The sequence below is a fragment of the Streptomyces sp. NPDC048270 genome, assembly GCF_040652335.1.
In the GTDB taxonomy this organism is placed as follows: Bacteria; Actinomycetota; Actinomycetes; order Streptomycetales; family Streptomycetaceae; genus Streptomyces.
Window position 1 is genome coordinate 1 of sequence record NZ_JBEZLV010000024.1, and the last position, 56,499, is coordinate 56,499.

Genomic DNA, 56,499 nt, shown 5'->3' on the forward strand with positions numbered 1-56,499 from the left:
GGAGTGAACCGGTGTGTCTTGGGATGAAACAGGAGCAGATAGGGCGCAACAGCGACCTCACGGCCGCTCCCGTCACTCTGGGGCCACGCTCATCTTCGAGCTCACCAGTCACTCGCCACAAATCACCCCCAAAGTCGCTAAAAATGGGTAAAACGCCCTCTCAGTACGTGTTTGCGACCCCCTGATTTGGCTGCTCGGACGGCCTAGTCTGGTGGGGTGTCTGCTGGCGCTGGCGGGTTGGTGAGCGTCGGTGCCGGGGGTGTGATGAGGCTCTGGCGCCGGGGGCCGGTCCGGGTGCGGCGTTCTGTTCGTCTGCTTGTCGTTCCGGGTCATGGCGTCGTCAGGAGAGGCTGCGGAAGCGGCTCGCGGCAGTACGGGACGGGGCCGGCATGGTGGAGTGCACCGTCTGTGGGTCCCGGTGGATCGCCAGGTTGGACCGGCGGTCGAATGCCTTGTACTGGTCGGGGCGGTGCAAGGTGAGGGCCTGGCGGGCCCGGAACGAATCGTTCGGCGAACGGTCACGGTAACCGCAGGGCGAACGCCCATCCGGTCACGCTATGTCCAATTCCGTTCAGATACAAAGGGTTTACTGCGATCAGAGGTTTTCCGGTCTGTCGCTGTGAGGGCGGCGGACCGCGTCCCGTCACGGGCTTGAGAGCCGTGCCCGGTCCGCTCGAGCAACAGTCCCGGGCATCGTTCGTCATCGGGGACCGAGCTCTAGAAATCGAGCCGATGCGTGAGATCGGCGGACGGACTGCGAGCGAGAGGACTCCGGTCGTCCGGGACTCGCTGAACAGGCTGGCTGAGGACATCGGGTTGTCCTTCGGCGCAGTCAAGAACGCCCGGTCCACCGCCGCGCGGTGGCCCAAGGAACATCGCAGGCCGGACGTCTCGTTCAAGGTCCACCGCATCCTCGCCCAGATCGAGGACGAGAATGAGCGGTTCACCGCAATCGGTACGCTGCCCGAGGCAAGACCCGCTGGACGGCCGACGACGCCTGCCGCCGGGTGGGCAACCAGGTGGACACACCTGTCTCGCCTGAGGAGAAGGCCAACGCGATTTACGCCCTGACTCGTGACGAGCAGGTGGCCGCGGCGGTGAGCACGGAGTTCCTGCGCCGGCTAACCGTGGCCGCTCAGGTCAGTGCCGAGGACAAGGTCAGGGTCGTGGAGGAACTGACCCGCGACGAAGGCGTCGCCGCAGCGGTGACCACCGGTCTCCTACAGCGCCCTGCGGTGACGGCTCAGGCCAGTCGGGAAGACAAAGTCCGGGTCGTGGAGGAACTGACCCGCGACGAGTCGGTTGCCACCGAGGTCACCACCGGTCTCCTGCGCCGGCCGGATGTCGCATTCAAGGCGATGTCCGATGACCGGGCCCGCCACGAGGTCAATCACGCCCAGGTCGAACGGGGCCGCCAGGCCCGCGAGCACTTCGAACGCACCAGTCCGATCGCCCCGGCGGTCCGTCACATCGAGCGGACCATGGAGTTCATAGACCTGGTCACGGCCTGCCACTCCTTCGTCGCCGCGGCAGGCAGGGCGGTCCCGGGACTTCGAGACCGTCACCTCGGCGAGGACGAGAAGACCATCGTTCACGAGAACGTCGCCCGCATGAGGGCAACCCTCGACTGGATTGAGACCGCGGTCGACACCGGCAAGTTCGACGTCGACGGCGAACTCGCCCGCCTTCTGAGCGGCCAGTAGCCATGCCCCGCGCGTCACGGCGCCGGGGGCAGGTCGCAGAGCGGCACGCCGACACACTCCGCTTCATCCTCTCCGAGGCCCGCCCCGCGGGCCTCCTCTTCCACCAGCTGACAGCGGCCAGCGAACTCTCACCCAGCCAAGTACCGGCAGGAATGGCCACGCTCCGCGACATCATCGCCGCGAACAGCTGGCCGCAGCTGATCTGGACCAGGGAGAACGGCTACCAGCTCGGAGCCGAACGAGCAGCCCTGGAAGCCTACGAACGATCCGTGATCAACGAGAAACTCACCGCGTTCCGCCGGTTCATCACCGGCACCGTCGCGCCCCACGCCGCCGCCCACCCGGGCGACAAGGGGGTCAAGCACATCGTCGCCCAGCTAAACCGTTGCATCGGCCGGGCCGTCAGATACCTCGGCCTCACGCCGGGGCAGAGCATGCTCCAGGCACTTACCCACGCGGCCGGCCGCTCAGCCGAGATCACCGAGGCCAACTTCACCGACAAGGCCATCGTCGAGGCCTACGAGGACGCACGCATCAGAGCCCACCTGCTACCCCCAGGGGACTGCCGCCCTCGACTCCCTCGTCACTCACGAGCTCATCCGCTCTCGTCAGCTGTCCCGAGCCGAACAGGCCGCTGGCGAGGGCAGCGCCATCGTCGTCGCCCACCTGGAAAGAGGTGTCCGACACGCCCACCCCATCACCGACAGGGACGCGGAACAGTAGAGCTCCTCAGCTTGCACTGCGAGCACAGACCGTCCCTCCGGCGCACAGCGAAGTCGGCCGACCGAGCGGCTCTTCGAATGGGCGGAAGCTTGCCAGTAATACACCGAATAACGCTAGACCGGCCCTGACCTGGAAAAACAACGCAAGATGCAACGATGGCTGCAACGATGGAATGTCGACGGCGGGCGAGCCGCGTTCCCGCCTGCACCGGACGAGCGGAGCGAATGGAACGACTTCTGCAACGACAGACGCAACGGCAGACGCAACGATGCTGCCGAACCGGCTTGCCTGGCATATAGCAGTAAACGCAACGATGAATGCAACTTTGACTGCAACGATAACTGCAACGGTGGAACCCCGGTCGGGCATCATCAAACAACGTATACCACAACGAGGACTGCAACGATGAATACAACGATAGCTACAACGCTGCAACCAACGATCTAACGAACGACTTTTCGTACGCCGCCCGCTTACAGGTGACACTGAGACGCACGTGCGCTCGCGCTCCTTCGAATACCGATTATCTTGCGCGCCGCTTTACTGACACTGGCACAAGCACGCTGCTGCGCTCCCTAGATTTCGATCACCCTGCCAGACGGTCTCACCAGGTTCGGACCGCACATACGGGCACTCCGACTGATGCTCTTGCACCAGCACTGCCGAACCGGCGAGCTAGCAGGCCCTGCAACTCAATGTCTATGACACTTGCGCTGGATGTTTGGCTGTAGGTCACCTTCCGACGCACTACATGTCATTCGCACGCCATGCAGACCATCCGTCGTTTCCACGTTTGCCGCGCGCACGCCACCAAGCGTCCTGTCACACGCCGGACGGCTGGTTCCCGCCGTCACACAGGCACCCCCTAGAGGGCGATCTCAATCGCACACCCAGTCCGCCTGGCGCAGGAACGCTCAGGCGCTCTCAGTCCGGAGCGAGCCATCTGGCGATGGCGCCACGTTTCTCGAGCGCCACCTCGCATGCCGGCCTTCGGCCATACCGAACTGCCATCGGACAGACTTGGTCTCGGTGTTGCCGGGCGACTCTCGGACGATCAATCCCGCCTCAGCAGTTACGTCTCTGCCGCGCAACCAACAGGCGCCCCCGCCTACCAGCGTGTTTGCGGCGCACGGCACCTTACAACCACCGTTAGATCACAACCTGAACACGGCACGCCGCAGATGGTTCCCCCGGGAAAGCACACCGCGAGTCCGAGAGTCCGGGGACCCTCCACCTGTTATCGTCGTGCGCGACACTCCCGTGTCACTAGACTCAGGACCCGCAGAACTCGTCCTTCCCATCGCGCAGAGTCGGGCATACCGCCAGGTAAACCCTCGCGCCAGGAGGGCACTCTCGGTCCGTTCCTCTGGTGACACTGGCTCAGTACGAGGTATGGAACAGAAGGGCGGACTTGCGGTGAAGGTTTTTGCCGTCGCGACTCAGAAGGGGGGAGTCGGCAAGACAAGCACCACCGTCAATCTCGGCTCGGCTCTCGCGCTCTTCGGAGCCCGAGTACTGATCGTCGACCTCGACCCCCAGGCGCAAGCAGGTACGGCACTCGGTGTGAACCTCGCTGGTGCGAACCAGCTGGCGCGCTCGCTCGGTTGGGCCATCCAGGCTCGTCTTCAGGGCATGCATATGGACATTCCGTCCATCTGGTTCGACCGCACTGAACTCTTCGAGATCTTCGACGGTGCAGGAACTCTGCATCTGCTCGCCTGCGAAGAGTCCACCATGACGGCAGCTCAGGACCTGATCCACAAGAAGGGGTATCAGTCCACGCCAGTGCTCCGGCGGATGCTGCTCGAGCTGAAGGAGCACTTCGACTACGTACTCATTGACACACCGCCGGCGGTGTCCTCCCTCTCTGCAACGGCGCTTGCAGCCGCGGACTACGTGGTGACCGTCTGCGTGCCTGAATACCCGGCGCTCAAGGGCGCTGCGGCAACTCGAGGCACGGTTGCCTACGTCAAGGAGCGGACTAACGACGAGTGCGACCCGAAGTACCTGGGAGCCGTCCTTAATCGCTCGAATCCTCCCTCAAAGTGGAAGGCCCAGGAGATCAACATCCGGAACGGGATGTTGCACAACGGGCTAGCCCCCTTCGTTACCGATGTTCGGACGGACAATCGCATCAGCGACTCCTTCGCGCATGGCGTGCCGGCGGCCGTTCGTTCAGCCAGTCACGCGCCCGGCAAGATGTACGGGGAGCTTGCCCAGCAGATCCTCGCCCGTACTGACCAGCCTCAAGAGAAGTGGGAACTTCCCTCCATGATCGATCTGGAGGCCGAGGTTGCCTAGCGGAGCTGCCCCCAAGAAGAAGCGACGCCCAGCCCACTTCGCCTCGGGTGGGCAGTCACTAGTAGCGGGCCTCCTTGCTGGCGCAGAGGACGTCGCAGGCCGCTCGTTCCTAGGCGGCGGCTCGCCACCACCAACCGCCGCAGCTGTTTCTCCCAGCGAGGGCGCACGTGTGTCCCCGCAGCCCGAGCCGGAACCCGAGCCGCAGCCCGAGCCGCAGCCCGAGCCGGAACCCGAGCCGCAGCCCGAGCCGCAGCCCGAGCCGGAACCCGAGCCGCAGCCCGAGCCGGAACCCGAGCCGGAACCCGAGCCGCAGCCCGAGCCGGAACCCGAGCCGGAACCCGAGCCGCAGCCCGAGCCGCAGCCCGAGCCGCAGCCCGAGCCGCAGCCCGAGCCGCAGCCCGAGCCGCAGCCCGAGCCGGAACCCGAGCCGCAGCCCGAGCCGCAGCCCGAGCCGGAACCCGAGCCGGCCGCACGCTCACAGGCCAAGCAGAAGCCGAAGGCAAAGTCCCCAGACGACTCCGCCGACAAGTGGGCACACGAGGCGCTACGGACTAGTTACGCCGACGCGCGCCTGAACGGGGCGACCTGGGACGGGTGGGGTTTCAGAATCGCCCCAGCCATCAAGGCCCGATTGTCCGAGCGGATGAAGGCCGACAAGCGATCGCTCGACCGCCCGGACCTAGCCATCGGCCACTACCTGGACGCAGCACTTCTCCGGGTCGCGACCGCTGACGTGGATCAACTCGTTGCGATGGCAGAGTCGTTCGGCCTTGAGCAGCTTTGGAGTGCGAAGAAGGACCGCACCTCCAAGCCCTCCACGTATCGCGTTGGTCCTGTGGTCTACGAGTTCATCACTGGTTTGAACATGACTCTTCAGGAGGCCGACAAGGGCAGGCGCGGCACGTTGGTGGTGTCGTGCGCACTGCAGAGGCTCCTGGACGCCATGGATCAGGAGGGGGCCCTGACGAGTCCGAGGCTTCCCACGCCTCGAAAGTCCGGCCGTTAGTCAAGAACGCGAAGGGGCCGCCAGCAGGCAAGTGCCGGCGGCCCCTTCGCGTTCTCCTCGTGCTCCGCGTTGCATTCGCAACAGTCTCCGACTCAACCGCTGCAACGATCCCTGATACTACGTCTGCAACGCTGTTGCGATCGATCACACGAACGTCAGAGCACTCATAGACCCCCACCCTCTGCCCCACACGCCTAGTGACGCTAGAGCGCAAGGGGGTGGCACTAGAACCTCAAGCTGCTGACAGAGGTTCAAAATATGGACTTTCCGGGCCAGATGAGATCTCGTCGACGCGCCACGGGTCTAGTGAAACCAGAAACTGGGCCTCTCGTTGCGCTATCGTGGGTCTCACGATCACCAGGGTGTCAGGAGTCTCGATACATGGAAGCGCCCAACCCGCCGCTCAAAATCAGTGCCGTCGCAAACGTGGCAGGACTCAGCGAGTCTTGGGCCTGGAAGGCCCGAGAGCAGGGTGTCCTGTACGAGCCGTACTCACCCGAGGACGTCGTCGCGCTTCGCGTCTACGCCTTCGTCTCGCAGATCGTCTGGCCTGGTGTTCGCCGGCCTCGCAGTGCGCGGCAGTCACTCGAACTGTGGCAAGAAGCGGCAGTTGCAGCCGCACGTGAGGCGTACACCTCCAACACCACGACGCCGGACACCGCCATGTGGGTCCTCGAGGACCGCGTCCGGCTCGTCACACAACCGTGGGAACGCGCGGCAGTCGATCTGCAGGTCCTTGCTGGCAAGACTGCAGTCCGCATCCCTGTAGGGCTTTGGATCATGGAGCTCCCCGACGCTCTCGACCGACGTCGCCGCGGAGCCAAATCCGCGGCATAGCTCCGGCTCCTTCAGCGAGGGACCACTTCAAAGCCCTGCCAAGCAGGCCCAGTGCAGATGAGGTCTGGCCCGGGATTCGACCTCCCGGGCCAGATCTGTAGTCGAGGAGGAACTGAGCAGCAACAGGTCCCACAACCGAACACCGCGTGAGCAGGCCTGGTCGCTTCCCACGGCGCGCCTGCTCTTGATGAAGGTTTCTCTCGTACTCCTTGACAGGAGCAGATCATAGCTACCCGTACGAGGGCTGGCTCAGTCATGCCTGAAGCCAGTCCAGGAGCAGCACGAAAGTCGGCTCGATTCAGCACGGACGTCGCTGCCAATCCGCGACGCCCTCGTCTCCCTGGAGCCTCGCCCCCCTCTACACCCGACGAACCTGAACTGCTCTCGAATGGGTCCTCCAGCGAGCCGCTCCAGCTTGGTCGGGTGATGCGCACTTGCCTAGATTCCGCCCTGCGGTTCCTCCTGGCTGATGGCAGGGTGAGCGGTCTGCAGGATTCTGCCCGGTTGGCTGCCGTGGTCCTGCTGGCGAAGGCGCCGGCTGCGTCGACGGGTGTCCGGATCCGGACGGGTGAGTTGGCTCGCTGGCTGGGCTGTTCGGCGTCCCATGTCGCGCACAGCGTTCTTCCGGAGATGAAGGCCGCTCGTGTGGTGACCTCTCGTGTCCTGAAGGACGACGAGGGCCAGGTGACGGGACTTGAGCTGCACCTTGAGCCGTTGCGAGAGGCTCGGGCCGAGGGCGCCGGGCATCCTCTGATGCTGGCCAAGGGAGACTTGGCGACGCTGCTGCGCTTGGCTGAGGCTGTCGTCGGTCCTGGGTGGGCTCCGGTGGACGGCCCCGTGACGCCTCCGGGCCTGCTGGCCGGTCGGCAGGGGAGGGGTGCAGCGACGGATCGTCTTGCGCTGCTGCTCCTGGTGCTGCAGACCCGTGCTGATGGCCGGGTGCGGATGGTCGGTGGCCGGGTGACCGCCGGCCGTGGCCGTGCCGATGCAACCGTCGCCCGTGCTCTGAAGTGTTCGGCCTCGGGAGGTGCGAAGGTCGTTGACCGTCTCGTGGCGAGCGGTGTCGTCCACCTCGCCCGGTCACTGTCGACGGGCGCTGGCTTCGGCCGTGCCCGGTTGTCGGTGCCTGCGGTTGCTGCTGCCCATGCACGTAACGCGGCAGCCCTGAACGCCGAACCTCTCCCTGATCAGACGCCGTCGACATCTGGGGGCGACTGCCCCCGCTGTGCGGACGGAGCGTTTGGCGGACATGCTGAAGCGTTCCCGATGTCGGGGGATGGGTGGGCGCAACTCTCCTTCGACGAGGCGGGCGAGGAGTATTCCTCCTGGCGCCCGGTTGCTGCATCCGGGGTTCAGGAGGCTGCTTGGAAAGCTGACGGCCAAGCAGAAGGCCCGAGTTCCGGCGCCAGTGGGGCTGATGAGGCTGATGGGGAACAGCGCTACGCTGATGCAGAGCTCCACGCCCCCCACGCTGTTGTTGCTGATGTATGTGTTGCTTCTGCGGATCTCTCTGGCTTTTCCGGCTCTGCCGTCGGTGGTTGCCGAAGTCTGCCGGAGCGCGTGGGCGCAGGCGAGGAACAGCGTTCGGTCACGGACGGTGAAAGAGTTCCGTCTCCGGTCGCCGGGGGCCCGCTGCGCGGGGAAAAGCCCAATAAGGTCTCGTCGGCGGGCAAGGTGGTGTTCGTCCGTCCCGGCCGGATTCCTGATGATCTCGTGAAGGTCCTGGAGCCGGTGACCGGTTTGTGGGGCTCGATCGGGCGATCAAGCAGCAGCCGGTGGGCCGCGTCCGCGGTTCGGGCTGAGGTCGAACGGCTTCGTGGAGTGGTGGGTGCTGAGCACGCCCTGCTGGCGTTGGCAGGTCGGCTGGGTCGCCGGCTGCTTGCTGAGGAGGGTCGGCCGATTATCGATCCGGTGGGCTGGTTGATGCGTCGTGGCCTGCCGCAGCGGGCGGAGTGCTGGTCGCTGTTGTGCGACGACGGCCTGCGGATGGACTCCGGGGCCGCATGTGCCAGCTGTGACAGCCTGGCCGGCGACCGTCGAGCCCTGAAAGCAGCGCTGGTCACAGCGGTCGCTTGCGACCTGCCACATCTTCCGGCCGGCGAACGCCGGTTGGAGACCGAGCGTCGCCTTCACGCCCAGGTCCAGTCCGATACCGCGGCCGCTCTGGTGCGGCGCGAGCAGGCTCTCGTCGAGAGGGCTCAGCGCGATGTGGCTGTTGAGCGCCGACGCCGGGAGCTCGCCGAGGAGGACCGGAGGCGGGCAGCTGAGCCGTGCCGTCGGTGCGGCACGCCTGAGGCTGCCGGGTTGTGCCTGACCTGCTCGTATCGCCAGCAGACCGAGGTCCTGGTGCAGGACGCGATCGCAGTGGTGGTCGCCCTGCGCGGCGAGCTGAAGACCGCGAAACAGGTCGCAGAGTTCTGGAATCGGGTCGAGAGCGACACCCGCGGGGTGATCGCCGACCGGTGCGCGCCGGTGGAGACACAGGATGCGGTGGTGGTCGCCTACACGGCGCGCTGGGCTGCCCAGGAGCTCCTCGACGCCCGTCGCGATGCGGCGCTTGCGCGGCTGGAACGGTGCGAGGTGGCCGAGAACGAGGCGGTACACGCGTACCGGGTGGCGCTTCGGCGTGGGCAGGGGCAGTCCTCGCGGGCTGGGGTGCTGGAGGCTGCGGACGAGGCAGCGGAGCGGGCCCGGGGGGCAGCCGCGCAGAGTCTTCTGGAGGAGTTCCTCGGCCGACTTGCAGGGCTTCGGGAGCCCGAAGTGCTGGTGGGCGCGGCATGAGCTCGGTAGCCGTCAGTGCACCGGTCAGGGCCGGCCTCACCCGACACCCCAGTTTGCGGCTCCGCGAATGGGTTGAGTCTCGTCCAGGCCTCACTTCAAGAGCGCGGCGGATCCTTTTGGAAGGCGATGTCGAGGGCCGATACCGGGGCCGTAGTGCCGGTGAGGCGGGCTACCGCATGACGATGGCCCTGGCCGTGGCCTTCTCCCAGCCCGGACGGCAACACTGCCAGGCTGACTTCTACGAGGCCCTGGTGCTGCGTCCCACCGTGGGAGGGGCCTGGGTTAGAGGGCTCAGGGCCCGCAAGGGAGACCGGTACACGGAGACCAAGCTCGGCGAGATGCTCGACAAGGCCCGGCGCTTCGCCAGCACCTCTCCGCCCATCTTGAACCGGGCGGACGCCGCGCTTGCTCTCCACGCAATCCGGCCGGCTGTCGAAGCACACCCTTGGCGGGGGAGAGCCGGAGGGATGGACGAGAAGAACCTCGTCGCGCGCCTTCGCCTGGCCGAGAAGGCCGGGGGCTCAGTGCACCAGGCATCGGTGCGGCAGCTGGCCGAGCTGATGGGCTGTGCCCGCTCGACGGCGGAAGCCTCAAACCGCCGACTCATTCAGCAGCAATGGCTCCACATGCTGGATGCAGCGGAAGGCAGGGGGAGTGGTTCGTCGTGGCGACTGAGCATCCCTGAGCAAGGGGGAGACTCGAGTGCGTCACCGGGACAGTTGCCACCTGCAGGGGAGAGGGGGGCAGGAAGTGTCCCGGAAATGCACAACTCGCCTGTGAGGGACTCCCGGGCGCTGGGCCGCATCATGGCCCACGACGCCTTCCACGCCTACTCTCACGGAACGTCCGGCGCCCGCGTACTGGCCTGCCTCGACCCGCTGGAAGGGGCCAGCGTCCCTGCACTCGCCGAGGCCACGGGACTCCGCCGAACCACGGTCCGTCGGCGTCTGCGTGAACTCCTTGTCGATCATCTAGTCGAGGAGGCCGATGACCTGTTCTACCTGCCCCGCCACCTTGCCGGCGACGCTGGCCTCGAACTGGACGAACAGCAGCTGGGACAGGTCGCCCGCGGCCGCGGAACCGAAGGACTTGGTGCCCGGCGCCGACAGCGGCATGCCGACCAGCGTGAGGGCTACCAGCGCTGGCTCGAGGAGCGTGACCGACGCAGCCGTGAGAACCGCCGGCCTGACCGGCCACGGCTGCGTCTGGTTCCCGAAGGCGTCCTGGATGCGGCCACCGGGGAGCTGGTGGATCAGGGGTGGCAAGGATGGGATATTTCCGATCCATACCACCCCATCCCGCGCGACGACCTCCACCGGCCGGTCCTCGTAGAAGCGGAGCTGGTCTGTGCCTGCGCACGCCGACTCGGGCCTTCGCGGTGTCGGAGCGCGCGTAGCATCCTGCTTCATGGGGAGTGTGAGTTGGACCTGTCCGCGCTGCGGTGCGAAACCTGGAACGGACTGCCGTACGCCCAAGGGGACGGAGCGGCTGCCGCATTGGCGCCGTTGGTGGATGGCCTGGTGCCTTGAAGCGGCTGCGGCCGCAGCCAGTCGGGCAAGGCCGGACGAGCTGCTCTTCCACACCGTCGACGTAGTCGGCACGAACAGTCCGGTCGGTGGATGCCGTCACCGCCCCGGCCGGCATCCGCCTGCTCCGCAACGTGATCGCCCTGCAGAAGACCCATGTGGCCCAGTGGCTGACGGCCCTGGACGACACCCACATGAACACCCGAGGGCTGGTCGAATCCGCGAACACGCTGGCACAGGACCTTCAACAGGCTGTTGACGTGCTCGTGAAAGTGGAGACAGGCCATCCCCTCGATGCCTCGATTCTTCCCCCGGACAGCGCACCGACCCCCGAGGAACTACTCCAGGCCCTCGCCCGCGGTCCCGTCCAGGCTGCCGAGACGGCATATCAGCGGCGTCTGGAGCTTCTCTCCCGTCCGGATGCAGAGCCGACGCCCTGGTCGGTCCGGACCAAGCCATAACGGTGCTACGAAGCCCGCAACCAGGAAGGCCTCATCGTCCACTCGTGGGCAGCACTGCCCGCCACCCTGGAGACGGAACTCGCTGCCTGGGGCCCGACACCGGGGCTCGTCAAGATCGAGTACAAGCCGACCCGGCCAACTGATCTGCCGGAGCTGATGGCACCCTCACAGTAGGAGCTGGAGGAAGCGCCCTCCACACCGCACGGGTTCGCCTGCGACGCGGACAAAGAAGCCTACGCCGCCCATGGCCACGCTCAACGCGCCGCCGAGCTCCTCGCCGCCCTGCGCACCAGGCTCCGCGACGACCAGGTGGATGACTTCGTGAACGCTCGAGTCCACGAGCTCAACCGCCGATCGCCGCAGCTGGCCGACCTCGAATCCCACCCCAACCGCCGCGTCTTCGCCGACTCCGTCTCCGCCGCGTTCACCTGGGTCGATCCCACGACGATCGTCCGGACCCCGGATCACACCGCCTGGGGGACCATCGACCGTCCCGGCGAACGGGCAGGATCCGTCTGGATCCCCGCAGCGATTCGAGAGTGGCTCACCGAGGACGACATCCCGTACAAGCTGCGGACCGCGCTGACCGCCGGGCACGTCCAACTGCTCCGCTTCCCCGGCCCGGCCGGCCCACTGCACGTCATGGATGTCAACGGCTGCCACCGCACCCATCTTTGGCGTGTGCTGGACCTCCCGAAACTCTTCGCCTTCGTCCAGAACATCCCCCTGGCGCTCCAGCTCACACCGTTCGACGTCGCCACCGACGACGGCCCGACCGACGAGCCCGAGGTCGTCGCCGCGATCTGGAAGGGCCTGCTCGCCAAGGGCATCCTCCGCGGAACCCTCGATCGCCCCGACAGCCCACTGCCCGCGCTCGAGCTTCACTGGGTCCCCGCGCAGTGGCTCCTGTACCCGCCCGACATCGCCGCCGCATACGGCCGCCGCTACACAGAAATCTACGGGCCCCAAGCGTGGGAGCAGTGCAACATCCCCGCCGAAGCCTTCACCTCCGCGGCCCAATGGCGCTCCTGGGCCACTGGCGCACCTAGTGACGAAGGACTCCGACTACCGGCTGCTGGTCGCAGCTTCCAACGGCGAACACAGGCGGAATAGATCGGGATCAAGATCCCAACGTCCGTTTCCCCGGCCAAGGGAATCTGGGCGGGGTCGCCAGTGGCGGGGTGGTCTCAGAAGGTTGTGCGGGTGTCGCTGCGGTCGTCGCCGACCGGGATCCGCTCGTCGTAGAGACCGGCGCGAGCTAAGCGGCGCCACGGGCGGGCGTAGCGAAGAGCGACGTCGATGAGCCGGGACGGAGTAGCCGAGCCAGTAGTTGTAGAGCGTTCCGTACGCCTGGGCGACGCGGGCTCGGGGCGCATCGTCGACCATCACCGACAGCAGGACGCAGTCGACGTCCAGGCTCTCGTACTCGGCGAACACCTCCGGAAAGTTGGCCTCGATGCACAGCGCGAAGCCGAACCGGATGCCGTCCACCTCGAAGACGAGCGGCTGCTGTCCGGGGGAGTACAGGTAGGAGACCTCGGTGTCCGACAGGAACCGCTTGTCGTACCGTGCGACTAGACGGCCGCGGTCGGAGACGATGTAGAGGCTGTTGTGCGGCCGGTTCGGCGGTGTCAGCGGGTGAATCGACCCGAACACCGTCCACAGGCCGAGCTGCCCCGCCAGCGCGGCGATCGACTCCGCTTCCTCGCGCAGGACATCCCAGGCAGCTCGGCTCCAATCGGCCGCGACCAGCTCTCCAGCTGGCCCGGCCGCCATCACGTGCTTGCTCGGATAGACGATGGCCCCCTCGGGGAGCTGCACCAGCCGCACAGCCGCCCCGGCGGCCTCGACCATCAGAGCCCGGATCTCCTCCCCGGCCGCCCGCAGCGCTCCTCGATCCGTGGGGTCTTCCGGCACCGTGCTCTGCGCGACTGCCAACCGCAATGTCCTCGCCACGGCGTGGACGGTACGGCACGCCCAGTTCGCCGACCAGACCCCCTCGCGGGCCACCGGCCGGATGTAGGCAGCCATCTGTCCGCCGGCGCGACCTTTCAGCGACGGCGAGCCGGAACCCGGCCCGCCGGAGAGTGCCGCGACGCCCTCCCGACCGCCGAACTGTTGATCGTCTCCACGCCGGACCCCGGAGCGAAGACGCCTCGGCGGACTACGAAACACCTGACATTACGGGCCGCCGTCCTGCCAGGCTCTCTCCAACAGACCGGCACGGGAGACTGACCAACGATGGCAACGGCGCAGCAGCCCACCTCCGCGCAGCACCGGAGGGTGCAGTGGAAGCTCATCGACCGGGCCTTGGCCCGGTACTCGACTGAGTCCCTGATGGTGCTTCTCCACGCCGCGCTTGCTTCCCCGGGCTGTTCCCGATTCCACGACCACCTGCTGCTTCTGTGGACCCGCGTCCTGCGTACACCGCCCCGGTCGGGCGAGAAGGCGGGGGCCGGTGACTTGCCTGGTCTGGTCGAGGCCGTCGTCCGGGCTGCTCCGGGCCGGGGCACGGTGACCGAGGCGGAGCAGAATGATCCACGGGCGCTGGTGAGGGTGGAGGTAGCGGGGGAGCGGTTGCTGGTCCATCCCGGGCAGCTCGACCATCCGCTGTTGTTCCTGCGCGGGGCGCAGACGACGGCTCAGGCCGTCGACGAGGCGCTGCTCGCGGTACGCGGCTTCGCCTCACCGACGTCCTGGAGCTCGTCCTGCGCTACACCGACCGCGTGGTCAACGTGCTCGCGCCGACCTGGCCAGAGGCGTACGAGGACCGGCATCCAGTGGAGTTCACGTGCGGAATCAGCCCTGAGGAAGCGGCGGCAGCGCAACCCTTGGGGGAGCTGGACCCTGCTGTGCTGGTCGGGTTGTGCCGGGATCCGGGACGGGCGGCTCGGGCGCTGGAGTGGCTGACCGCGGATCTGGCCGATCTGCCGCTGCGCTACCACCCTGCCGCACCGCTGCTGGGGCCGGTGCTCGCCGTCGTCGCGCACGGTCGGCGTCGTCTGGTGCCGGTGTCGGCCGCGCTGGACACCTTCGCCGCGGCGCTGCGGGAACTGATCGCCGATATCCCGGACCGTGTGATCGTCGAGCAGCGGCTGCAGAGGCTGGCGGTGGACCGCGTTGCGCTTTTGCTGGGTCTGCGGGAGGCCCCGGTGCGGCCGGGGCCGGTGTGTGTGATCTCCTCGCCCACCCACCGGCACGACATCGCGGTCGTCAGCGCACTCGCCGGGAGCCTGTCGGATCGGATTGAGGACGGGCGCTCGGCCCTCGCTACCGGGGAGCCGGGCCGGGGACGGCTTGTGGTCTATGCCGGGCCGGCGGTGTTGGGGCCGGAGCTGATCCGTGACACCGCCTACCTGCATGTCGAGGAACTCGCCGAGATTCTCGCCGGCGCGGAGGGGGACCAGGCGCTACTGGCTTTGTTCGTGCTGGAGCTGACCGAGCACCCGGGGGTCGACGCGGTCTTCTACCGGGAACCGCTCGAGGCCTGGGCCGGCTGGCTGCGGGAAGGCACGATGCTGGTTCCGGGCCCGCACAGGGCGGAGGTGGCCGTCGTCTCGTCGGCCGGGTTCGACCTGACGTGGCGGCGGGCCGCCGCCTGGGCTCGCGTGGATGACGTCCTGGCCGCGGCCGGTTTGCCGACGGCGCTCCACTGGCGCTTCGCCCACCTCGCCGAGCCCGAGCCGGGCGTGCCCGGCGAGTACGCCGACCTCCAGGAGGCGGGCGAAGGCGGCGTTGGGCTGGTGGTGCGGGTCAGTACCCTTCCGCCGCCCGCGATTGTGGCCAGCCCCTCTGCTGAACCGGGTGCGGTCCTAGACCTGGGCGCGATGGCCGGGCTTGCGGACAGCATCCGCATCACCATCACCGCATGCCCGCCGGTCGCCGCGCACTTCACCCTGCCCGACCGGGTCCCGGTGGTAGTGCAGCTCACCGAGAGCACCCAGCCCCACCCGGCCCCGGCCGAAGACCGAGAGCGGGGCGGTGAGGATCAGGACGCGGGGGAGCGGCTGCTGCTCCATGCCGGGGCCGACCCCGGCCGTGCCCGGATCGGCATCGACCTCGACCCACCCCTGTTGGAGTCGTTCACCGGCGACGGCAGCGCCGGCCACCGTGTCCTCGGCCTGGTTCTGCACCACCTGACCGACCAGATTCGCCACGGCCGCGACGCCGAACCCGGCTGCACACCGGAGGCCTTCGCCGAAGCCTGGGAGGCAGCCCACCCCGTGCTGCGCCTCACCGGCGCCACCACCTACTGGCCCGCCACCGCCCTCCACTACACGCTGCCGCGCTCCCGGCACCTCCACGCCCGCTCCCTGCGCACTGCGGCCGAAGCCGTCCGCCGTACCGGCGTACCGTCCGGCACATGGCACGGCCCCGAGGCCTACAGCGGCGGCGGCCCCGGTGAACAGCTGCTGCACGCGCTCGAAGGCGAACTCGACCGGCAGATCCGCGCTCACCAGCCTGGCCTGGTCGAGGAGCTGGCGCGGCACCTGAACGCGGCCTGGCGCAGCCGTACCCGCGGCCGCCACGAGGTGACGGTGAACCTCGCCGCCCCCTGGGGAGCGAACTGGGCGGCGGAAGCCGGTGACCGCCAGATCGACGCGGCCACGGCCACCTCCGCCCTGCAGCTCCTGCTCCAGCAGGCGATCACCAGGCCGCCCGACGGAAGCCGGCCCGTCGACACCCTGGCCGTCGCCGAGCTGGTCGCCCTGGCCGAGCTCGTCCTGAACTGCGGCACCACCGCGGTCGCCGCCGCCCGGCGCCTGCACGACCTCCACCTGGAGATCCACCCCACCGGCGTGTTCACCATCACCAGCACGGACGACCAATCCACCGACGACCCAAACGGCGAACTGCTGCACTTGGGATTCGACGCGTACGCCTACCAGCAGGCCCGCCAAGAGCACTTCATCACCCAGGCCAGCAGCGCAGACCCTGAGGACCTCGACCCTGCCACCGGTATCGGGACAGGGAGCGTACGAACCCCCGTCGCGTTCACCGCGCCACGACTGCCGGCCGGAAGGTAGCTCGCTCGGGCCGATCTGCTCCTGCACCAGCACTGGGGCTTCGGCCTCGCCGCACTCACCGCTGTGCTGGCCACCGTCGCCGACTGGCCGACCGGACCGGAAGGCATCGCCGCCGTGGCCGCCGAGGACCTGGTGCGCGAGGCCGCCGCCTGGTCCCGACTGCCCGAGCCCGACCTGGCGTCCGCCGGCGACCGGCTACGCCTGCATCCAGGCAACGCCGCACCCGCCGGCCCGCACTCTTACACCGAGGTAGAACGCCGCACCCGGCCCTCCACCCACCCCCTGATCGACCACGGTGGGCGACTACTGGTCCTGCCGTGGGTCGTCCACGCCGCCCAGGAGGTGTACGCCGCCTACCTAGACGAGGGCCGCCTGCCACACGCCGATCTGCCCAAGCCCGTCGGCGAGGCACTGCGCCGCCACCGCCAGCACCTCGACGAGCGCCTGGAGGCAGACCTGAAGGCGATCGCCCTCGACGCCGGACTGCCCCACCGCTTCCGTCTACTGGAGAAGGAAGCCGCGCAGCTCGGCATCCCGGGACTGAGCGGAGAGATCGACCTCTTGATCGCCGACCCGGCCAGTCGGCGTCTGTGGGTGATCGAGGCGAAGAACCCCGAAGGCGCCGTCGCGCCGCACAACCTCGTCCAGCACATCCGGCGCTTCACCGAGCGCTACCGCGACAAGCTCCTCGCCAAGGCCGCCACCATCACCACCGACGCCGCCGCCGCGGCCCGCGCCTGCCAGGCCCCCGCCGGCCTGGAGTGGACCGTGGTCCCGCTGATCGTCACCCGCACCATCGAGCCGGCCGCGTTCATCTCGGACCCCAGGGTCGCGTACGCGATCGCCGATCACCTGGCCCACACCCTGGCCGCAGCGCAGCCACCCCAGCCGGGATGGAACAGCCCGTACAAGCAGACGATCTGATGGCTTCGGTCACCGACGTGTCGTACACCCTGGTCACCGACCGCTGGCGGGGAATCGGCGGCGTGTGCTGGTGAGTTCGGGTCTCAACTCTCGATGGACACGGAGGCAGCCAGGCGGCCGTGAACGAGGAACCCTTTGAGGATTTGAGGAGTGGGCCAGAAAGTTCTTGTGACGAGCCCTACCGAGGGCTGGGTGACCTTCGCGGTGCGCGCAGGAACGCTTGGATCTCTGGTGTTCCAGGCAAGTAGCCATCGGACGTGTCCACGATCAAGGTGGGCGCGTCGATGCTGATGGGCTCGAACCTCCCCGGGTCGTAGGTGCCGGCCTCCATGTCCGCGAGGAGGGCCATGTCGCCGTGGGCCGCCCGGTGGCCGTCGACCCCGGCCCGATCCGTGATGCGCTCGACAATCGTCGAAGTGTCCGTGGTGCAACGGATGATCCGCAGGTCTGCAAAGCCCATGAGGGCCTCCAGACCAGGGCGCCAGAGCCTGTCCTGGAAGGCCGCCTCAATGACGAGGGTGACCCCTGCCTGAACGAGCACCGTGATCACGTTGAAGAAGGCCTCCAACGTCGCGATGTTGAGGGGATCGTCTTCGTCGACATGGTGATTCGGCACATTCATCACCATGCCCTGCTTGATCTCGTCGCGAATGATGGCCGGGCAGCCAAGCTCCTGGGCGAGTGCCCGGGCGAGCGTCGTCTTCCCCGTCCCAGGTGGACCAGTGACGACGGCGACAAGGGCGATGCGGCTTTGCACGGGCAGCACTCCGAGTATGGGGAATCGCGACGAGTCAGGATGGAGGCCAGGGGACGCTCCGCAGAATGCGGAGCCGGAAGGCGATGCATCCGGCTCTTCGTTCAGCATCTCCTACTCGCTGTGGTCGTCCTCGACGCTCATGTCGTCGGGCCACGTGGCGTGCTCGATGAAGTACGCCACGGCCCGGCCGGCAGCTTCGAACGTGACGGTGTCCCGGTCGGCGTAGACGTCTACCTGCCCATTTGCCAGCTGGTAGCCGCCAGAGCTGCCGCTTTCCCGCGGATCGATGAGGTGCTCCGCTCGGCCGGCTTCACCATCCAGAAGGCTGACCATCGCGCGCTCGCCGTTGGTGACCACGGTCAGGTTGGCGGCTCGGCCATCCTCGAACCACGTCTCCTGGGTTGCCCAATCCAGACGGTGGCGGAGCAACTGGCGTGCCTTCTCGCCGGAGTACTCGAATCCGGGAGAGCCTTGCAGATGCCAGAGCCGTGAAGCAGCCACCGAGAATCCTCCAATCCGTGACCCGACGGCGGTGAGCCGGGCATGCAGGCACAGGCCGAACCCGTGCCTGACCTGACAAACCAAAAAACCAGTCTCACATCCGCTGTACTCGGTGGGGCGGCGGGGTCATGGCCGATGCCCGAGGAGCGTCTGGGCGCCCGCGTCGAGCAACTGCAGGCCGGCGCGCTGGCCGACGGGTGCCGGCTCAGTGGCGGGCCCGGTCGCGGACGTGCGAAGCGGGGCCTGGCCCGTCGGGTCGAGAACGACCGCGTGGACGGTGAGCTGGCCGGTTGACGCGTCGACGACCGCGTGGGCGGAGGCCGCGGTCATGCAGCCGCCGTGCAAGGCGGCGAGTTCCCTGATGATCTAGCGTGTTGAAGCTGATCGACAGGGGTGGAACAGATTGAGTTGGCGTGTGTTCTGGGTGCCGCAGGACGCGGTACGGGGCGGTGTACGCAAGGCCGTACTGGAGGGGTGGGGGGACCTGCCTGTACGTGAGACTGCGGTCGCCGTACGAGCGGGGGATCCGATCTTCCTGTCGCCGGATTACCGGGTGGATCCGCTGCTGTCGTTGTACGTGCAGTCGCATCCTTTCATTCGGTACACCGCGGAGACGAAGCGGAATTACGCGACGGATATCAATCTGTTTTTGACCGCGTTGTGGGTCCGGGGGAAGTCGTGGCTGGAGGCCACGCCGAAGGACTTGGAGGACTACGAGGACTGGCGTCGGTTCGCCGTGACGAATCCGCAGCGGATCGGCGGTGCCAAGTGGGACCGGGATCTGGCCGCGCTCGCGAGCCTGTATTCGTGGGCGAAGAAGGCTGGCCATCTCACGCTGAATCCGGTGGTCATGAAGCAGGTGCTGGGCCGGAACGGCGAGGTGGTGACGGTCCCCGCCCAGCGGGCGAAGGACGCCCGGTCGAGCAACGTTCACTGGCTGACGCCGCGGACCTGGCGCCGGTGGATTGACGTCGGCCTGCGGGGCCACACCCGTGAAGGGGTGGTGGAGCCGGGCTGGGTCGGTCGGCTGGAGGACCGCAACGTCGCCTTCGTGCGGACGATCGTCTCGTCGGGCCTGCGGCTCCAGGAGGCAGCATCCCTGCTGACGTTCGAGGTCCCCAAGCGGCGGCTGGGCGGCGGCCGCTACTACCGCGGGAAGGTCGCCTCCGAGGCAACCCGGTCGAAGAAGCAGCGCACCTACTACGTCAGCTCGGACGCGGTGGGAGACATCGAGTCGTACGCCGCGTCGTCACGGGCCTGGGCGATCCGCAAGGCCCAGAAGGCGGGCCGCTACGATCGGCTACCTGAGATGCGCATGCTGATTGAGGTGACCCGGGGGCTGAAGCCGAAGGTCCGCTGGTGCGACCAGGACGGCGTGATCGGGGAACAGGAACTCGACCTGCTGACCTGGCAGGAGCGGATCCTGCTGTTCGAGGAAGGGCCGCACGGGCCAGAGCCGTTGTGGCTCTGGCTGAATGAGCGCGGGCTGCCGTTTCTGCCGTCGTCGTGGGAGAACGTCTTCCGCACGGCGAACCAGCGCTGCGAGCGAATACTCACCCCGCCCGAGCACCTGCGGCGGGACCCGCACCAGGTGTTCGCGCCCTACGCGACCGCGCACTCCGGGCGTCACAGCTTCGCCCTCTACATGTTGGTCGTCCTGAACTACCTGATGGACCAGCGGTTCGGGCTGACACCGGAGGAGCGTCGTGATTTCCGGCTGCTCTACGGCGACCCATGGCTGATGGTTCAAAATTTGTTGGGTCATTCCTCGCGGGAGACGACGGTCAAGCACTACCTTGCCCCGGTCGCGGATCTCCAGCTGCGGGCGATGCTCGCCTCTACCGACGACGCCGACCTGGCCGAAGCGCCGATGCCGGAGCTCGACGCGGTCTTCGCCCGGGTCGCGCGGGAGTCGGAGGGCATCCAAGACATCGACTCCAGTCTGGTGCCGGCGGAGGGTGGTGCGGCATGACCGGACGGGGACGCCGGGCGCCTTTGCCTCCGGCCACGCACGCTCGCCCCGAGCCGCTGGTCGACGACGGCTTGATGGTCCGTCACATCAACCGGAACGGCCGCTCGGCGGCATACGACTTCTCGACGCTCACGGTCGCCGAGCCGATGCAGCGGACGCTGGCGAAGCTCTTTGCGGCCCGATGCAAACCGCAGCTGTGGGGCGCCCACACCACCTCCAAGCAGCACTGGAAGAAGATCAAGAAGTTCACGGAATTCCTGTCCGGACTGGACCATCCGCCCCGGGACCTGGACGAGCTGACCGGCGCTGTGGTCAAGCGCTGGCGCACGAGCCAGCCCAAGACCGTCACCGGCTACAAGAACATCACCATGGTCGTGAAGCTGCTCAAGCATGATCCCCGCCTTCAGAGCGGACGCGCCGCGGACGAACTGGTACGGCGGATGGCCCAGCCCAAGAGCCGCGTCCAGTCCTACCCCGAGGCGGAGTTCGACGCGATCAAGACAGCTGCCCGGCGGATGTTCCGATCCGCATTGCTGCGGATCGAGGAGAACGCCGCGCATTTGGAGCGGTGGCGGGCCGGCGAAGTCCCTGCCGCGAGCCAGGACTGGAAGATCGGTGAGGCCCTGGATCTACTGGCCCGCACCGGCGACCTCACCTACTACACCGACAAGAACGACAAGCTGACCCTGATCAAACCGTTCCGCGAGGCCCTGGGTGGAACCAAGGCGGCGGTGACCTGGCAGCGGCTGTTCCTGTCACGGCTGGAGGCAACCGCGCTCGGAGTACTACTGCTGGCCGAGTACGGCTGGAACCTTTCGGTGATCGACCAGGCAGAGGTCCCCCGAGCAACCCCTGACCCAGGCGAGGACGGGCATCCGACTTACCGGATCCCGCTGGAGAAGTTCCGTCGCGGTGCCGGCCACCACTACGAGACGCGGAACGTCACCGACGACGGGGCCGCCTCGAAGGGACGGCTGATCACCCAGGCTCTCCAAGCCACGCGGTTCGCCCGCGCGATCGTCGAAGACCTCGCACCGGACACAAACCGCCTGATGGTCTGGCGCACGGGCCACCAATCAGAGCGAACACCGAGCCATGGGGATCGGCTACCTCCGGTCGGTCCGTTCCGTTTCGGAGTGCATGCGGCCTCCGCGAGAGAGTGGGCGGTGAGCCAAGGGCTGGGCGGATCACCGTTCCAGCGGGGCCGACGGACCGTGAACGCACTCGACCGCCGCGAACCAGGGCAGAACAGCCAGGAAACCCACGACCGGAACTACGTTCTGCCCGACAAGCAGGTTCAGGAACGCTCAGTGGAGATCATCGCCGTTGGCGCCGAGGACGCCGCCGACCGCGCTCGCAAGGCCGTCCTGATCGCACAGGTCCGCGTCCAGGCCGACCCGCTCGATCGTCAGACCGCGACGGCTGACTGCGGCGACTGGGACAACGCTGCCTACCCTTTGCCCGGTGGGGGCTGCGGCGTCCCGTCGTTCCTGGGCTGCCTGGGCTGTGAGAACGCGAAAGTGCATCCCGGCCACCATTCCCGCCTCGCCCATCTGCACCAGGCTCTCGGCAACCTGTGGTCGGTGCTGCCGCCCGAGCTCTGGGAGTCCGACTGGGGTGAGGGCCACGACCGGCTGGAGGACCTGAAGACCAAGCTCGGCCAGGGCTTGTGGTCTCAGGCCCTGGACCGGATCAGCCACGCCGACCGCGGGATCGTCGACGCACTCATCACGGGAGATCTCGACGCATGACCCTCACCCTCCTCGACGACCGCGACCCCTATGTGCTGCCCATGCCCTTCGCCGGCAGCCCGGTTGTCGCCGATCACCTCGTCGTCGATCTCCACGCCCACCTCAACGCCCGCTACAGCGACAGCATCTGGCCGCTGGCACCGCTCACGGACAACCCCAGCGCGATGAAACTCGCCCTGCACTGGCGAAACTGTCCGCAGATGTTCCAGGAGGAAGTACGGCTCACGTCCTGGACCCTGATCAACGGGACTCTTCGGCCGTCGTTTCTGAAGGACCGCAGCACGAAGATGCGAAGCCGTCTCAGCGTCGCGGGCACACACACCACCGTGGTCGAGTGGATGCGGCTGGCCCGATGGCTCGTCGAGCGCGACATCCACACCCTCACCAGGTGCGACAGCCAGGTGCTCCACGAGTACGGCCTGCACATCCGCGCCGGCGGCCGCGAGCGGGCTCGGACCGTGCTCAACGCTCTGACCCGGTTCTGGGCCTTCGATGAGCTCAGTGCACAGCCGGCCGGAATGGGACGGCCGCCTTGGGACGAGTTCGGGGCCGACGACTACCTGCCCGCCGCAACTTCCCGGGGCGGGGAGAACACCACCGAGGTCCTGGCCGAGCAGACCATGGGACCACTGCTGGTCTGGGCGATCCGTATGGTCGACGACTTCGCCGACGACATCCTGGCGGCCTGGCAGGAGAGGCAGCGGCTGGTCACCGCCGCCCGCTCCAACCCCGCCAACCAGGTCGGCAAGGAGGCCCTGGACGCTCTCCTCACACCGTTGATCAAGGCCGGGGCGCCGTTGCCGACCACGTCCATCCGCGGCCACGTCACCCTGGCCCGCTACTACGTCGGCGGCCTGACCGGCGCATCCAAGGGTCACATCCAGGAATTCGTTGACCGTCACCGGATAACGGACCTGGCGCCGCAGCGTCCCGGTCCATGCCCCATGGACTCGCCGGTGACCGGCCGGATCGCGGACCGACCTTGGCGGGAGGCGATGGACTTCAACGAGACCGTCACCCTGATGCGGCATCTCGGTACGGCCGCCTTCGTCGTCCTGTCGTATTTGACTGGAATGCGCCCCGGGGAGGTTCTCGGCCTGCGGACCGGCTGCTGCCCTGACCCGGAACCCGGCCCCGACGGCAAGGGCGGACGGCACCTGATCCGCGGCAACGAATACAAGACCGCGATCGACGAGGAAGGCAACCACCGATCTGCCGGCTCCGAGCGGGAGGTCCCCTGGGTCGCCATCGCCCCGGTCGTCCACGCGATCCGTGTCCTTGAGCGCATGGTTCCCGACGGGCACTTGCTGTTCGACCACAATGCTCACGAACTGCACAGGCCCCTCCAGGACACCGGCTCGCTCAAGCCCCAGGCCATGCGGACCCGGATCGAGGCGTTCGTCGAGTGGGCCAACCAGGAGGCCGTCCGCCACCAGACCGGTGACGTCATCGCGCCGGACCCGCACGGCAGGATCGGCATCAAGCGTTTCCGCAGGTCGCTGGCCTGGCACATCGCCCGTCGCCCCGGCGGGCTGGTCGCCCTCGCCATCCAATACGGGCACCTGCGGACAGCCTTCGTCACTGAGGGGTACGCAGCCCGCAGCCGGAACGGCATCCACGAGCTCATCGACATCGAGACCGTCCGCGCGGTCGCCGACACCGTCGCCGACCTCCACGATGACCTCGAAGCGGGTGGCGGTGTCTCCGGACCCGCCGCACGACGCGCGATCAACGCTGCGGCCCAGGCCCCGCAGTTCACCGGGACGATCATCACGGCCACCACCGCCCGGCGGCTGCTGGCTAACGAGGACGCCCTGCTCTATGACAACCCGCATGCTCTCCTGCTCTGCCACTACCGGCGCGAGCAGGCCCTCTGCCACCGCGGCATCCCGCGGGAGAACCCCAGCCTCGATCACTGCGTCGCCGGCTGCGGCAACATCGTCCGCACCGACCAGCACGCCGCCCAACTCCGCGAACGCGCTAACACCTTGGACAGACGGGCCGAGTTCGTTCCCCAGCCGCTGGCCGAGCGGCTCCGCAAGAACGCCGCCCGGCTGCGGGCCCTCGCCGATCAGCACGACCAGACCCGAATCACCTTTGAGAAGGACACCACGTGAGCCCAGCCCTTGACGAACGCGACCGCATCCGAGCCGCGATGGACCGCATCCTGTCCGGCAAACCCGAGCACTCCAACGGCGCCCTCACCATCGTCGCCCTGGCCCAGGAAGCCGGCGTCCCCAGGAACGCGCTCACCCAGCGGCACCTGGACCTGAAGAACGAGTTCTACGACCACGTCCACCAGCGCGGGGCCATGAACGACACCGAGGCCCGGCTGAGGGCCACGATCACCAAGCTCAAGAAGACGATCGGCAACAAAAACAAGGAGCTGGAACAGCTCCGCGCGGACATCCCCGCACTCGTCCGCACCGTCAACCAGCTCACGCTGGAGAACCAGCAGCTTCGCCGGGCTCTTCAAGGGTCCCAGGGCAAGGTCGTCCCGTTCGTCCGGCCACCACGTGCGACTCTTCGAGATAGGTGACACCTTATCTCGGTGGTTGACGCCACCCTGGCAGGCACCCGAATTCCGGCGCCGATGAGACTCCGAACCTGTACCGGTCGGTCTTCTGTCGTGCCCGTTCTGTGACGTGATCGGCACGGGTCCGCGGCCCACACACCGCTAGCGTCGAGCCCATGATCGTATGGCTCAACGGTACCCATGGCGCAGGCAAGACGACGACCAGTCCACTCGTGCAGCAGCTGATCCCTGATTCGCGGGTGTTCGACGCCGAGAAGGTCGGCGAGACACTCATGGACATCACGCCAGGGCTGCCGGCGACAGACAACTTCCAGCACTGGCCGCCGTGGCGGCCGCTCGTAGTCGAGACCGCCCGCCACGTACTCGATTACACCGGTGGCACTCTGGTGGTGCCCATGACTGTCCTGGTGGAGCAGTACTGGCGCGAGATCAGCACGGGCCTCGCCCAACATGACATTCCCGTACGGCACTTCGTTCTCCACGCTGACCGGGACACCCTCCGCGGGCGCATCGAGGGGGACACTCTTATGGGCCCCTCTGTATTCCGTCTCAAATACCTCGAGCCCTACGCTGAGGCGGCCCGCACGTGGCTACACGGTGAGGCCGAGGTTGTCGACACCACGCACCTCACGCCCGCCCAGGCCGCCCTGCAGATCGCAGAGGCCGTCAAGACTTGAGGTCCGCCCGCCACGGGAAAACAGCAGCAGGTGGTAACAAGGAACGACCTTCCGGCGCCCAGTAGAGCGATCAAACCGGCCAGCGACCCCAGGCCAGCCCATCACTGCAGTGTCACCTATCTCGAAAACTCGCACCACGGCCCTGACCGGTGTCGTCATCGCAGTTCGGCCATGACCGCGGTCACGTCCGCATAGCTCTCCGCGAGCCCTTCGACGCGACCGGTCCTCTTCCGTTCCAGACGAATCGCACCAAGATGCATGACTCGATAGATCAGCCTGCGGCGGACGGCGGCAGGTTCGGCGCTGAGCGGTCCATAGCTCGTCCAGAACACGTCCCTCTCGGGGCTCGTCCGCCGCGACGCCATGAAGATGGTCCAGTCAGCGTCTCTGGGTCCCCAGGTCGCACGATCAAAGTCGATGACGCCGGTGATTGTCAGTGGGCCGTCGCACTCTCGGACCAGGCAGTTGATCGTGAACAGGTCTCCGGTCAGGAGCCTCGGTTCGGTGACTTCGTCGAGGAGTGACCGGTTCTTCTCCGCGATGGCCGCAGCCTCCCGAACGTCGCGGGCGTCCAGGCCGGCGTCCTCCAGGTCGGCCGCAGTGTCCTGGAGGACGGCGATGACGGCATCGCTCCAGCGGCTGAACCCGGGGCCCGTGATCGGCCCGAAGTGTGGCCCGCGGACGTCATGGACCTGCCGGGTGATGGCGCCGAGCTGGCCGAAGAACCGCCCCCACTCGGCTCGCGGACGGATCTTCAGCCCCTCCGGGGCCGGGACGCCGGGAAGCAGGCTCTGGATCATCCAGTCGCGGCCGATGATCTGGTGGGTGAAGTCGACGGCCAGGATCCGGGGCAGCAACGACGAGATCGGCGCGAGGAACGGCTGCACGGCGTGTTCATTCCGCATCAGCTCGCGCTCAATGCGGCTTTGCCGGGAGGGCTCCGGGGCCACCCGCAAGATCGTGGGCTGTTCTCCGGCAAATTCAACTCGATAAGTGTTGTTATACATTCCGCCGTCGAGTTCCACGGCGGACACAACTTGATGGTCACTGCCGAAGGCACGGCGGCACATCCTCTGCACTTGCTCGGCCGAGACCGACTGCTGAAAAGCACCCCGCGGCCGTTCAAGCTGGTGAAATTCCACGGCACCCCCTCGCACGTCGTCCGGACACCGGCTGCCCCCTCGTGACTCGCCGGTTCCGACCAACGGTCGCTGGTCGCCGAGGCTGCAGTCTGCACCGCTGGACCGCCCCGCTGCAGGCGACAGCCAGATCTCGACAGGCTGACTTGACAGGGAAAGCGAGGGCCGCGCGTTCGGCGTCGAAGAGTGTGCGGGTGGGGGCGTGGGTGAGGGGGGCGAGGAGAGCCCGGGTGGTGTGGTCATCGGCGCGATGCTCGATGACGACGATCCCGGCGCCCGCCGCCGGCAGCCACACCGCCAGATCCAGGATCTGCGCGGCCCGGTCAGCGAGGTTCAGGCGGCGCAGTCCGGCCAGCGCGGCGATCATCGCGTCCGCTCCCATCGTCCGCTCGTCCAGAGCGCGCAGACGGGTGTCCGCGTTCCCCCGGATTGGCACGGGGACAAGCCGGGGGTAGAGGGCCTTTAGGAGAGCGGCCCGGCGAGGTGCGCTGGTGCCGACGCGGGTGCCGGGCGGTAGGTCGGCCAGGGTGGTGGGTGGCTGGCCGGCGGGCAGGACGAGGACGTCGGCCACGTCCTCGCGGGGCAAGACCGCTCCGGCAACGATCCCAGGGGCCCGGTCATGGGGACCGGGGATGTCCTTGGCGCAGGCGATCGTCGCCTCGATACGGCCGTCAAGGAGGTACTGGTCGGCCCGGCGGGTGAAAGCACCCTTCCCGCCGATCTCCGCGAGCGGGCCGCGGTGCTGGTCGCCTTCGGAGGTGATCTCCAGGACTTCGAGGTCGAGGTCGGGGTACTGGAGGCGCAGGGCCCGGGCGAAGCGGCCGGTCTGCTCCATGGCCATGGGGCTGGGCCGGGTGCCCAACCGGAATGACTTGGTGGTCGTGCTGAAAGTCATCGCGCATCGCTTTCCGGTACGAGGGCCGGGCCTCCGTGGGCCCAGAGGTGGTGGGGGAGGGCCCGCTGGAGGGTCTCATCAGGGGTGAGGGCGGTGGTGTCGATGGCGTTCCCGACGTGGTGGAGCCAGGTGACGGCGGCCACCCTGTAGGCGGCGGTGTGCGGGCGCTTCCCGCCGCCGAACGGCCCGCTGAGCCAGATGATCACCACCAGCTTTCTCTCTCAGGTCCTTCGCTCTGCCCAACGCCGGGGAAAGCGGCATCGTCACGCCGCAGCCAGCCCTGAAGGCCCCTCTCACTGCTTTCCGTTACGCCCGCGGCGAGACGATTTCTGGAAGGCTGCTGACTGTGACCGAAGAGCCATTTGAAGAGTGGGCCGTGAACTTCCTGGCCCGGCAGGCCGCCCGCGTCGGCACGCTGCGAGCCTTGCCGATAGACGGATCCGCTGGCCGGGGCGCGCACGTCAATCCGACCGCGCCCCGGCTGATGGCCCGCTGGGACGGATACCGGTGGGTGCCCGAGACAGTGGCCGCCGACTATGCCGCTGCCCAGCGGATGCTCCATGGGATCAGCGCGGCGCAGGCTGAGCCGGCCTCCGCCCCGCCTGCGCAAGTCCTGTCGAGGCCAACCGGCCGTCACCGCAAGCCGCCAGCCCCGTAGCCGGCCCTGACGGGTGCGGAGCCTCAGCGCTATGAACGGGTTCCCGGCGAATCAGGCGGCCTTGGGCGTTCGCGAGCCGTCACCTCCGCCCTCCGGCACGCCGGCCTTTTGATCCGAGGGAACCCGGTGGCATGTCACACGGTGAGCTGTCGCTGCCCACCCGGCCCAGGCGCGGCATCGAGACGGGTGTAGAACTCCGTCGCGATGATCGACTCCCGTGCCGGGGCTGACAGGCGGGCCAGGATTCCAGGGAGGGGCCGCTCCCGTGCCGCTTCGCTGCGGTGAGCCAAGATCGCGGCCATCTTCTGCTCCGACCAGGCGGTCACGTCGACCGTCGCGGTGACGTGCTCGTCCGGCACGCTCAGCACCTGCTTCCCCACTGCCGCGAGGAGCGCGCCGAGCTCGCCCACCCCCGAGTGCGGGTGCGTGGCCGCGTACAAGGCGGCGGGCTGCCAGGGCGCTCCCGCCTGCGGGTAGCGGTGTTCGAGGCCCGCGGCGTGGAAGGCGATGACGGTGGCCTGGTGGGTGCGGACGTGATCAGGGTGACCCGTCAGCTGACCGTAGGCGTCGTGGGTGATGATGACTTGTGGCTTCACCGCACGGATGTGCGCGACGATCCCTTCCACCACCTCGTCCAGCGGGGCGTCGCACAGCCGGGGCCGGCCGGGCGCGGAGTGGGGGACTCGGGCGTCGGCGAGGCCGAGCATCCGCGGTTTCCCGGCGCCCAGGATGGCCAGGGCGTCGGCGAGCTCGTCGGCCCGGTGGCTGTCGGGGGCCCAGGTGGCGGTGACCAGGGCAGTTGCCGCGCGTGCTGCCGCGTGCTGCGCGAGAACGCCGCCGGCCAAGAGGGACTCGTCGTCCGGGTGTCCGAAGACTCCCAGAAGGGACGGCAGGGATGAAGAACGCGCTGGTGTCACGGTAGGTGGTGCCTTCCTCGAGGTCGTGGTGTGAGACGCGCGGCCGGTGGGATCGCTCCCTAGGCGCGGTCGGCGGCCTTGTATGCCAGGAAGCCGGCGGGCGCGTGGTCGATGCGGAGTGTCGGATCCCATGCCGTCAGGCACTGCGCGCTCGGCACGAACAGAGGCTGGGGCAGCGCGTCCCGGGGCCAGAACTTCCAGGCCCCGATGGTCTCTTCGCACTGCAGCGGTACACCGGACCACCGGGTCACCAGGACGGGCACCGTCACCCGGACGATGTCACCCACCCGGGCCAGGAGGGTGCCCAGCACGACGGTGTCGGCGACATCGGCCACGATGCCGGCTTCCTCGTGGAGTTCGCGTACGGCGGCCTCGGTGAAGGTCTCGCCGGGTTCAACCGATCCACCCGGCAATTCGAAAGTTCCACGACGGTGTTGGCCCAGCAGGACACCATCCGGCCCGTGGATGATCACGCCGACTCCCACGAACGCGCGTGGAGGCGGTGGAGTACTGGTGCGCTGGCGGCTCGGCACCCTCTGCGGGCGCCGGACCTCGTACAACCGATAGGAGGCGGCATTGTCCGGCTGCGGGGCATCGATCGCCGCCACCTTCTCCACGGCGAGGCCGTGCCCGGTCAACAGGTCCTCCCACAATTGGTGTGTCAGGACCCACATGTGGACGGGATGGACCTCGGTGGTCCCGGGCAGCCGCAAGTCCTCGGGGCGTGGGGCGACTGCCGTCGACGGGCCAGCGCCGCTCGAGTTGGTGTGCAGCGCGGAGAACACGACTCGACCGCCGGGCTTGATGGCGTTGGCCAGCGCGGGAAGGAGCCGGTTCGGGTCCAGGTAGGGCACGCCGTTGACGGAGTAGATCAGGTCGTAGGGGGCCGCGTCCTGCAGGTGGGCGACGGCATCGGCGCAGACGAAGTGGAGCCCGCGGGTGTGCGGGTATCGGTTGAGGGCGCGCTCGTGCTGGGTGGGAGAGGCGTCCACGGCGGTGACCTCGGCGCCCAGAGCGGCCAGGCGCGCGGCGTGCCGGCCCAATCCGCTGCCGAGGTCGAGGACGCGAAGCCCCCTCACGTCCCCAAGGCTCTCGATGCCGGGCCCGATGTCAGCGATGCCCCAGTCCCACCGCTCGATCTCCGGCAGGTCCGGGCACACGGTCAGTTGGTGCGCCCCGTAGGTGGTCCACACTCCGGCGGTCTGCTTCTCGATGTCCATCAACATGTCCTCCAGCAGGATGGGGGCGGTCAGGGGTGCAAGGCGTAGCAGCGGAGCACGTCAAGGTCATGGGTCCGGACGGCGGACCAGCCCGCGGTAGGATCTCGGCCTCGGCCGGGCTGATCCAGAGGCCCTGGAGCGGGGCGGCGTCCTTCCGGCGGCCGGCAATCTCGGCGACCACCCAGAAGACCCCGCCGGGTACCAGAAGGCGGCGGACGCGGTTGACGAACGCCCCCTTGTCGTCGAGCCACCGGTAGACCAGACGGCAGGTGATGACCGCGTACGCGGGCTCCGGTAGGACGGCCTTGTCGGCCCCGATGTCGGTGCACCTCCACAACGGCCCGGTCGCGTCCGCTGAGCCTGCCGCGGCCGCGAGGGCGAGGGCGGTGGGGGAACAGTCGATTCCGGTGGCGCGGTATCCGAGTTGGTGATGGAGATGGCGGGTCAAAGCGCCGTCACCGCAGCCGATGTCGAGGGCCGGTCGACCCCGGCCGGGTCCGAGATGCGCCTCCAGCAGCCGCATCTCGGCTTCGTCGACCTGCCGGTACTGGCGGCCCTGCGCACAGAGCGGTTCCCAGTACGCGGCGGTCGCCGTGGTCGTCACGAGGCTCCTTCGCGGGCGGACGGCAGCGCTGATTGTGCAGGTGGGGCGGGCATGGCCCGCATCGCGCGGACGGGGGAGAGGAGCAGGAGGGCTACCGGTACGAGTTGGAAGAGTGCGCCGGCCGTGAGGGTGGTGTGCAGGCCGAGGCAGAGGACCAGGGTGCCGGCGGCCGCGGCGGCGAGCGGACGGGCCCCGGCGGTCACCGTGGTGCTTGCGGCCTGCATCCGCCCCTGGAAACGCGGGTCGCACAGGGTCTGTCTGAGGGACCTCTGGCTCGTCCCGGAGGCCGTCGCCCAGAACAACTGCGCGGCCAGGACCAGGGCAAGGGTGATCTGCCATCGCAGCCCGGCCCCGGCGAGGAGGAGGGGCCTGGGCCAGGGGACTGACGGCGAATCCGACGAGGATCGTCGGCCCGATGCCGATTCGGGAGGCGATCCTCGGCGCGAGGAGGGCTCCGGCCAGGCTGCCGACGCCACCGACCCCCATGATCATTCCGAATGCCGTCGGGGTGACCTCCAGGACGGTGAGGAGGTAGTACGCCCAGTACGTGTTCATAATCGCCAGCCCGAAGCTGAGCGTGGACAGTGCCACGATCACCGTGCGGATCGTCGGCTGCCCGGCCACGTAGCGCAGTCCCTCGTGGATGTCCCGCGCGAGGCTTCGGCGGCCTTGCGGTCGCGGGGCGGTCGGCTCGGGTGTGCGGATGCGCCACACGAGGAACGCGGAGACGAGATAGGACAGGACATCGACGAGGACCGAGCGGGCCGCTCCGACGGCGCCGATCAGCGCGGCGCCGATGTTGTTTCCCGCACTGTCGGCGACCGACGAGGCAGCACCGAGGCGGGAGTTCGCGCGCTGGAGCAGGCTGGGTTCGACGAGAACGGGCAGATAGCTGATGGATGCCGCCCCATGCACGACCTCGGCAATGCCGAGGACTATGGCGACCACGTACAGCTGGCCGATGGCGAGCACGCCGCCCACGGCGGCGGCCGGGATGGTCACGAGGGCTGCCGCGGCTGCGATATCGGCGCCGATCACCTGGGGACGCTTCGCGTACCGGTCCGAGAGCGCGCCGGCCAAGAGCGCCCCGATGGCGTTCGGCAGCTGTCCGAGGAAGGCGAGCACGGCGACCTGGGTGGTGGAGGCGTGGAGCTCCAGCACGGCCAGGGTGGGGATGGCGACGGCGCTGACCGCCGATCGTGACAGACTCGCGCACTCGCTGCCGACCAGTAGACGTAGGTCCGGCGAGGTCTTCCTCGGGCGCTTCGATGTCTGGGCGGAGGCGGTCACTGGTCTTCACCGCCCAGCAGCTCGGGGGCGGTGACGTTGCCGTAGAGCTGGGCGGAGACGAAGTGGGCGAAGACCGCATGGGTGAAGGGGTGGCAGTCGGCCGGCGGGGCTGCCGGATCCACCCACACCAGCTCGACGTGGGTGTCGGGTTCCCGGTTGCAGGGGATGCCCTCCCACCGCGGCGCGGTGAAGACGATGCCGATCACCCGCTCGCCGTCCACGGCGTGGAAGTGGTGCAGTTGGGAGAACTGCAGGAGGTCCGGGGCGACGTGGATGCCGACTTCCTCGGCGAGCTCGCGCGCCGCACCTTCGGTGAGGAACTCGCCGGCCTCCAGCCGTCCGCCGATGACGGTGAGCATCCCGGGGGAGTGCCACGAGGTCGCCTGGTGCCGGACGGTCAAGACCTTCCCGTCGTCGGGACGCTGGAGCAGGACCATGACGTTGCCAACGCTCCGGTGCACAGCGCTCATGCCCAGCCCTCCCTCATGAGCTGGTCCAGGGTCCGCCGGCCCCGGGCAGTGACCATCTCGTCGCCGTTGTCGGGGCCCCAGGCCAGGCAGTTGACCGCGTCCAGCGCGGTCAGACAGCGCAGGGCCTGCTGTTCGGCGTCGGTGAGGGTACGCCCGTACGATTGGAGGAAGGCCTTCTTCCGGTCGGGGTGGTCGACCCACTGGGTCGCCGAGAGGATGACGAGGTCCTGGACGCGGGCGGCCGGCCGACTCCGTTCGAAGTCCACGAGCGCGAGCCCTGCCTCGGACCACAGCCAGTTCCTCGGCTGGTTGTCCCCGTGGATGTAGCCGAGGGGCACCGGGCCGACGCGGCGCAGCCGGGCGGTGTGGTCGCGGATCAGCTGCTGCTCGTCCCCGGTGAGCCGGTCCCCGGCGCGAGCCAGGTACGTCTCCGCTCCGTCGGCGGCAGCCCCCAGGGATGCCTCAGCTTCGGCCCGGTCGGTACGGTTGAGTGCTCCGGCCTCGTGGAGCCGGGCGCACAGCGCCCCGGCCTGCCGGTGTACGGCCCGCCAGTCACCAGCGGCCAGGTCGAGGTCCTTCGCCGGGACGCCGGGCACCGCGGTGAGCAGCAGGACGAGGTCCTGGGCACGGCTGTCGAGGAGGCTGGGCGCCCGGCTGTGCCCGAGGGCGGGCACGACATGGCGGTATGCCCGGGTCTCGCGGGTGAAGAACTTCTCGCTCGGCGAGACCTTCACGTACCGGTGCACCCCGTCCGCACCCTCCAACTCCCACACCCGGGAGCGGTCCCAGTTGTGCGAGGCGTCGCGAACGGACACGACGGGCCCGACCCGCTGCTCCGCCCATTCCTGCACCGCCGCGGGCAGCGGCTTCGTCTGCCTCATCCGGCGGACCTCCTGCTCGGGTGAGCGGACTCCATAGGGCAGGGCCCATGGCCATCGGATGCGGTAAGGCGGGGGAACACGGGTCCTCCTTGGTGGGTCGGCCGCGCCGGCCGACGGTGGGTCGGGCGGGGTGAAGTCGGTCAGCGGTCCTGGGAGAGCGCGAGGAGCTCGGCGAAGGTCCCGCCACCATGGACAAGATCGTCAAAGCGGCCCTGCTCGGAAATCCGGCCGTCTTCCAGCACGATGATGTGGTCCGCGATCTTGGTGTTCTCCAGGCGGTGGGTGACCATGATGGTGATCCGGTCGACGGCGATGGCCTTGATCTGCTCGAAGATCAGGTGCTCACCGCGCGGATCCATCTGAGAAGTCGGCTCGTCCAAGATCAGCAGCTCGGGCTTGCGATACAGGGCCCGGGCGCACGCCTCGCGCTGCCACTGCCCGCCGGAGAACTCGACACCTCCCCAGATGTCGCGGGCCTGGAGGCTGTCCAGACCGTCCGGGAGGTCTTCGACGGCCTCGCGCAGGCCGACCGCGTCGATGGCCTCCCACACGGGTCCGTCGTCGTGGGTGCGGGGCTGGCCGAGGGTGATGTTCTCGCGCACTCGCAGCGGCCACCTCGCGAAGTCCTGCGGGACCAGGCCGGTGCGGCGCCAGACGGTGCCCGGGTCGGTGTCGGCGAGGTCGCTTCCATTCCAGGTGACCTTGCCCTTGTCGCAGAGGTAGATCCCGGTGATCAGGCGGGTGAGGGTCGACTTCCCGGAGCCGTTCGCCCCGACGATCGCGAGGATCTGGCCGCGCTCCAGGGTGAGGGAGACACCGTCCACAGCGGGCTTGTCCTTGCCCGGGTACTGGTAGACGGCCTCGTCGAGCCGGATCTGCTGGACCGGGCCGGTGATCTCGTGCGGTCCGCGCTGGGGAGTACGAGCGGCGGCCTCGTCGAGGAAGGCCTGCATGTCGGTGAGGTACAGGCTGGTGTGGAAGATCGCGGCTCCGTTGATGACGACCTGGGAGAGGGCGGCGAGCGCGGTCTGGACGGCGATGACGGCCGTGGCGGCAATGGCGGGTTCGATACGACCGGTCACGGCGAGCCAGGCGAGTGCACCCCAGGTCGCGAGGAGGAAGACGCCGCCGGCCAGCGCGGAGAGCAGGGAGATCCGCAGGGTCCGTGGAGCTGCGGCCAGGTTTCGCCGGTCGCACCGGTCGGAGAGGGCCCGGTACCAGTAGACGAGGTAGTCGGTCATCGAGTTGGCGCGGACCTCGTCGCCGTACTGGGATGCGGTGGCCCACCAGCGCATCATCCCCCGCACGTTGCGGTCGCTGATGTTGGAGTAGTGGATCTCGTAGTCGACGCGGGCGGTCAGGACGGCGCCGATCCCGGCTGGCAGCACGGCGAGGAGCAACAGAGGCAACATCATTACGTTCAGCAGCGACAGGACGCTGCCGGCGGTCACCAGGCGGATCAGCGAGGACATGAAGCGCTGGGCGTCGGTGACCATCACGTGGGTGCGGACCACCCCCATCTCGGCCGCCTCCTGCCGGTCGGAGAAGCCGTCCCCCGCGTAGGCCGCGGCCTCGACCCGGCAGACCGCCTCGACCAGTGCGCTGTCCGTCTCCGAGGTCAGCCGAGGAGTGATCCGCCGCTCGGCGTACGTGGCCACCGCCCCCGCGACACGGTTCATCGCGGCGGCCAGCGCGACCACGAGCAGTGCGGGCAGCGTGTCTTGGAGACGGTCGCCGGCACTCCCGGCGCCGAGCGCGGGCCCCATCGCGCGGGCGGTGGCGGCCAGCAGCACCGCCGCGGATACGCCCGTGACGACCTGGCACCCGATCAGGAGTCGCACGGCCTGCCGGTCCGTCCGCCACGACAAGCGGCCGATCCGGGCCAGGACGGACGGAAGCGTGGCGCACATCTTCCGGAAGGCGACCTCGGCGAGCGGATTGACCGAGTACTGCCCGCTGTAGGTGATCTCCGCCGGAGGCGGAGCACTGGCCGGTTTGCTGTGTGCTTGGGATGTGGTCATCGGGTCCCCCTGGATCGCCGTTCGGACGCTGTCGGAAGCTCAACGACAGCCCTAGCTTCTCGAACGCACGTTTTTCGGTCGGCCATGAATTCCCGGAATAGAGCGCGCGGCGGACCGTGGGAGCTACACCGACCCGCCTCCCGCAACGGCACTGCCACCAAAGGTGGTTGGCTGAATCGCCGAGGTTCCCAAGCGCCGCAAGGTCACGGGCGAGTTGGAGCGGATCGGGCCGGGCCCGCTTGTAGAGTGCGGGGCTTCTCGTACGCTACGGACCCCTGTGGAGCTAACTGTGCACGTGCCTGGTGGCCGCCTTCGAGCGGCCGGTCTCGGTGGAACTCCCCTTCGTGCCGGAGGGAGGATGATGACCTGTGGCGATCACTGATTCCGAGATCGCAGGCGTACTCGCCGCCTACCTGGAGCACTACCCGCAGGAGGCCCGGCAGCTGGCCGAGCCGCTGCGCCTCCTACGGGAAGGCCAAGGGTTCGCCTCGCGTCGGACGTTCCCGATGCACGTGACCGCCGGCGCACTCCTGGTCCGGGACGGTGCCGAGGTCCTGCTGATCGAGCACCGCGCGTACGGACTCACTTTGCAGCCAGGCGGTCATCTTGAACCGACCGATACCACGCTCCTCGGCGCGGCCCTGCGGGAGTTTTCCGAGGAGACGGGCATCGACCCCGGGCAGGTCATCCCGGTATCCGCGCTTCCCGCATACGTCGAGTTCGGCCAGGTGCCGGCCAGGCCCGTGATGGACGAGCCGGAGCACTACCACCTGGACATCGGATACGCCTTCGCGACGGCCGGAGCGGAGATCGGACGTATCCAGGAATCCGAGGTGACCGGCGCCGACTGGTACCCGCTGGATCTGGCAGAGCGCCTGGTCGGGCCCCGGATCGCGCGGGCTGTCGTCGCATCGGCTGGGATCACTTAGCCCTTCCGGCATCGGCAGCCCCAGCTGCCCTCGGCCGACTCGCGAGTTGGTGGATTTGTTCAGGCGGCGCTAGAGCGAGCCGGTCGATGCGTGGCGGCAGCCTGTGCGATCAACGCAGCGGCGCGGTCGACTTCGGCGACGGTGGTGGTGCGGCCGATCCCGAGGCGCAGAGTTCGGCGGGCCTGGGGACGGGTGAGGCCGATGGCGGTGAGGACGTGGGAGGGGTCGCTGGTTCCGGTGTTGCAGGCGGATCCGGTGGCGGCGGCGATGTCGGGGAGGTGATCGAGGAGGTCGGCGGCTTCGGCGTCCGGGAGGGTGAGGCTGAGGGTGCCGGGGAGCCGGCGGGTGGGGTGCCCGTTGACGGTGGCGTCGGGGATCGCGTCGAGGAGCCGGTCCTGAAGGCGGTCACGCAGGGCGCGGATCTGTGTGAGGGCCGGGGTGGTGTCGCTGGTGATGAGGTGGGCGGCGGCGCCGAAGCCGACGATGGCGGGAACGTTGAGGGTGCCGGCTCGTAGTCCGCGCTCCTGGCCGCCTCCGGTCTGCTGGGCGGTGAGGAGGGTTCCGCCGCGGACGTAGAGGGCGCCTATGCCCTTCGGTCCGTACAGCTTGTGGGCGGAGAGCGAAGCGAGGTCGACGCAGAGTTCGTCGGCGTCGAAGAGGCCGTATCCGGCGCTCTGTGCGGCGTCGGTGTGGAGGAGGATCCCGCGGTGAGCCGTGAGCTGGGAGATGACGGCAATCCGCTGGAGGGTGCCGATCTCGTTGTTGGCGTGCATGACGGAGACGAGGACGGTGTTCGGGGTGAGGGCGGCGGCGATGTCGCCTGGGTGCACGCGTCCGTACTCGTCGACGGCGACGCGGGTGGAGGTGTAGCCGTGGTGGTCGACGAGGCGCTGGACGGCGGCGAGGACGGCTTTGTGCTCGATCGCGGTGGTGACGATGTGGCCGCCGTGGGGGCGTTTGGCGAGGGCGCCGCCGACGATGGCGAGGTGGATGGCCTCGGTGGCACCGGAGGTGAAGAGGACTTCCACCGGGTTCTTGGCGCCGATGAGGTCGGCGACGCGTCGGCGGGCGGTGGTGATGGCCTTGGCCGCTTCGCGGCCGAGGGGGTGGGCGCTGTTGGGGTTGCCGTAGGCGGTGGTGAGGAACGGCATCATCTCCTTGAGGGCGCGGGGGTCGAGCGGGGTGGTGGCCTGGTGGTCGAGGTAGATCGGCTGGCTGGTCACGCTGCCTCCTTCTTGGCCCGGGGGGCGGCCGGGGCGGCCGGGACGTACTTGCGTTCGCCGTCGACGAGGTCCCAGTAGACGGTGCGAGGCTCGGCGAAGACGGAGTAGGCGGTGGCCAGGCAGCGCCAGTTCCGGTTCGGCTGGGCCCGTGTGAGGACGAAGGCGTCCTCGAAGAGCTTTCCGGCGCGCCGCATCAGGGCCGGGCGGGGGTCCTGGGGGCCGAAGAGCTGGAGGTAGCCGCGTTCGCGGAGCCAGGCTTCGGCGTGCTCGGGCTGGGGGTCTCCGGCGAGCTGTCCGCCGTCGGCCAGGGTCTGGGCGGCGAGGCGCTCCAGGCGCCGGTGGCGGCGGGCGTCTTCGCCCCCGGGGCAGCGGTCGCCGGTGAACTTCCATTCGTTCCATCGGGGCTTGGTGAAGCTGTCCCAGTCGACGTCGTCGAGCTGGGCGGTGACCTGGGGAGGGAGTTCGCCGCGGGTGAGGTCGGCGACGTCGTAGCCGGGGCCGAGTGCTTCGAGGGTGAAGGTCCCGCGGATTCCGGGGCCCGGGCGGTCCATGCGGATCATGACCGTCAGGCGGTTGGTGAAGCGGTTGGTGGGGCCGGCCAGGATGACCGCGCGTCCGTCGGCGAGTAGGGGCTGTGCGCGGTGCGCGATCTCGCCGATGGGGAAGGTGTTGCCGCCGCGGTAGTACTGCTTCTTCTCGACACCGCCGTCGGAGCGGATCATCAGCCGCTCGGCGCCGATGGCGGCGGCGAGGGCAAGGGCGGCGGTGCGTATCTCGGCGGGGCTCTGACCGGGTCGTAAGAAGGTCGCGTTGAGCGTGGGGAGGTCCAGGGAGTGCAGCAGCGCCATGGTCTGCCACTTCGGCCAGCGCCGGTCCTTCGCGGCCGCCGTGAGTTCCTCGACGCTCAGGCTGTGCAGCGGCCGGGGCAAGAGAATCGCCACGGTGTCCCCCTTCGTCAGGTGGTCGCGGTGGCCTGGATGGCCGCGGTGAGGGTGTCGTAGGTCTGGTCGCGGGTCTCGTCGAACGGGTGGTCGCGCCAGTCGTACTGCTCCCCGATGCCGTACTCGTCGGCGACGACGCGGCGTACGAACTGGCGGGCGAAGCGTCCCTCGGCCGGCCAGTAGTAGTGCTCGCCCGGACGGGGCGAGAGATACAGGTACGAGGTATCGGCTGCCGCGGGCAGGTCGACGAGCGAGGACAGGCGCCGGCCCGGGCCGCCCACCTTCTCGTACGCGGCCAGGATGGCGTCCGGGTCGGGCACGGGGATGAGGTGGAGGTGGGCGTGGCTGCAGCAGGACGCGCCGAGCTCGCAGTCCCGCGGCCCGTGCTCGGCGACGATGGTGGGCCCGTAGTGGTCCTGGATCAGGGCGCGCATGGACTCCAGGTTGGCGGCGACCTGCGGGAGGTCGTCGGGGGCGACGTCCGCGGCGGCGTCGAGGTGTTCCAGCGGCATGAAGAGGGAGTAGCCGTCGGTGAGGCAGCCGACGGTGGGCAGGAGGACCCAGCCGTCGGTGGTCTCGGTGATGACGCGGGTCTTGGCTGCGCGCTCGGTGAACTCGGTGCAGAACTGGCAGTCGTCCATGAGGATCACCTCTAGCTCGGGTCGACGAGGTCGTCGGCGTAACGGCTTTGCAGGGCGTTGGGCGGGCCGTAGAACGGGTGGGCGGCCGCGGTGCGACCGCTGCCGCCGCGGAGCTGGAGTACGAGGCGGGCGAGCGGCATCCCGTGGTGAAGGCGCAGCGTGGCGGGGCTCTGGTTGACGAGTTCGAGGGCCAGATGGCCGGCCCAGCCCGGCAGGACGTACGGACTGGTGATGTGGACGGCCAGGCCGACGCGGGCCAGGTGGCTCAGGCCGCCGATCGTCCCCGTGACGTCCGGGCCAAGGGACACCGACTCGGAGGCGGGGGCGAGGATCATCTGGCCGGGTGCCAGGTCGTACGTCGTCCAGTCGGTGATCTGCGGCCCGTACAGGGTGTCGATGCTGGCCTGGTTGGCCAGGTCGACGACGGCGTCCGGCGCGACCAGGGGCTGGATCGGCCCGCCGAGCTTCAAGAGCAGCCCGTCCCCGCGCAGTTCGCCGTCCCACGTCACAGCGCCGCTGTTGATGAGGTCCTTGATGGACGCGGCTGAAAGCATGACTCACCCCCGGAATTCAGGCATCGGTGTGGTGACCGCCGCCAGATCGAAGGCGACTGAAGAAATGTTCCCGTGGATAGCTCGCCATGTCTCCATGTCCACCCGAACATTTAAAGGTTTTCCTGGCGTGAAATGCGGTGAAGTCCACTACTCCTGGCCGCTCGGACAGTGCAAGCTGGTGAGGGTTGCACCCAGGGGAGGGGAAGCGCATGCCGTCGTTACCGTCCGGCCCGCTCAAAGTGCCTGGTCCCGAGGGATTCCGAGGTGATCTGCTCGCCTGCTCACCGGACTTGCTCGACCTGACGTGGGACCAGATGCGCACGCTCGTCGTCGTCCACGAGGAGGGCACGGCGCTCGCGGCGGCCCGACTGCTGGGGCGGGAGCAGTCGAGCGTGCAGAAGCAGCTCGACATCCTCAACCGGAACTTTCAGGCCCTGACCGGTGAGCTGGTGGTGGTCAAGCAGGGCCGCGGCCGCGATCTGCTGTTCACCCCGACAGGCCTCGAGCTCGTCGACCGGATACGGTCGACGTTCTCGGACTGGCTCCAGGGCATCGCGAATTCGAGGCGCCGGCTCGGCTCCACCTTGACCGTGGGCACGACGGAGTTCACCCTCCCGTTCTTGGCCCGGGTGTGGGAGCGGGTCGAGCCCGAGCTGATGGCGCGGGAGGTGGAACTCAAGGTCGTCCACGTCCGCACCCGCGATTTTCGGCAGCGCCTGGACTCCAACCAGGTCGACCTGCTGTGTGGAGGGCTGGCCGCCACAGTCGGCGGAGGCCCGCTGGCCCCCGAGTACGACTTCCTGGAGTGGCACCGCGAGGGCCTGGCCCTGCTGACGAACCTGACGGTCCGGGAACTGCCCGCCCGGCAGGTCGGTGTCGAGCGGCTGCGGAACCTGCCGCTGGTCATACCCTCCCGCGGGGTGATCGCGGACTTCGTCGAGCGCTGGTACGGAACCGACTTCCGCACCCACCTTCAAGTCGTCGCGGAGATCGATGACATCTATTACGGGCTGGCCCTGCTGCGCTCCGAGATGACCCGCGGCTGCATGCTCTGCGCGCGGTCCATCGGCGAGGCCGCCGTCGCGGGCCGGCTGCCCGGCGGCGAGGGGTTCCGCTTGGTGGATTTCGCCGACGACTTCGACCCCATGCTCCAGCTCGTGTCCGGCGTCTTCGCGCGCAAGGGCGAGCGCGACACCTACGACGCCTCGCACCCGCTCAACGTGCTGTGGGATGCCTTCCACGAGGAAGCCGCCTCCGGCCGGCCGATCCCGCTGTGACCATCCCGCCCGCCGAAGGGTGTCCTTGATGCTGCTGGCCTCGATCAACCTCAACAAGCGGCTCGGCGCCGACGGCGCCCGGGCCCACTTCGCCGCCTGGCTCCGCGCGCACGACGTCGCGGTCATCGTCGCCCAGGAGCCGTACAAGCCCGCCGACCGGCGCCCGCCGCTCCTTCCCGGGTACGTCTTCGCGGGCGGGGACGGCCACCTTGCCGCCTGGGTCCGCGAGGACGTCGCCACCCCGGACGTCTCCGCCCCGACCCCGTGGGCCCGGCGGATCGAACTGGGCTGGCTCACCGTCCTGCAGGTCCACCTCGACGCCTACACCAGCGCGGCGCGCACCACCCAGCTCGACGAGCTCGCGGCGCTGGCGGCCGCCGAGGACGGGCGGCCCCTGCTGCTCTGCGGAGACTTCAACCTCGCACCGCGGCCCGAGGACGGGCTGTACGACGGGGAGGTCAGTGGCTTCACCGCCGACACCGAGCGCAAGGCGCTCCAGCACCTGCTCCAGAGCACGTGGCTCGTCGACACCACCGGCACCGACGGGGAGGCGGAGTTCACGTTCGAACGGCTCTTCACCGGCAGGCTCAGCCGCTTCCGCTGCGACCTCGCCCTGCTGAGCGACCACCTGGCCGCCGGTGTTCCGGTCTCCGCCCGTCACGAGGTCCGTACGGGGCCGGAGGCGTTCACGGACCACTCCGCCCTCCTGGTCGACCTGCCGATCACCCTGGAGACCGCCGAGCCGGAAGACGTCCTGTTCACGATCAGCGACCTGACGGGCAACCAGCCCGCGGCGGCCGGCGGGGGCGCTCGCGCGTACCAGCCACACAAGACCGCGATGAGCCGCCAGTCACCCTCGCCGGCGGCCCGGGCGGTCACAGCGCACCTGACCGGGGCGCTCGGCATCCGCACGGTCCTCGACCACGGCTGCGGCCGTGGGGCCGACGTCGCCCACTATCGGGCCGCCGGGCTCGACGCGGACGGCTACGACCCGCACGAGGGGTTCGGCTGGCCCCGCCCGGACAGGCAGGGCTACGACCTGGTGACCCAGATGTTCGTCCTCAACGTGCTGCCCGACCCCTGGGCGCGGATCCGCGCGCTCCAGGACGCCGCCGGGTTCGTCCGCCCCGGCGGGCACATGGTGATCGTCACCCGCTCCCCCGAGGAGATCATGAAGGCAGCCGCGGGCGGGAGCTGGACGGCCCACCACGACGGCTACTGGTCGAGCGAGGGGAAAGGGACCTTCCAGCGCGGCATCAGCGCGACGGAGACCACCGCGCTCGCCCGCCGCGCCGGCCTCGCCCCCATCACGGGGGCGGCAGGGCTGCCGTTGCCCGGGGTAAGCCACGTCCTGCTGGCCAAGCCCGAGCTGTAGCGGTGTTGCGGGACCGGCACCGGAGATCAGCGGTTGCCGGTCCAGACAATGCGCTCCGTGAACCCGCCCCTCTCCTCGGCCTTGGATGCCCGGAGCTTCTCCAGCTGCGCAGGATCAATGCCGAGGTCGGCCGCGAGCGCGAGGGCGACCTCCAGGACGTCCGCGAGCTCCTCGGGGGCGTCCGTCTCGTCCGCCTCCAGGTACTCCGCCACCTCTTCACTGAGCTTCGCGCGGAGCCGCTGCCGGTACTCGGCCGGGTCAGCGACGTAGACCTCCGGCTCGGCCCCATCCGCACGGATGATCTGAGGAATTCGGTCCCGTACCAACTTGCCCTTGATGAGCACGTACTTCTCCCGCACCAGTTCGTCGTGGGCCGGCCAGACGGCGGGCCGCATGTTGTTCGAGCCTAGAGATGGGGCCTCAACCGGCGCCATCAGAAACGGAAATCCCACCCGAAGCGGTTAGCCACTCACTCCGGGGAAGCGCTCCAGCAGTACCGCGATGTCGAGCGGGTGATGGCCCATGGCGATCACTGATTCCGACATCACGGGTGTGCTCACCACCTGCCTTGAACGCTACCCGCAGGAGGCCGGACAGCTGGCCGAGCCGCTGCGGCTCCTGGCCGAAGGTCAAGGGTTCGCCTCGCGTCGGACGTTCCCGATGCACGTGACCGCCGGCCCCTGCTGGCACGGGACGGCGCCGAGGTCCTGCTGATCGAACACCTCGCGTACGGGCCCACTTTGCAGCCTGACGGTTACCGAGGCCGGTGAGGAGGTCCTTGTGACCGCGGTGCGGGAGGTGTTCGAGAAGACGGGGCACCGGGTGCGCCTGTTGCCGCCGCCGCTTCCGGAGGGGTATCCGCATTCGGCGGCCCCGTCCGCAGGCGATCCCCGGGCCGCGCTTGATGCCGCTCGCGGGATCTCGCTGAAGGCGCTGCCCAGTGTCGAGCGCCGCTCTCGCGCCCTCGGCGACGTCGCTGTCACCTACGATCGCGTCGGCCGCCGCAGCGACTGCGTCCGCACACTGCTCGCCGCCGAACGATGCGCCCCGCAGGAGACCCACGCCTGTCCGGCGACGAAGTCCTTGATCTCCAGCCTGCTGGTTTCCGGCCCTACGTCAACGGAACTGCGCGGTCTCGCCGAACGCAGCGGGGTTCTCGCCGAGGAGGAGGACAGGCCGGGCTCGGGGGCGGGCCGCTGGGCGTTGTAGTCGCTGTCCTGTCCGGCGCGGGAGTGGGAGCCGTCCTCGGCGTCGAAGACCACGAACATCTCGAAGCCGTCGGCGTGCTGGACCTGGGCCTTGGGCAGGAGCGCGGTGAAGCCGAAGACACCGGTGCGGTCGATGGTCTTGTCGCGGCTGGTGATACGGGCGGCGAACCCGAACCACGCGCGGTGGAGGAGATAGTGGCCGTCGACGAGCAGCAGGGGGTGCGGTCATGGCGTGGCCTCCAGGGGGTGGTGCGTGCTGGTCGGTGCCTCTGACCGCGGCGTACGGGCATCCGCTGCTGGATGGCCGAGGGGTTGGGCTAGGCGGTGGTGCGCTGCGCCGTCAGCAAGATCGCCGCGAGGGTGCCGGCCTCGGTGATCTGGCCGTTGCTGCACATCGCCACCGCCTGCTCCAAGGCGACCCAGCGCAGCTCCATGTCGGCCTCGCTCGCGTCCCGTTGGTGCTCGCCGATGCTCAGGTCCCGGGCGAGGTACAGGTGCTCACGCGTTCGCGCGCCGGCGGGCATCCGCCACATCATCGTCAGCAGCTCGACCTCGGCGGCGCGGATGCCGGCCTCCTCGGCCAGTTCTCGGCGCGCGGCCGCCAGCGGGTCCTCGCCGGGCTCGCATCCGCCACCAGGACACATCAGCAGCCGCTGACCGCACACGTAGACGTTCTCCTCCAGCAGGGCGATCCGGCCCCAGTCGTCGAGTGCCACGACGCGCACGCCGTCGACGGACTCGGTGTACTCGTAAGTCCCCAAACTCTGGTCGGAGCGCCGGACCGCGTCGCGGCGCACCACCACCCGGACTCCCGTGTACTGGACGGTCGACGAGACCGTGCTCCAGCCGTCGATCATGCTGACTCCTCCTTCTGGCTGTGCTGCGCCACCAGGAGGCACCAGGCTGCTTGGTGCGCGTCCTGACGGCGCCAGGGTCTGCGCGCGGCGGGGCCGTCCTGGTCAGGTTGGGCGGTTGGTGATGCGGAGCAGTGCCGGGGGGTGGCGGCGGCCGTTGACCTGGAGTGCGAGGTGGTAGCTGCCCGGGGCGAGGGCGGCGGTGCCGGTGGACTTCAGGGGTGGGGTCTTGGCCAGGTGCAGTGGTGCGCCCGCTTTGACGGTGGCCCGCGTGAGGTGGGCGATCGTCTCCCGGGTCGGAGCATCGGGGCCGGTGCGGGTCAGGAGGTACATGACGTGCACCGGGGTGTCGGTGGGGGCGGTGAGATCGGCTTCAAAGGCGAGGCCGTCGCCGAGTAGGTATTCGGCGTGGGTCAGGCGGAGGGGGCTGACGCTGACGGCCGCTTGGGGGTCGTAGCCGAGGAGGGTGTAGGCGGGTGCCCAGCCGTCCTTGAGCCGGGCCTTGAGTGCCTCGCGGGTGATGAAGGCGAGTTCGGCGTCTGCGGCACGTCCTTCGCTGCGCCACCTGGTCAGGGTGGCGAGGGCGAGTTCGGGGCGGGTGCGGGCGATGTCCCGCAGGTGATTGGCGACCGACGTGGTCACGAAGCGGCTGCTGTCGGTGTACAGCACGTCGAGCAGCGGAAGAGCGGTGTCGACGGGCAGGCCGGTGCCGACGGACCAGGGCAGGTGGGGGCGGAGGGCCTCGCTGGCCAGGCGCCGCACACGGTGGTCGGAGGCGGCGGCCCACTTGGCGGCGGCCGCCAGCGTCTGCTGGGGGTAGGTGTTGAGGAAGGTGCGGACGGCGTCTTCGGCAGAGAGGTACGGGGTGAGGGCGGCGAGCACGGCGAAGGCATGGTCGAGCCGCTCCGGGTGGAGGTGGTGGGCGGCGACGTAGGCCGAGTGCGGGGCGTAGGTGTACAGGCCGAAGTCGGTTTCCGCGCCAGCGGCCTCCGGAGTGGCCGGCAGGGAGCGCAGCAGGGTGTCGAGGGCGTCCTGCCCGGTGACGGGCAAGTGCTGGTGCAGGCCCTCGGCGGTGCGGGCGATGCGGGCCTTGAGCTCCAGGCGGGGCAGGTCGGCGGTGACTTGGGCGGTGAAGGAGGCGGCGTCGAAGCCGGGGCAGGCTGCCTGCATCTCGCGCCCGATCCGGGCGATCCGGTCCGGGTTCAATGCCCGCTCTTTCATGGGCACTTGGGTACTCATTTGACCACCCTAGTGCCGGTTCGATCCGGAGGCGGGCGGCTCGGCGGGGGTTCCCCCGTCGGGGGTACCGGGGTGGCGTGTCGGCTGACGGACGGCGGCGCGCACCAGCAGCCGCGGGTGAAGTGAGCTGTCGCAGGGGGAGGCGGTGTGTAGGACGGCGAGGTTGTCCCAGACGACCAGGTCGCCCTGTTCCCAGCGGTGGGTGTAGAGGTAGCCGGGACCGGTCGTGTGGGCGAGGAGGTCGGCCAGCAGGATCCGGCCGTCGGCATCGGGCAGTCCCTCCACGCGGGGGATGACCATGGAGCCGAGCAGGAGCGCGCGGGCACCGGTGGCGGGGTGGACGGGGGCGAGCGGGTGGGTGACCTCGGGCAGCTGCGCGAGGGTGCCGGCCTGGGTGGAGGAGCGGCCGCCGGCGGCGTCGGCCTGCTGGACGGCGAGGTGCTGGACGGAGTGGACGGCGCTCAGGCCGTCGACCCGGCCCGGAGGTCGGCCGGCAGCGCGGCGTAGGCCCGGATGGCGTCGGCGAAGCGGGTCTCGCCGCCCTCGCCGGGGGTGATGACCGAGTACAGCAAGGTGGCGGCGGTCAGCTGCGGCTTGAAGGAATTGTCGGCGTGCCACTCCTCCTCCTGGTCGCCGTCGTAGATGCCGATCGGCGTGCCGTCCTGGTCGCGGATGTTGGAGACGACGGTGAGGCCGGGGAAGCCGGGGACGGTGTAGCGGCGGTCGGTTGCGGTGTCGACGTCGCCGAACAGGGAGGCGGCGGCGAGCAGATCGGCGTGGTTGAGGTGCTGGCCGGGCAGGACGAGCACACGGTGGCGCTGCAGGGCGTAGGTGAGAGCGTGTGCCGCGGCGGAGCCGGTCGCGCGGGCGAGGTCGGTCTCGACGCGGGCGCCCAATCCGCCGGGCAGCGGCGTGATTGCAATCTCCATCGTGCCTCCGGGGGCTGGGAGCCGGATGTCAGAACTGGGGGGGGACTGGAGGAACGGGGTGATGTCGCGCAGCCCGGCGGAGGCGGCGCACAGCCGCTCGATGCCGATGCCGAGGCCCGCGCTCTCCGCGGGCACGGATCCGGCCTCGACGGCTTCCTGGGCGAGCCGCTGCTCGTCGTCGTAGAGCCCGACGGCCTTGGCCCGTTCGGTGAAGGCATTCCCGTCCGTCTCGTCGGTGTAGCCGTGGACGAGCTCGATGCCGTCGACGATCAGCTCGAACCGCTCCAGGACGGCCGTGACCCCGGGGGCCAGGCGGGCACACGGCTCGTCACCGCCGGACGGGTAATCGATCAGGAACACCGCCCGGCCCGCGGTGCCGGCCTCCAGTTCGAGGGCGATGTAGCGGCCGAGGACGTCGCGGAACGGCTAGCCCGCGTCGGCGCCGATCCGGGCGGCCATGCGCGGGTGCAGGCCGCTGACGGGCTCGGTGCGCAGGTCAATGCCGAACTCGTCGCGGACATGGCCGGCGATCGAGAGCCGCTCGGGGGTGTAGGAGGGCAAGTGCGGGCCGACCAGGCGCCAGGCGAGGTCGATCAGCTCCTCGAAGCCGAGGTGCGCGGCGTACAGGTCGAGCATCGTGAACTCGGCGGCGTGGAGGGCGTCGGGGGGCTCGGGCCGGAAGCACGGGCCGATCTCGTACACCTGCGGGAGGGCGGTGCTCACGTTGACGCGCAGCGCCGGGCCGATCATCGCGCGCAGGTACCGGCCCTCGTGGAGGCCGACGGGTGCGCGGCGGTCGGGTCCGAGGTCGGCGCGGCGGGCGACGGGGGTGACCAGCTCGGTGAAGCCCTCGTCGTGCAGCAGGGCTCGCAGGCCGTGCAGCACGTGGGTCTTGGCGCGGATGGGACCGGAAAGTGCGAACATGCGTTCCCTCTCAACTCATCTACAAGCGCGGGGAGTTGGTGACCGGGTGTGCTGCCTGGGCGGCGTGGTCTCCTCGGAGCGCCTCAACGTAGCCGGACGCCGCCGAGGCGCAGAAGACCGCGCGCGCCGGTCGAGCGGTCCGGTGCGGCGGCAGTGGCCGCGATTCCAGCGGCTTGCAGGGGCGTTTCCACAGGTCAGCGGCAGGGTGGACGCAACGGATACGCAACGCCCCGGCGCATCTGGCGCAACGTCACGACCCGTTGCCGTTGCCCTTGGTGCGGCCCTAGCGTGATGGCACGGCCACTCGGCGCGATGGCTTCACCAGCGCCCTCGGCGTAGCGCCCGGCCAGCTCTTTCGAGCCGCGCTCATCTCTGGCTCGACCATCCGATTCACCATGCGTGGCCGCGGCATGCCCGCGGCCCGAGAGGAGAGCACATGTACCAGGACCTCAAGCTCGGCATGCGCCCGGGCGAGGGCGTCAAGCTGGGCATGCGCCCGGGCGCCGCCGCCTGACCTCGATCGTCCTGATCGGCTGACGTGCTGCTGCCGGTGGGCGGGGCGCCCCGCCCACCGGCAGCGGTTCACAGAAGGCCAATTCCCAGTCCACTGATGTCCCGAGGAGAGCAGATGGGCAGGACCAGCCGGTGGTCGGTACGCCGGCGCGAGAAGACACCGAGGCGCACCCGGCACTCGACCGGCGCGTCCGGTCCGGTCCGGCAGGCGCTGGGGCCGGAGCTGATCGGCGAGTTGGAGGGCCTGTGTGGCGCTCCGAGTGTCGGGCTGCGGGACGTCGCGTGCGACGTCGGAGCGATCGTCATGGCCGCGCTCGTCGGCTCCCTTGTCGGGCACGTCGTCGGGCCGCTGCTCGCGGTGCTGTACATCGGGGTGCGCCAGAGGCACCTGTCGAACCTGGCGCACGAGTGCGTCCACGCGAAACTACTGGTCACCGCGCGCGGCAACCGCCTGGTGGGGTACCTGCTGACCGGGATGCTCGGCGAGGGGCTGCGGTCCTACCGGGGCACCCACGGGGTGCACCACGCGCAGCTGGGCACCGGGGCCGATCCGATGTTCCAGGCGTCATCGGCGAGATGGCCGTGGGCATCCTCCTCGGCCCCTCCCTTCTCGGCTGGCTCGCCCCTGGCGTCCAGCACACCCTGCTGCCGCCCGCGGTCCTGCCTTTCACCTCCGTGCTCGGCAACCTCGCTTTGCTCGTCTTCCTCTTCCTCGTCGGCCTCGAACTCGACCTGCGCTCCCTGCGGGACACCCGCCGCGCCGTCGCCTCCGTCGCCGCCGGCAGCATCCTGCTACCCCTCGCGCTCGGCTCCGGCCTCGCGGTCGCGATGTACCCGGCCCTCGCACCCCCCGGTGTGCCGCGGCTGCCGTTCGTCCTGTTCGTCGCCACCGCGCTGTCCATCACGGCGTTCCCCGTCCTCGCGCGGATCCTCACCGACAGGGGCCTGGCAACCACCCGCCTGGGTGCCTTCGCGCTCGCGTGCGCGGCCGCCGACGACGCCCTCGCCTGGTGCCTGCTCATCGCGGTCACCGCCCTGGCCACCGCCGGTTCTCCGCTGGATGCGCTCACCGCCTTCGCCCTGGCCGCCGCGCTCACCGCCGCGCTGGCGGCGGCACGCCTTGTCGTGAAGGGGACCCTGGAGCGGGCCGCCCGTGCCTCCGACGACCTGGTGACGGTGCTACTAGTCGCCGGGCTGCTCCTGGCCGCGTGGGCCACCAACCGGATCGGCGTCCACCCCGCGATCGGCGCATTCCTGGTCGACGCGACCGTGCCGCGCGGGGTGCCAGCCGTGGAACGTAGCGCCGCCCGCCTCCAGGCGGTGGTCGTCCCGGTGCTTCTGCCGCTGTTCTTCGTCGACATCGGGTTGCGCACCGACGTCGCCGCTCTCCCGGCCAGCCAGTGGGGCTGGGCGGCGCTCGTCCTGGCCGTCGCTGTGACGGGCAAGTGGGTCGGCGCCGGCGGGGCGGCCCGGCTCGCCGGCTGCGACTGGCGGTGGTCGGCGCTGCTGGGCACCCTGATGAACTGCCGCGGGATCACCGAGATAGTCGTCCTCGGCATCGGCCTCCAGCTCGGCGTCATCTCCACGAACCTGTTCACGATCATGGTGCTCATGGCCGTCGTGACCACCGCCGCCACCGCGCCCCTGCTCGACCGCCTCACCCGCAATGCCCCCGACCTCACCACCCCGAAGCCCGCCGGCGAACCGGTCACCGTGGCACCCGAGGGCCCGGGAGCGACCCGATGACCACCGTCCCCGTCGCCCAGCCCGCTGCGGACAACATCGAGACGGCGATCCGTACCCGGCGCAGCACCATCCGCCTCGCCGCGCCTGCCCCCGGCCCGGACGAACTCCTCGACCTCCTGGCGGCTGCAGCCACCGCGCCCGACCACGGCCAGCTGCGTCCCTGGCGCGTGATCGCGATCTGCGGTGCCGCCCGCGTCCGCCTCGGCGAAGCCGCGGCCGAGGCGGCGCCCACCAGCGACCTGGCCGAGAGGATCGCCGCCAAACACCTGCGTGCGCCGCTGATGCTCGCCCTTGTCTTCCAGCCCTGCGACCATCCGACCATCCCGCGCTGGGAGCAACTGGCCGCGACGTCCGCGATGGCCACCACGTTGCTGCTGCTCCTCGACGCCCACGGCTGGGGCAGTGTCTGGTTCGGCGGGCCCTACCCGGACGCACCGCAGGTCCGCAAACACCTCGGGGTCGGCGAAGGTGAGCAGCTGCTCGGCTACCTGTACGTCGGCACCCCCTTCCGGCGAGACGCCCCGGCCCCGCGCCGCTGCCGACGTCCGTTCCAAGCTCAGCTGGCTCGGCGACACCGACCGCTGACCCCCGGCCCGTCATCGACCCGACCGGTCCCGCCGGGGTCCGGCCAGCCAGGGGTCAGAAGTCGTGGAGCGGGCCGCCTGCGGCGGCGTCGGCCAGCCGCCGCGCCAGGCGCCGACTCTTGAGGTGCTGAGCGGCCGTCTTCGCCTTCGCCAGCGACTCCTCCCACTCCGCCAGGTCGCCGCGAAGCCGGGCCAGCTCCGCACCGGTGATCAGCAACTCCACGCTGTCGCGCGTCGCTCCGGCGGCAGGCCCATCGCAACCTTCAGAGCCTGCGCGCCGTCCTCGGCCAGCCCGGCCATCGCCAGCGCCCACGCGGCCTGCCCCTCCAGCTCCGGACGGTCCAGCCACGCCAGCCACCTCGGGTCCGACCCGCTCCCGGCTCGGTCGAACGCGGCACGCGCCCGTTCCACCGCCGCCCGGCACTGCGCACTGTCACCGTTGTAGGCCCACGCCCTCGCCTCCGTCACCGCGACATAAGCCCGCACCAGCGCGGCGAGTCGGCCGCCGCGACCACCGCGCTGCGGGCATGGGTGAGCACCTCTCGGCCGTCACCCCTCACCGCCGCCAGCCTGGCCTGATGAATACAGCCGCGCGCCAGTCGGCCGCGATCCCCGATTGCCTGCGCCAGCCGCATTGCCTGCAGGTCGTAGCGCTGAGCCAGGCCCGGCAGCTGGTCGTCGTAGGCCATGCTCGCCAGGGCGAGCACCGCGTCGGCGACGCTGCCGTACAGCAGCCGGCCACGCCCGGCGTTGAACCCCCCTTCGGGCAGCGGAACGGCGTGGGCGGCGAGGAAGCCGGCGAACACGGAGCGGAACTGCCCGCCTCCGTGCCGGGCGTCCGTCCTGCCGTACAGGTCGGTGTGCGCCTCCAGGAGCTCGACGTCCGCCACGGTCAACCGCCGCTGTCCGCGCCCGGAGATCTCCGTGTCGGGCAGCATGACCAGCGCCTCGACCGCAGAGGGCGTCGCGGCGAACGGCATCCTCCGCACCGCCGCCCTCCTGGGCACAGCGTCCATCTGCCACAGCCGCCGCAGCATCCGCACCGCGTGTCTCAGGTCGCCGTACTGGAGCGACTGCTCGGCGACATCCATGTCCTCGGACGGCCACCCCAGGCCCTCAGGGGTCACCGGACGCTTGCACGCCCGGGTCAGTACGTAACACGCCGCAGCCGCCAGTTCCGGACCGGGCTGCGCCCCCGCGCACCATCGCGACACCGTGCTCGTGCTCACGGACCGAGGATGGCCAGTGGCCGCGCAGCGCTCGCGGATCCTCTTGGCGAACCCCGACATCGACCACTTGAGCTCATCCAGCACGATCCGCTCGAGGTCACCGTTCCTTTGCGAGGCGCCGCGCACCGACGCCGCCCCGCTCATGCGGCTGCCACCCGGATCTGGGTGACTGTCAACTCAGGCATACCGGCCTCGGACCGGCTGGCTCCCGCTGGCTGGGGGCCCGTGCTGGCAGGACGCCGGCGTGGCCGGGGGGCTCACGCAGTCCACGGCTTTGGTGATCACTACGCCGCCTCCAGCCGCCGGACGCGCTCCGCGTCCACGGCACTGAAGCTGCCGTACTGCTCCAGTGCCGGGTGTAGAAGGAGACTCGCGTCCTCGTCCCACCCGGCTACGGCGAGGAAGTCGATGGTGCCTGCAACGTCCCGCCACGGCTCCTCGGAGCCTCCTCTCGTCCCCTCGGGCGGGCGTGCGCTGTCTTGCGTCCGCACTTCGGGGCGGGGACGAGATGGCATGCCGCTTCCTCCGCTCACGCCTGGACCCGGGCAGGGGTCTGTGTGCCGCCGCGGCCGCGCAGGGGACTTTCGCATCGGTGAGGAGCCGGTGGATCGTGCCGTAGGCACGCCCTGTCTCTGCGGCGATCTGCCGGATGGAACCCTGGCGTTCGTCGGTGTAGGCGGCGACAAGCGCTCGTGCGAACTTCGTCTGGTCATCGCCGGTCAGGCGCTTGCCCTTCGGGAGGCGAGGCAGGCCGAGCTTGGGCTCGGTGGGCGCGGGCTTCGTGGTGGCCCGGCCGGCTCTCGAGCGCCAGGGGGAACGGGTGACGGACATGATCGGCTCCTGATCAGAGGGCTGTCTCGGGGAGCGCGAGGTCGAGGAAGCCCCCGACGACGCGCAGGTGGTCGAGTACCGCTTCGTACTCGTCATCGAAGGCACTGATGTCGGCGCGCGACACGGCGACGAGGCCGGCGCTCTCACCGCGGGCGATTCGGTCGAGGGCCATGGCCAATGCCGGCCGTAGTGCGGGATCAGTGCCGGGCCCCGTGGTGTCGCAGATGACGCGGGCGACGTTCCATCCGCGGGCGCGAGCGGTCTGCTCCGCGAACGTCGCCCGGACACCGGGCTGCTGCCCTGACGCGAGCAGGACGTAGACGTCCACGCACGGCCGGTCCCGCGCCCGCAGGACTGCCGCAGCGAAGGGATCAAGCTGCGCCGTACGCCGCTCGAACAGGGGCTCGCGCGCCAGCGGCCGGATCCAGTACCTGGCCCGTCAGACAGCCACGCCGGGGAAGCGTCGCGTGCGTCATGACCCGCTGCCGTGTCCGGCGGGGCCACCCAGGCCGATCCAGGTTGGTATGCGCAGGCTCTCCGCGGTGTGGAACCGCACCGCGGCTGCAGCGGCGGAGCGCTCTCGGTGCGCCGCGGCCATGAACAGGGGCAGGGCAGAGGCGATCACGTAGAGGGCGAAGAGGACCTCGGTCAGGCGGGAGGGCATCAGCGTGAGCTCCCCGCCTGGTCGTGGGCAGCGAGCTGAAGGAACGAGTCGCACATCGCCACGTGGCTGAATGCCTTGGGGAAGTTGCCGACCTGGCGCCGCCGCACAGGGTCCCACTCCTCGGCGAGAAGCCCCAGGTCGCTTCGGAGCGCCAGCAACTGCTCGAGGAGCGTGCGCGCCTCGTCGGCGCGTCCGCTCATCGCCAGCGCGTCGACGAGCCAGAACGAGCAGGCCAAGAACGCACCCTCGTCGCCCTCCAGACCGTCCAGGCCCGGCTCGGCTCCGGCCGTGGGGTAGCGCAGGAGGAACCCGTCAGGGGTGGACAGCTCGCGCCGCACCGCGTCGATCGTGCCCATGACCCGCGGATCGGTCGCGGGAAGGAAGCCCGTCTGCGGGATGAGCAGCAGCGACGCGTCCAGCTCCCGGGATCCGTACGACTGCGTGAAGGTGTTGCGCACGGGGTCGTAGGCGCGGTCGCAGACCTCGGCGTGGATCGTGCTGCGCAGCTCCCGCCAGCGCTCCACGACGCAGGCGTCGACGATCGCGCCGCCGGACTCGACGAGCGTGATGGTGCGGTCCACGGCCGCCCAGGCCATGACCTTGGAGTGCACGAAGTGGCGGCGCGGGCCCCGGATCTCCCACATACCCTCGTCCGGCTGCTCCCAGACCGACTCCAGGTACTCGACCAGCTTCACCTGGATATGCGCCGCGCTCTCGCCCGGGCCGAGGCCGGCCTGTCGGGCGGCGTGCAGGGTCATGGCGACCTCGCCGTACACGTCGAGCTGCAGCTGGTGGGCGGCGCCGTTGCCGACTCGGACCGGACGGGAGTCTTCGTAGCCGGGAAGCCAGTCCAGTTCGGTCTCGCCGAGCGACCTCTCACCGGCGATGCCGTACATGATCTGCAGGTTCTCCGGGTCGCCAGCCACTGCGCGCACCAGCCAGGCGCACCAGGCGCGGGCCTCCTCGCGGTACCCGGTGCGCAGCAGTGAGGAGAGGGTGATGGCGGCGTCGCGCAGCCACGTGTAGCGGTAGTCCCAGTTCCGGCTCCCGCCGATCACCTCCGGCAGCGAGGTGGTGGGCGCGGCGACGATCCCGCCGGTGGGCGCGTAGGTCAGGGCCCTGAGGGTGATCAGGGAGCGCAGGAGGGCGTCTCGGTAGGGGCCGTTGTAGGTGCAGTGCGAACTCCACTGCGACCAGAACTTCTCCGTTGACTCCAGGGCGTCGCTGGCGTCGGGGACCGGAGGCGGTGCCTGGTGGGAGGGCTGCCAGCTGAGGACGAAGGAGACGCGCTCGCCGGCGCGGACGGTGAAGTCCGCGTATGTCGTCTCGTCCTGGCCGTACATGGTGGCCGCGGTGTCCAGCCATAGGGAGTCGGGTCCCGCGACGGCGTGGAGGCGGCCCTCGTTGGTGGTGGTCACCCAGGGCACGATGCGTCCGTAGCCGAACCGCATCCGCAGGGCGCTGCGCATCACGACCGTGCCAGCGATGCCTTCGACGATACGGACCGTCTGGGGGGTGCCGTCGCGGGGCGGCATGAAGTCGGTGACGCGGACCCGCCCGGTGGGGGTGTCCCATTCGGATTCGACGATCAGGGTGCTGGGCAGGTAGCGGCGCCGGGCCGCCGAGGGCGCCGGTCGGTGACTCGGGTGGGCGGGACCGATGCGCCAGAAGCCGTGATCCTCCGTCCCGAGGAGGTGCGCGAAGACCGCGCTGGAGTCGAATCGCGGCAGGCACATCGAGTCGAGGGATCCGTCACGGCTGACCAGCGCCGCGGTCTGCATATCGCCGATCAGTGCGTAGTCCTCGATACGCGCGGGCATAGAGCTGTCCTTCTGCGGAGCGCCGACCGGCCATGAAGGCGGGGCTCGACGCGAGTGAACGTTCGGGCGGTGGTGCAGCTGAGCCGATAGGTGCCGGGCGGTACACGCCGTGGGCCGTGCTGGCGGAGGAGCGGTCAGCGGGGCATCCCGGAGGCGGCGACGAAGACCGCGAGGAACAGCAAGAACACTGCGGCCCGGTACCTGTTGAGCGTGGAGATACGCCGGGCGCGCGGACGGCCGGGCAGCGGCCGCCGGGCGCTACGCGACGGCAGGAAGCGGGGCATGGGCGTGCTCGCGGACCAGCTCGACCGCATCGAGGACGGTTTCGACGGTGTGGTCGGGCACCGGGGAGGTGGCCGGCCGTGCCCGGCCGCCGGCGATCCACACCGTGCGGAGCCCTGCCCGGCTGCCACCAGACACGTCCGCGTCGAGGTCATCGCCGATCATGAAGCCGGAAACTGGTGTCCAGGGCGTCGAGGGCGATGCGGTACAGGCCGCGGTGCGGCTTGCGGATCCCGTACTCCCCGGAAATCGCGACGACTTCGAAGAGGCCGTCAAGGCGCGCGGTGCGGAGCTTGAGGCGCTGCGCGGCGGGGTCGCCGTTGGTGATCACCCCCAGGCGCCATCCGTCGTCGCGCAGCGACCGGAGCGCCGTGCAGACCTGCGGACGGTGGGGGACGAGCTCGGCGGACCGCTGCCGGTACTGAGCATGGAGGCCGGCGATGGACCCCTTGATGTCGTGCCTGGCCTTCAGGTCGGCGAAGAACTCGTCCCTGCGGCCGGCGCAGCGCACCTCGGCGGCCTCCACCTCTTCCGGCGCGATGCCGTATCGGGTGGCGAACTCGCAAGCCCACCGGCGGAAGCCGGTGGCCTGGTCGGTGAGCGTGGCGTCCAGGTCGAAGAAGGCGATCTTGGGAAGCTGCATGGCGGGCTGCTCCAGGGGGCGGGCGTGAGTAGGCGGTCGGGAGGTAGGTCCGTCGTTCAGGCGGTGCCGCTTGGCGAGGTTGGCCAGGACGGCGTGAAGGAGGAGGGGCGCGGTGTAGATCCGGCCTTGCCTCCAGCGGATCCATCCCGTGGCGGCATCGGGCCGGGGCGCGGGCGACAGCGTGAGCGTGGCTCCGGCGCCGGAGTACCGCGACGGCGCGGGCCAGGCGGGATCGCCGGACCCCTCAGGTAGGAAGAACCCCCACGCGTCGCCCAAGGCGAAGACCGCGCCGACTGCGTGCAGGCCAGCAAGCTTGTCCAGGCGGGCGACGGCCTCGCGAGCGTGACTCTCGGGGACGAGCACGACGTCGAGACCGGCCAGGAGCACCGGCCCTGGCCCGGCCAGAGTCAGCGAGTCCGCCAGCAGGGCGGCACCACCGTCGACGGGTTGATCGCCGCGGGCATTCATCGAGGACTCTCCGGAGGCGATGTGAGCGCGGGCTGGCGTGCGCCGGT

53 protein-coding genes and 7 pseudogenes (1 of these 60 only partly in view) are annotated in these 56,499 nt (G+C 69.5%); 24 read left to right on the top strand and 36 right to left on the bottom strand.

All coding sequences use genetic code 11. From position 1 onward, the window contains the following. Window positions 1-672 precede the first annotated feature (672 nt). From AB0D66_RS21640 to AB0D66_RS21665, 6 genes and pseudogenes are all read left to right on the top strand, one after another. A pseudogene (locus AB0D66_RS21640) lies at window positions 673-1,703 on the top strand (DUF6192 family protein); the annotation flags it as partial. A 2-nt stretch (window positions 1,704-1,705) separates the two neighbouring features. Beyond that, a pseudogene (locus AB0D66_RS21645) lies at window positions 1,706-2,086 on the top strand (RacP protein); the annotation flags it as partial. A gap of 1,732 nt (window positions 2,087-3,818) precedes the next feature. Beyond that, window positions 3,819-4,727, top strand: a complete 909-nt coding sequence (locus AB0D66_RS21650) for a ParA family protein (protein ID WP_362305763.1) — start codon at window positions 3,819-3,821, stop codon at window positions 4,725-4,727. A gap of 169 nt (window positions 4,728-4,896) precedes the next feature. Next, window positions 4,897-5,733 carry a hypothetical protein gene (locus AB0D66_RS21655; RefSeq protein ID WP_362305766.1) on the top strand — a complete coding sequence of 279 codons (837 nt, stop codon included), beginning with the start codon at window positions 4,897-4,899 and terminating at the stop codon, window positions 5,731-5,733. Window positions 5,734-6,114: 381 nt separating this feature from the next. Further along, window positions 6,115-6,570, top strand: a complete 456-nt coding sequence (locus tag AB0D66_RS21660; protein ID WP_362305769.1) for a hypothetical protein — start codon at window positions 6,115-6,117, stop codon at window positions 6,568-6,570. 477 nt (window positions 6,571-7,047) lie between these two features. Continuing rightward, the gene (locus tag AB0D66_RS21665; protein WP_362305772.1) at window positions 7,048-9,351 is read left to right on the top strand and encodes a hypothetical protein; all 2,304 of its coding nucleotides are present in this window, start codon (window positions 7,048-7,050) and stop codon (window positions 9,349-9,351) included. A 971-nt stretch (window positions 9,352-10,322) separates the two neighbouring features. Here the strand turns inward: AB0D66_RS21665 and AB0D66_RS21670 are convergent. Further along, complete coding sequence (locus AB0D66_RS21670) at window positions 10,323-10,616, bottom strand: hypothetical protein (protein ID WP_362305775.1); 294 nt, start codon at window positions 10,614-10,616, stop codon at window positions 10,323-10,325. 350 nt (window positions 10,617-10,966) lie between these two features. On the opposite strand from AB0D66_RS21670, the gene AB0D66_RS21675 reads away from it, so the two are divergent. After that, on the top strand, window positions 10,967-11,338 hold the full coding sequence (locus AB0D66_RS21675; RefSeq protein WP_362305778.1) for a hypothetical protein: 372 nt from the start codon (window positions 10,967-10,969) through the stop codon (window positions 11,336-11,338). A 321-nt stretch (window positions 11,339-11,659) separates the two neighbouring features. Further along, on the top strand, window positions 11,660-12,451 hold the full coding sequence (locus tag AB0D66_RS21680) for a hypothetical protein (protein WP_362305780.1): 792 nt from the start codon (window positions 11,660-11,662) through the stop codon (window positions 12,449-12,451). Here AB0D66_RS21680 and AB0D66_RS21685 read toward each other — a convergent pair. Further along, complete coding sequence (locus tag AB0D66_RS21685) at window positions 12,404-13,369, bottom strand: carbon-nitrogen hydrolase family protein (RefSeq protein WP_362305783.1); 966 nt, start codon at window positions 13,367-13,369, stop codon at window positions 12,404-12,406. The genes AB0D66_RS21680 and AB0D66_RS21685 overlap by 48 nt on opposite strands. A gap of 695 nt (window positions 13,370-14,064) precedes the next feature. On the opposite strand from AB0D66_RS21685, the gene AB0D66_RS21690 reads away from it, so the two are divergent. Together AB0D66_RS21690 and AB0D66_RS21695 are read left to right on the top strand one after the other, a co-directional pair. Next, window positions 14,065-16,365: a hypothetical protein gene (locus AB0D66_RS21690; protein WP_362305785.1), complete on the top strand. Its 2,301-nt coding sequence runs from the start codon at window positions 14,065-14,067 to the stop codon at window positions 16,363-16,365. Window positions 16,366-16,428: 63 nt separating this feature from the next. Further along, a complete protein-coding gene (locus AB0D66_RS21695) occupies window positions 16,429-17,289 on the top strand; it encodes a hypothetical protein (protein WP_362305788.1) in 861 nt (286 codons plus the stop codon). A gap of 178 nt (window positions 17,290-17,467) precedes the next feature. Here AB0D66_RS21695 and AB0D66_RS21700 read toward each other — a convergent pair whose 3' ends face one another. From AB0D66_RS21700 to AB0D66_RS21710, 3 genes are all read right to left on the bottom strand, one after another. Then, the gene (locus AB0D66_RS21700; protein ID WP_362305791.1) at window positions 17,468-18,046 is read right to left on the bottom strand and encodes an AAA family ATPase; all 579 of its coding nucleotides are present in this window, start codon (window positions 18,044-18,046) and stop codon (window positions 17,468-17,470) included. A gap of 111 nt (window positions 18,047-18,157) precedes the next feature. Further along, window positions 18,158-18,547, bottom strand: a complete 390-nt coding sequence (locus AB0D66_RS21705; RefSeq protein ID WP_362305794.1) for a hypothetical protein — start codon at window positions 18,545-18,547, stop codon at window positions 18,158-18,160. 126 nt (window positions 18,548-18,673) lie between these two features. Next, complete coding sequence (locus AB0D66_RS21710) at window positions 18,674-18,892, bottom strand: hypothetical protein (RefSeq protein ID WP_362305796.1); 219 nt, start codon at window positions 18,890-18,892, stop codon at window positions 18,674-18,676. Window positions 18,893-18,962: 70 nt separating this feature from the next. Here AB0D66_RS21710 and AB0D66_RS21715 point away from each other — a divergent pair, with 70 nt between their 5' ends. The 5 genes from AB0D66_RS21715 (at window position 18,963) to AB0D66_RS21735 (ending at window position 25,483) form a co-directional block, all read left to right on the top strand. Then, entirely contained in the window at window positions 18,963-20,519 is a 1,557-nt protein-coding gene (locus tag AB0D66_RS21715) for a site-specific integrase (RefSeq protein WP_362305799.1), read from the top strand. Further along, window positions 20,516-22,270, top strand: a complete 1,755-nt coding sequence (locus tag AB0D66_RS21720) for a hypothetical protein (protein WP_362305802.1) — start codon at window positions 20,516-20,518, stop codon at window positions 22,268-22,270. Before AB0D66_RS21715 ends, AB0D66_RS21720 begins: the two co-directional genes overlap by 4 nt. Continuing rightward, window positions 22,267-24,387: an integrase gene (locus AB0D66_RS21725; protein ID WP_362305805.1), complete on the top strand. Its 2,121-nt coding sequence runs from the start codon at window positions 22,267-22,269 to the stop codon at window positions 24,385-24,387. Before AB0D66_RS21720 ends, AB0D66_RS21725 begins: the two co-directional genes overlap by 4 nt. Beyond that, window positions 24,384-24,809 (top strand): hypothetical protein, encoded by a 426-nt coding sequence (locus tag AB0D66_RS21730; RefSeq protein ID WP_362305808.1) that lies wholly within the window; start codon window positions 24,384-24,386, stop codon window positions 24,807-24,809. The genes AB0D66_RS21725 and AB0D66_RS21730 overlap by 4 nt, the downstream gene beginning before the upstream one ends. Before the next feature lie 152 nt (window positions 24,810-24,961). After that, a complete protein-coding gene (locus AB0D66_RS21735) occupies window positions 24,962-25,483 on the top strand; it encodes an ATP-binding protein (RefSeq protein ID WP_362305811.1) in 522 nt (173 codons plus the stop codon). A gap of 155 nt (window positions 25,484-25,638) precedes the next feature. On the opposite strand, the gene AB0D66_RS21740 is transcribed toward AB0D66_RS21735, so the two are convergent. Genes AB0D66_RS21740 through AB0D66_RS21750 form a run of 3 tightly spaced genes read right to left on the bottom strand, consistent with a single transcriptional unit; the run spans window position 25,639 to window position 27,723 of the window. Continuing rightward, the gene (locus AB0D66_RS21740; protein ID WP_362305814.1) at window positions 25,639-26,625 is read right to left on the bottom strand and encodes an aminoglycoside phosphotransferase family protein; all 987 of its coding nucleotides are present in this window, start codon (window positions 26,623-26,625) and stop codon (window positions 25,639-25,641) included. After that, the gene (hemC, locus tag AB0D66_RS21745) at window positions 26,606-27,517 is read right to left on the bottom strand and encodes a hydroxymethylbilane synthase (RefSeq protein ID WP_362305817.1); all 912 of its coding nucleotides are present in this window, start codon (window positions 27,515-27,517) and stop codon (window positions 26,606-26,608) included. The genes AB0D66_RS21740 and hemC overlap by 20 nt, the downstream gene beginning before the upstream one ends. Further along, window positions 27,514-27,723 carry a hypothetical protein gene (locus tag AB0D66_RS21750; protein ID WP_362305820.1) on the bottom strand — a complete coding sequence of 70 codons (210 nt, stop codon included), beginning with the start codon at window positions 27,721-27,723 and terminating at the stop codon, window positions 27,514-27,516. Before AB0D66_RS21750 ends, hemC begins: the two co-directional genes overlap by 4 nt. A gap of 140 nt (window positions 27,724-27,863) precedes the next feature. On the opposite strand from AB0D66_RS21750, the gene AB0D66_RS21755 reads away from it, so the two are divergent. Next, a complete protein-coding gene (locus AB0D66_RS21755; protein WP_362305823.1) occupies window positions 27,864-28,175 on the top strand; it encodes a DUF6087 family protein in 312 nt (103 codons plus the stop codon). A 134-nt stretch (window positions 28,176-28,309) separates the two neighbouring features. On the opposite strand, the gene AB0D66_RS21760 is transcribed toward AB0D66_RS21755, so the two are convergent. The 8 genes and pseudogenes from AB0D66_RS21760 to AB0D66_RS21795 all read right to left on the bottom strand — a co-directional run bounded on the left by AB0D66_RS21760 (window position 28,310) and on the right by AB0D66_RS21795 (window position 35,578). Beyond that, on the bottom strand, window positions 28,310-29,092 hold the full coding sequence (locus AB0D66_RS21760) for a PIG-L family deacetylase (protein ID WP_362305826.1): 783 nt from the start codon (window positions 29,090-29,092) through the stop codon (window positions 28,310-28,312). Window positions 29,093-29,151: 59 nt separating this feature from the next. After that, window positions 29,152-30,312: a bifunctional class I SAM-dependent methyltransferase/NUDIX hydrolase gene (locus AB0D66_RS21765; RefSeq protein WP_362305829.1), complete on the bottom strand. Its 1,161-nt coding sequence runs from the start codon at window positions 30,310-30,312 to the stop codon at window positions 29,152-29,154. Next, complete coding sequence (locus tag AB0D66_RS21770) at window positions 30,203-30,835, bottom strand: class I SAM-dependent methyltransferase (RefSeq protein ID WP_362306090.1); 633 nt, start codon at window positions 30,833-30,835, stop codon at window positions 30,203-30,205. The genes AB0D66_RS21765 and AB0D66_RS21770 overlap by 110 nt, the downstream gene beginning before the upstream one ends. A 77-nt stretch (window positions 30,836-30,912) precedes the next feature. Next, window positions 30,913-31,140, bottom strand: a complete 228-nt coding sequence (locus AB0D66_RS21775) for a hypothetical protein (RefSeq protein WP_362306093.1) — start codon at window positions 31,138-31,140, stop codon at window positions 30,913-30,915. A gap of 220 nt (window positions 31,141-31,360) precedes the next feature. After that, window positions 31,361-32,206 (bottom strand): annotated as a pseudogene (locus AB0D66_RS21780) (MFS transporter); the annotation flags it as partial. Next, the gene (locus AB0D66_RS21785) at window positions 32,203-32,676 is read right to left on the bottom strand and encodes an NUDIX domain-containing protein (protein WP_362305832.1); all 474 of its coding nucleotides are present in this window, start codon (window positions 32,674-32,676) and stop codon (window positions 32,203-32,205) included. The pseudogene AB0D66_RS21780 and the gene AB0D66_RS21785, both read right to left, overlap by 4 nt. Then, window positions 32,673-33,557, bottom strand: a complete 885-nt coding sequence (locus tag AB0D66_RS21790; RefSeq protein ID WP_362305835.1) for a phosphotransferase — start codon at window positions 33,555-33,557, stop codon at window positions 32,673-32,675. The genes AB0D66_RS21785 and AB0D66_RS21790 overlap by 4 nt, the downstream gene beginning before the upstream one ends. 140 nt (window positions 33,558-33,697) lie before the next feature. Further along, a complete protein-coding gene (locus AB0D66_RS21795; protein ID WP_362305838.1) occupies window positions 33,698-35,578 on the bottom strand; it encodes an ABC transporter ATP-binding protein in 1,881 nt (626 codons plus the stop codon). Window positions 35,579-35,946: 368 nt separating this feature from the next. Between AB0D66_RS21795 and AB0D66_RS21800 the strand changes: the two genes are divergently transcribed. Continuing rightward, on the top strand, window positions 35,947-36,507 hold the full coding sequence (locus AB0D66_RS21800) for an NUDIX domain-containing protein (RefSeq protein ID WP_362305840.1): 561 nt from the start codon (window positions 35,947-35,949) through the stop codon (window positions 36,505-36,507). 59 nt (window positions 36,508-36,566) lie between these two features. On the opposite strand, the gene AB0D66_RS21805 is transcribed toward AB0D66_RS21800, so the two are convergent. From AB0D66_RS21805 to AB0D66_RS21820, 4 genes are read right to left on the bottom strand one after another with little or no spacing between them, the layout of a single operon-like run. Then, entirely contained in the window at window positions 36,567-37,730 is a 1,164-nt protein-coding gene (locus AB0D66_RS21805; RefSeq protein ID WP_362305843.1) for a cysteine desulfurase family protein, read from the bottom strand. Then, window positions 37,727-38,671, bottom strand: coding sequence for a hypothetical protein (locus tag AB0D66_RS21810; protein WP_362305846.1), 945 nt, complete (start codon window positions 38,669-38,671; stop codon window positions 37,727-37,729). The genes AB0D66_RS21805 and AB0D66_RS21810 overlap by 4 nt, the downstream gene beginning before the upstream one ends. A gap of 14 nt (window positions 38,672-38,685) precedes the next feature. After that, window positions 38,686-39,312, bottom strand: coding sequence for a hypothetical protein (locus AB0D66_RS21815; RefSeq protein WP_362305849.1), 627 nt, complete (start codon window positions 39,310-39,312; stop codon window positions 38,686-38,688). A gap of 11 nt (window positions 39,313-39,323) precedes the next feature. Continuing rightward, entirely contained in the window at window positions 39,324-39,866 is a 543-nt protein-coding gene (locus tag AB0D66_RS21820) for a hypothetical protein (protein WP_362305852.1), read from the bottom strand. A 290-nt stretch (window positions 39,867-40,156) separates the two neighbouring features. On the opposite strand from AB0D66_RS21820, the gene AB0D66_RS21825 reads away from it, so the two are divergent. Then, window positions 40,157-41,143 (top strand): LysR family transcriptional regulator, encoded by a 987-nt coding sequence (locus AB0D66_RS21825; protein ID WP_362305855.1) that lies wholly within the window; start codon window positions 40,157-40,159, stop codon window positions 41,141-41,143. A gap of 28 nt (window positions 41,144-41,171) precedes the next feature. Further along, entirely contained in the window at window positions 41,172-42,518 is a 1,347-nt protein-coding gene (locus tag AB0D66_RS21830; RefSeq protein ID WP_362305858.1) for a methyltransferase domain-containing protein, read from the top strand. A gap of 26 nt (window positions 42,519-42,544) precedes the next feature. Here AB0D66_RS21830 and AB0D66_RS21835 read toward each other — a convergent pair whose 3' ends face one another. Next, on the bottom strand, window positions 42,545-42,913 hold the full coding sequence (locus AB0D66_RS21835) for a nucleoside triphosphate pyrophosphohydrolase (protein ID WP_362305862.1): 369 nt from the start codon (window positions 42,911-42,913) through the stop codon (window positions 42,545-42,547). 127 nt (window positions 42,914-43,040) lie between these two features. On the opposite strand from AB0D66_RS21835, the gene AB0D66_RS21840 reads away from it, so the two are divergent. Next, a complete protein-coding gene (locus tag AB0D66_RS21840) occupies window positions 43,041-43,232 on the top strand; it encodes a hypothetical protein (RefSeq protein ID WP_362305865.1) in 192 nt (63 codons plus the stop codon). Window positions 43,233-43,298: 66 nt separating this feature from the next. Continuing rightward, complete coding sequence (locus AB0D66_RS21845) at window positions 43,299-43,727, top strand: hypothetical protein (protein WP_362305868.1); 429 nt, start codon at window positions 43,299-43,301, stop codon at window positions 43,725-43,727. Window positions 43,728-43,747: 20 nt separating this feature from the next. Here AB0D66_RS21845 and AB0D66_RS21850 read toward each other — a convergent pair. The 5 genes and pseudogenes from AB0D66_RS21850 to AB0D66_RS21870 form a co-directional block, all read right to left on the bottom strand. Further along, window positions 43,748-43,942: pseudogene (locus AB0D66_RS21850) on the bottom strand (hypothetical protein); the annotation flags it as partial. A 101-nt stretch (window positions 43,943-44,043) separates the two neighbouring features. Continuing rightward, complete coding sequence (locus tag AB0D66_RS21855) at window positions 44,044-44,583, bottom strand: NUDIX hydrolase (RefSeq protein WP_362305871.1); 540 nt, start codon at window positions 44,581-44,583, stop codon at window positions 44,044-44,046. A 102-nt stretch (window positions 44,584-44,685) separates the two neighbouring features. Continuing rightward, window positions 44,686-45,801, bottom strand: a complete 1,116-nt coding sequence (locus AB0D66_RS21860) for a hypothetical protein (protein ID WP_362305874.1) — start codon at window positions 45,799-45,801, stop codon at window positions 44,686-44,688. A gap of 27 nt (window positions 45,802-45,828) precedes the next feature. Continuing rightward, window positions 45,829-47,108, bottom strand: a pseudogene (locus tag AB0D66_RS21865) (TauD/TfdA family dioxygenase). A 66-nt stretch (window positions 47,109-47,174) separates the two neighbouring features. After that, on the bottom strand, window positions 47,175-47,672 hold the full coding sequence (locus AB0D66_RS21870) for an amino acid--tRNA ligase-related protein (RefSeq protein ID WP_362305877.1): 498 nt from the start codon (window positions 47,670-47,672) through the stop codon (window positions 47,175-47,177). 817 nt (window positions 47,673-48,489) lie between these two features. Between AB0D66_RS21870 and AB0D66_RS21875 the strand changes: the two are divergent. The 3 genes and pseudogenes from AB0D66_RS21875 to AB0D66_RS21885 form a co-directional block, all read left to right on the top strand. After that, window positions 48,490-48,711 (top strand): annotated as a pseudogene (locus AB0D66_RS21875) (fatty acid desaturase); the annotation flags it as partial. Window positions 48,712-48,761: 50 nt separating this feature from the next. After that, window positions 48,762-49,931, top strand: a complete 1,170-nt coding sequence (locus tag AB0D66_RS21880; RefSeq protein WP_362305881.1) for a cation:proton antiporter — start codon at window positions 48,762-48,764, stop codon at window positions 49,929-49,931. Then, window positions 49,928-50,638 carry a nitroreductase family protein gene (locus AB0D66_RS21885; RefSeq protein ID WP_362305885.1) on the top strand — a complete coding sequence of 237 codons (711 nt, stop codon included), beginning with the start codon at window positions 49,928-49,930 and terminating at the stop codon, window positions 50,636-50,638. Before AB0D66_RS21880 ends, AB0D66_RS21885 begins: the two co-directional genes overlap by 4 nt. Window positions 50,639-50,725: 87 nt before the next feature. Here the strand turns inward: AB0D66_RS21885 and AB0D66_RS21890 are convergent, their stop codons facing one another. The 10 genes and pseudogenes from AB0D66_RS21890 to AB0D66_RS21935 all read right to left on the bottom strand — a co-directional run. Then, a complete protein-coding gene (locus AB0D66_RS21890) occupies window positions 50,726-50,983 on the bottom strand; it encodes a hypothetical protein (RefSeq protein ID WP_362305888.1) in 258 nt (85 codons plus the stop codon). After that, window positions 50,980-51,888, bottom strand: coding sequence for a hypothetical protein (locus AB0D66_RS21895; protein WP_362305891.1), 909 nt, complete (start codon window positions 51,886-51,888; stop codon window positions 50,980-50,982). Before AB0D66_RS21895 ends, AB0D66_RS21890 begins: the two co-directional genes overlap by 4 nt. 140 nt (window positions 51,889-52,028) lie before the next feature. Continuing rightward, window positions 52,029-52,259, bottom strand: a complete 231-nt coding sequence (locus AB0D66_RS21900) for a hypothetical protein (RefSeq protein WP_362306096.1) — start codon at window positions 52,257-52,259, stop codon at window positions 52,029-52,031. Between the two features lie 124 nt (window positions 52,260-52,383). Next, window positions 52,384-52,671: pseudogene (locus AB0D66_RS21905) on the bottom strand (hypothetical protein); the annotation flags it as partial. Then, window positions 52,589-52,903, bottom strand: coding sequence for a hypothetical protein (locus tag AB0D66_RS21910; protein ID WP_362305894.1), 315 nt, complete (start codon window positions 52,901-52,903; stop codon window positions 52,589-52,591). The gene AB0D66_RS21910 and the pseudogene AB0D66_RS21905, both read right to left, overlap by 83 nt. Window positions 52,904-53,047: 144 nt before the next feature. Further along, on the bottom strand, window positions 53,048-53,239 hold the full coding sequence (locus AB0D66_RS21915; RefSeq protein WP_362305897.1) for a hypothetical protein: 192 nt from the start codon (window positions 53,237-53,239) through the stop codon (window positions 53,048-53,050). Continuing rightward, a complete protein-coding gene (locus AB0D66_RS21920) occupies window positions 53,239-55,059 on the bottom strand; it encodes a glycoside hydrolase family 15 protein (protein ID WP_362305900.1) in 1,821 nt (606 codons plus the stop codon). The genes AB0D66_RS21915 and AB0D66_RS21920 overlap by 1 nt, the downstream gene beginning before the upstream one ends. A 258-nt stretch (window positions 55,060-55,317) precedes the next feature. Next, window positions 55,318-55,506 (bottom strand): HAD hydrolase-like protein, encoded by a 189-nt coding sequence (locus tag AB0D66_RS21925; protein WP_362305902.1) that lies wholly within the window; start codon window positions 55,504-55,506, stop codon window positions 55,318-55,320. Then, a complete protein-coding gene (locus AB0D66_RS21930; RefSeq protein ID WP_362305905.1) occupies window positions 55,493-56,452 on the bottom strand; it encodes an HAD family hydrolase in 960 nt (319 codons plus the stop codon). Before AB0D66_RS21930 ends, AB0D66_RS21925 begins: the two co-directional genes overlap by 14 nt. Beyond that, window positions 56,449-56,499 carry the end of a cytochrome P450 gene (locus AB0D66_RS21935; protein WP_362305908.1) on the bottom strand. The gene runs 1,182 nt beyond the window's last position, so 51 of the gene's 1,233 nt are visible here — the last part of the coding sequence; the start codon falls outside the window, past its right edge; the stop codon is at window positions 56,449-56,451. Before AB0D66_RS21935 ends, AB0D66_RS21930 begins: the two co-directional genes overlap by 4 nt.

Coding starts and splice junctions, on each gene's coding strand:
- AB0D66_RS21650 (WP_362305763.1), top strand. CDS start 3,819: ATGGAACAGAAGGGCGGACTTGCGGTGAAGGTTTTTGCCGTCGCGACT.
- AB0D66_RS21660 (WP_362305769.1), top strand. CDS start 6,115: ATGGAAGCGCCCAACCCGCCGCTCAAAATCAGTGCCGTCGCAAACGTG.
- AB0D66_RS21685 (WP_362305783.1), bottom strand. CDS start 13,369: ATGGCTGCCTACATCCGGCCGGTGGCCCGCGAGGGGGTCTGGTCGGCG.
- AB0D66_RS21720 (WP_362305802.1), top strand. CDS start 20,516: ATGACCGGACGGGGACGCCGGGCGCCTTTGCCTCCGGCCACGCACGCT.
- AB0D66_RS21725 (WP_362305805.1), top strand. CDS start 22,267: ATGACCCTCACCCTCCTCGACGACCGCGACCCCTATGTGCTGCCCATG.
- AB0D66_RS21735 (WP_362305811.1), top strand. CDS start 24,962: ATGATCGTATGGCTCAACGGTACCCATGGCGCAGGCAAGACGACGACC.
- hemC (WP_362305817.1), bottom strand. CDS start 27,517: ATGACTTTCAGCACGACCACCAAGTCATTCCGGTTGGGCACCCGGCCC.
- AB0D66_RS21765 (WP_362305829.1), bottom strand. CDS start 30,312: ATGGACATCGAGAAGCAGACCGCCGGAGTGTGGACCACCTACGGGGCG.
- AB0D66_RS21770 (WP_362306090.1), bottom strand. CDS start 30,835: ATGCGGCTGCTGGAGGCGCATCTCGGACCCGGCCGGGGTCGACCGGCC.
- AB0D66_RS21775 (WP_362306093.1), bottom strand. CDS start 31,140: ATGCAGGCCGCAAGCACCACGGTGACCGCCGGGGCCCGTCCGCTCGCC.
- AB0D66_RS21785 (WP_362305832.1), bottom strand. CDS start 32,676: ATGAGCGCTGTGCACCGGAGCGTTGGCAACGTCATGGTCCTGCTCCAG.
- AB0D66_RS21790 (WP_362305835.1), bottom strand. CDS start 33,557: ATGAGGCAGACGAAGCCGCTGCCCGCGGCGGTGCAGGAATGGGCGGAG.
- AB0D66_RS21795 (WP_362305838.1), bottom strand. CDS start 35,578: ATGACCACATCCCAAGCACACAGCAAACCGGCCAGTGCTCCGCCTCCG.
- AB0D66_RS21815 (WP_362305849.1), bottom strand. CDS start 39,312: ATGGACGACTGCCAGTTCTGCACCGAGTTCACCGAGCGCGCAGCCAAG.
- AB0D66_RS21820 (WP_362305852.1), bottom strand. CDS start 39,866: ATGCTTTCAGCCGCGTCCATCAAGGACCTCATCAACAGCGGCGCTGTG.
- AB0D66_RS21830 (WP_362305858.1), top strand. CDS start 41,172: ATGCTGCTGGCCTCGATCAACCTCAACAAGCGGCTCGGCGCCGACGGC.
- AB0D66_RS21835 (WP_362305862.1), bottom strand. CDS start 42,913: ATGCGGCCCGCCGTCTGGCCGGCCCACGACGAACTGGTGCGGGAGAAG.
- AB0D66_RS21840 (WP_362305865.1), top strand. CDS start 43,041: ATGGCGATCACTGATTCCGACATCACGGGTGTGCTCACCACCTGCCTT.
- AB0D66_RS21855 (WP_362305871.1), bottom strand. CDS start 44,583: ATGATCGACGGCTGGAGCACGGTCTCGTCGACCGTCCAGTACACGGGA.
- AB0D66_RS21860 (WP_362305874.1), bottom strand. CDS start 45,801: ATGAAAGAGCGGGCATTGAACCCGGACCGGATCGCCCGGATCGGGCGC.
- AB0D66_RS21870 (WP_362305877.1), bottom strand. CDS start 47,672: ATGTTCGCACTTTCCGGTCCCATCCGCGCCAAGACCCACGTGCTGCAC.
- AB0D66_RS21880 (WP_362305881.1), top strand. CDS start 48,762: ATGGCCGTGGGCATCCTCCTCGGCCCCTCCCTTCTCGGCTGGCTCGCC.
- AB0D66_RS21885 (WP_362305885.1), top strand. CDS start 49,928: ATGACCACCGTCCCCGTCGCCCAGCCCGCTGCGGACAACATCGAGACG.
- AB0D66_RS21895 (WP_362305891.1), bottom strand. CDS start 51,888: ATGAGCGGGGCGGCGTCGGTGCGCGGCGCCTCGCAAAGGAACGGTGAC.
- AB0D66_RS21900 (WP_362306096.1), bottom strand. CDS start 52,259: ATGCCATCTCGTCCCCGCCCCGAAGTGCGGACGCAAGACAGCGCACGC.
- AB0D66_RS21915 (WP_362305897.1), bottom strand. CDS start 53,239: ATGCCCTCCCGCCTGACCGAGGTCCTCTTCGCCCTCTACGTGATCGCC.
- AB0D66_RS21920 (WP_362305900.1), bottom strand. CDS start 55,059: ATGCCCGCGCGTATCGAGGACTACGCACTGATCGGCGATATGCAGACC.
- AB0D66_RS21925 (WP_362305902.1), bottom strand. CDS start 55,506: ATGATCGGCGATGACCTCGACGCGGACGTGTCTGGTGGCAGCCGGGCA.
- AB0D66_RS21930 (WP_362305905.1), bottom strand. CDS start 56,452: ATGAATGCCCGCGGCGATCAACCCGTCGACGGTGGTGCCGCCCTGCTG.